Source organism: Streptomyces griseus (assembly GCF_900460065.1).
Lineage (GTDB): Bacteria > Actinomycetota > Actinomycetes > Streptomycetales > Streptomycetaceae > Streptomyces > Streptomyces griseus.
Genome location: NZ_UAVD01000028.1, coordinates 170,921 through 228,591 on the forward strand (window position 1 = coordinate 170,921; position 57,671 = coordinate 228,591).

Annotated in this window: 48 protein-coding genes (2 of these 48 running past the window's edge); 33 read left to right on the plus strand and 15 right to left on the minus strand. The window is 72.4% G+C overall.

What is annotated here, in order from left to right; translation table 11 throughout:
• Together DTB53_RS18550 and DTB53_RS18555 are read right to left on the minus strand one after the other, a co-directional pair.
• Positions 1–607: the 5' portion of a carbohydrate ABC transporter permease gene (locus tag DTB53_RS18550; protein ID WP_003966535.1), read on the minus strand. Its footprint begins 365 nt before the window's first position; the window shows 607 of its 972 coding nt (coding positions 1–607); its start codon is at positions 605–607; its stop codon lies off the left edge, out of view.
• Positions 608–609: 2 nt separating this feature from the next.
• Entirely contained in the window at positions 610–1,857 is a 1,248-nt protein-coding gene (locus DTB53_RS18555; protein ID WP_012379186.1) for a sugar ABC transporter substrate-binding protein, read from the minus strand.
• Positions 1,858–2,157: 300 nt separating this feature from the next.
• Between DTB53_RS18555 and DTB53_RS18560 the strand changes: the two genes are divergently transcribed.
• Entirely contained in the window at positions 2,158–3,171 is a 1,014-nt protein-coding gene (locus DTB53_RS18560; RefSeq protein WP_012379185.1) for an acetylxylan esterase, read from the plus strand.
• A gap of 91 nt (positions 3,172–3,262) precedes the next feature.
• On the opposite strand, the gene DTB53_RS18565 is transcribed toward DTB53_RS18560, so the two are convergent.
• Positions 3,263–4,357 carry a LacI family DNA-binding transcriptional regulator gene (locus DTB53_RS18565; protein WP_012379184.1) on the minus strand — a complete coding sequence of 365 codons (1,095 nt, stop codon included), beginning with the start codon at positions 4,355–4,357 and terminating at the stop codon, positions 3,263–3,265.
• Between the two features lie 346 nt (positions 4,358–4,703).
• Between DTB53_RS18565 and DTB53_RS18570 the strand changes: the two genes are divergently transcribed.
• The 13 genes from DTB53_RS18570 (at position 4,704) to DTB53_RS36870 (ending at position 23,473) form a co-directional block, all read left to right on the plus strand.
• Positions 4,704–7,172 (plus strand): ABC transporter family substrate-binding protein, encoded by a 2,469-nt coding sequence (locus DTB53_RS18570; protein WP_012379183.1) that lies wholly within the window; start codon positions 4,704–4,706, stop codon positions 7,170–7,172.
• 377 nt (positions 7,173–7,549) lie between these two features.
• A complete protein-coding gene (gene typA, locus DTB53_RS18575) occupies positions 7,550–9,424 on the plus strand; it encodes a translational GTPase TypA (RefSeq protein ID WP_003966530.1) in 1,875 nt (624 codons plus the stop codon).
• Between the two features lie 654 nt (positions 9,425–10,078).
• Positions 10,079–11,698: a peptide ABC transporter substrate-binding protein gene (locus DTB53_RS18580; RefSeq protein ID WP_012379182.1), complete on the plus strand. Its 1,620-nt coding sequence runs from the start codon at positions 10,079–10,081 to the stop codon at positions 11,696–11,698.
• Positions 11,699–11,826: 128 nt separating this feature from the next.
• A complete protein-coding gene (locus DTB53_RS18585) occupies positions 11,827–12,756 on the plus strand; it encodes an ABC transporter permease (protein WP_003966528.1) in 930 nt (309 codons plus the stop codon).
• Positions 12,749–13,702: an ABC transporter permease gene (locus DTB53_RS18590; RefSeq protein WP_012379181.1), complete on the plus strand. Its 954-nt coding sequence runs from the start codon at positions 12,749–12,751 to the stop codon at positions 13,700–13,702. The genes DTB53_RS18585 and DTB53_RS18590 overlap by 8 nt, the downstream gene beginning before the upstream one ends.
• 11 nt (positions 13,703–13,713) lie before the next feature.
• Complete coding sequence (locus DTB53_RS18595) at positions 13,714–14,772, plus strand: ABC transporter ATP-binding protein (protein WP_003966526.1); 1,059 nt, start codon at positions 13,714–13,716, stop codon at positions 14,770–14,772.
• Entirely contained in the window at positions 14,765–15,907 is a 1,143-nt protein-coding gene (locus DTB53_RS18600; RefSeq protein WP_042496201.1) for an ABC transporter ATP-binding protein, read from the plus strand. The genes DTB53_RS18595 and DTB53_RS18600 overlap by 8 nt, the downstream gene beginning before the upstream one ends.
• Before the next feature lie 165 nt (positions 15,908–16,072).
• Entirely contained in the window at positions 16,073–17,707 is a 1,635-nt protein-coding gene (locus DTB53_RS18605; protein WP_012379178.1) for a peptide ABC transporter substrate-binding protein, read from the plus strand.
• A 209-nt stretch (positions 17,708–17,916) separates the two neighbouring features.
• Positions 17,917–18,840, plus strand: a complete 924-nt coding sequence (locus DTB53_RS18610) for an ABC transporter permease (protein WP_003966523.1) — start codon at positions 17,917–17,919, stop codon at positions 18,838–18,840.
• The gene (locus DTB53_RS18615) at positions 18,833–19,810 is read left to right on the plus strand and encodes an ABC transporter permease (protein WP_003966522.1); all 978 of its coding nucleotides are present in this window, start codon (positions 18,833–18,835) and stop codon (positions 19,808–19,810) included. The genes DTB53_RS18610 and DTB53_RS18615 overlap by 8 nt, the downstream gene beginning before the upstream one ends.
• Positions 19,811–19,823: 13 nt before the next feature.
• Entirely contained in the window at positions 19,824–20,801 is a 978-nt protein-coding gene (locus DTB53_RS18620) for an ABC transporter ATP-binding protein (protein ID WP_003966521.1), read from the plus strand.
• Positions 20,791–22,065 (plus strand): ABC transporter ATP-binding protein, encoded by a 1,275-nt coding sequence (locus DTB53_RS18625; protein ID WP_012379176.1) that lies wholly within the window; start codon positions 20,791–20,793, stop codon positions 22,063–22,065. Before DTB53_RS18620 ends, DTB53_RS18625 begins: the two co-directional genes overlap by 11 nt.
• Positions 22,066–22,300: 235 nt before the next feature.
• Complete coding sequence (locus DTB53_RS36870) at positions 22,301–23,473, plus strand: hypothetical protein (RefSeq protein ID WP_160167428.1); 1,173 nt, start codon at positions 22,301–22,303, stop codon at positions 23,471–23,473.
• A 33-nt stretch (positions 23,474–23,506) separates the two neighbouring features.
• Here DTB53_RS36870 and DTB53_RS18635 read toward each other — a convergent pair whose 3' ends face one another.
• Entirely contained in the window at positions 23,507–25,633 is a 2,127-nt protein-coding gene (locus DTB53_RS18635) for a prolyl oligopeptidase family serine peptidase (RefSeq protein ID WP_012379174.1), read from the minus strand.
• Positions 25,634–25,803: 170 nt separating this feature from the next.
• Here DTB53_RS18635 and DTB53_RS18640 point away from each other — a divergent pair, with 170 nt between their 5' ends.
• From DTB53_RS18640 to DTB53_RS18660, 4 genes are all read left to right on the plus strand, one after another.
• Positions 25,804–25,998: a hypothetical protein gene (locus tag DTB53_RS18640; RefSeq protein WP_003966517.1), complete on the plus strand. Its 195-nt coding sequence runs from the start codon at positions 25,804–25,806 to the stop codon at positions 25,996–25,998.
• Between the two features lie 75 nt (positions 25,999–26,073).
• Positions 26,074–27,039 (plus strand): N-acetyl-1-D-myo-inositol-2-amino-2-deoxy-alpha-D-glucopyranoside deacetylase, encoded by a 966-nt coding sequence (gene mshB / locus DTB53_RS18645; RefSeq protein WP_012379173.1) that lies wholly within the window; start codon positions 26,074–26,076, stop codon positions 27,037–27,039.
• Positions 27,036–27,509 carry a DUF6113 family protein gene (locus tag DTB53_RS18650; protein WP_012379172.1) on the plus strand — a complete coding sequence of 158 codons (474 nt, stop codon included), beginning with the start codon at positions 27,036–27,038 and terminating at the stop codon, positions 27,507–27,509. Before mshB ends, DTB53_RS18650 begins: the two co-directional genes overlap by 4 nt.
• A 175-nt stretch (positions 27,510–27,684) precedes the next feature.
• Positions 27,685–29,739 carry a hypothetical protein gene (locus DTB53_RS18660; protein WP_012379171.1) on the plus strand — a complete coding sequence of 685 codons (2,055 nt, stop codon included), beginning with the start codon at positions 27,685–27,687 and terminating at the stop codon, positions 29,737–29,739.
• 359 nt (positions 29,740–30,098) lie between these two features.
• Here DTB53_RS18660 and DTB53_RS18670 read toward each other — a convergent pair whose 3' ends face one another.
• Positions 30,099–31,874: a pectate lyase-like domain-containing protein gene (locus tag DTB53_RS18670; protein WP_012379170.1), complete on the minus strand. Its 1,776-nt coding sequence runs from the start codon at positions 31,872–31,874 to the stop codon at positions 30,099–30,101.
• Positions 31,875–32,171: 297 nt separating this feature from the next.
• Between DTB53_RS18670 and DTB53_RS18675 the strand changes: the two genes are divergently transcribed.
• Complete coding sequence (locus DTB53_RS18675; RefSeq protein ID WP_012379169.1) at positions 32,172–32,675, plus strand: DUF4265 domain-containing protein; 504 nt, start codon at positions 32,172–32,174, stop codon at positions 32,673–32,675.
• Positions 32,676–32,687: 12 nt separating this feature from the next.
• Here the strand turns inward: DTB53_RS18675 and DTB53_RS18680 are convergent, their stop codons facing one another.
• A complete protein-coding gene (locus DTB53_RS18680) occupies positions 32,688–33,272 on the minus strand; it encodes a sugar O-acetyltransferase (protein WP_012379168.1) in 585 nt (194 codons plus the stop codon).
• Positions 33,269–34,522, minus strand: coding sequence for an MFS transporter (locus DTB53_RS18685; RefSeq protein ID WP_012379167.1), 1,254 nt, complete (start codon positions 34,520–34,522; stop codon positions 33,269–33,271). The genes DTB53_RS18680 and DTB53_RS18685 overlap by 4 nt, the downstream gene beginning before the upstream one ends.
• 331 nt (positions 34,523–34,853) lie before the next feature.
• Between DTB53_RS18685 and DTB53_RS18690 the strand changes: the two genes are divergently transcribed.
• From DTB53_RS18690 to DTB53_RS18710, 5 genes are all read left to right on the plus strand, one after another.
• Positions 34,854–35,834, plus strand: coding sequence for a winged helix-turn-helix domain-containing protein (locus DTB53_RS18690; protein ID WP_012379166.1), 981 nt, complete (start codon positions 34,854–34,856; stop codon positions 35,832–35,834).
• Positions 35,835–36,196: 362 nt separating this feature from the next.
• Complete coding sequence (gene lanKC / locus DTB53_RS18695) at positions 36,197–38,824, plus strand: class III lanthionine synthetase LanKC (protein ID WP_012379165.1); 2,628 nt, start codon at positions 36,197–36,199, stop codon at positions 38,822–38,824.
• Positions 38,825–38,868: 44 nt separating this feature from the next.
• Positions 38,869–39,000: a SapB/AmfS family lanthipeptide gene (locus tag DTB53_RS18700; protein WP_003966507.1), complete on the plus strand. Its 132-nt coding sequence runs from the start codon at positions 38,869–38,871 to the stop codon at positions 38,998–39,000.
• A 75-nt stretch (positions 39,001–39,075) separates the two neighbouring features.
• A complete protein-coding gene (locus tag DTB53_RS18705; RefSeq protein ID WP_012379164.1) occupies positions 39,076–40,992 on the plus strand; it encodes an ATP-binding cassette domain-containing protein in 1,917 nt (638 codons plus the stop codon).
• Positions 40,989–42,893 (plus strand): ATP-binding cassette domain-containing protein, encoded by a 1,905-nt coding sequence (locus tag DTB53_RS18710; RefSeq protein WP_012379163.1) that lies wholly within the window; start codon positions 40,989–40,991, stop codon positions 42,891–42,893. Before DTB53_RS18705 ends, DTB53_RS18710 begins: the two co-directional genes overlap by 4 nt.
• 42 nt (positions 42,894–42,935) lie before the next feature.
• On the opposite strand, the gene DTB53_RS18715 is transcribed toward DTB53_RS18710, so the two are convergent.
• The 3 genes from DTB53_RS18715 to DTB53_RS18725 all read right to left on the minus strand — a co-directional run bounded on the left by DTB53_RS18715 (position 42,936) and on the right by DTB53_RS18725 (position 45,798).
• Positions 42,936–43,541: a response regulator transcription factor gene (locus DTB53_RS18715; RefSeq protein ID WP_003966504.1), complete on the minus strand. Its 606-nt coding sequence runs from the start codon at positions 43,539–43,541 to the stop codon at positions 42,936–42,938.
• 280 nt (positions 43,542–43,821) lie between these two features.
• Positions 43,822–44,703: a transglutaminase family protein gene (locus tag DTB53_RS18720; protein ID WP_042496195.1), complete on the minus strand. Its 882-nt coding sequence runs from the start codon at positions 44,701–44,703 to the stop codon at positions 43,822–43,824.
• 75 nt (positions 44,704–44,778) lie between these two features.
• Positions 44,779–45,798, minus strand: coding sequence for a GNAT family N-acetyltransferase (locus DTB53_RS18725; RefSeq protein WP_012379161.1), 1,020 nt, complete (start codon positions 45,796–45,798; stop codon positions 44,779–44,781).
• Positions 45,799–45,915: 117 nt separating this feature from the next.
• On the opposite strand from DTB53_RS18725, the gene fdxA reads away from it, so the two are divergent.
• Together fdxA and DTB53_RS18735 are read left to right on the plus strand one after the other, a co-directional pair.
• The gene (gene fdxA / locus DTB53_RS18730; RefSeq protein ID WP_003966501.1) at positions 45,916–46,236 is read left to right on the plus strand and encodes a ferredoxin; all 321 of its coding nucleotides are present in this window, start codon (positions 45,916–45,918) and stop codon (positions 46,234–46,236) included.
• Between the two features lie 208 nt (positions 46,237–46,444).
• Positions 46,445–47,539 carry a bifunctional succinyldiaminopimelate transaminase/glutamate-prephenate aminotransferase gene (locus tag DTB53_RS18735; protein ID WP_012379160.1) on the plus strand — a complete coding sequence of 365 codons (1,095 nt, stop codon included), beginning with the start codon at positions 46,445–46,447 and terminating at the stop codon, positions 47,537–47,539.
• 97 nt (positions 47,540–47,636) lie between these two features.
• Here the strand turns inward: DTB53_RS18735 and DTB53_RS18740 are convergent, their stop codons facing one another.
• Together DTB53_RS18740 and DTB53_RS18745 are read right to left on the minus strand one after the other, a co-directional pair.
• Entirely contained in the window at positions 47,637–48,122 is a 486-nt protein-coding gene (locus tag DTB53_RS18740) for a hypothetical protein (protein ID WP_003966499.1), read from the minus strand.
• A 290-nt stretch (positions 48,123–48,412) separates the two neighbouring features.
• Positions 48,413–49,339, minus strand: a complete 927-nt coding sequence (locus DTB53_RS18745) for a VldE C-terminal domain-containing protein (protein WP_172595270.1) — start codon at positions 49,337–49,339, stop codon at positions 48,413–48,415.
• 61 nt (positions 49,340–49,400) lie between these two features.
• Between DTB53_RS18745 and dapE the strand changes: the two genes are divergently transcribed.
• Both dapE and DTB53_RS18755 read left to right on the plus strand, forming a co-directional pair.
• Positions 49,401–50,480 carry a succinyl-diaminopimelate desuccinylase gene (gene dapE / locus DTB53_RS18750; RefSeq protein ID WP_003966497.1) on the plus strand — a complete coding sequence of 360 codons (1,080 nt, stop codon included), beginning with the start codon at positions 49,401–49,403 and terminating at the stop codon, positions 50,478–50,480.
• A 107-nt stretch (positions 50,481–50,587) separates the two neighbouring features.
• Positions 50,588–51,373 carry an LOG family protein gene (locus tag DTB53_RS18755; RefSeq protein WP_003966496.1) on the plus strand — a complete coding sequence of 262 codons (786 nt, stop codon included), beginning with the start codon at positions 50,588–50,590 and terminating at the stop codon, positions 51,371–51,373.
• Positions 51,374–51,649: 276 nt separating this feature from the next.
• On the opposite strand, the gene folP is transcribed toward DTB53_RS18755, so the two are convergent.
• Positions 51,650–52,522 carry a dihydropteroate synthase gene (folP, locus tag DTB53_RS18760; RefSeq protein ID WP_012379157.1) on the minus strand — a complete coding sequence of 291 codons (873 nt, stop codon included), beginning with the start codon at positions 52,520–52,522 and terminating at the stop codon, positions 51,650–51,652.
• 76 nt (positions 52,523–52,598) lie between these two features.
• On the opposite strand from folP, the gene DTB53_RS18765 reads away from it, so the two are divergent.
• Both DTB53_RS18765 and DTB53_RS18770 read left to right on the plus strand, forming a co-directional pair.
• On the plus strand, positions 52,599–53,063 hold the full coding sequence (locus tag DTB53_RS18765; RefSeq protein ID WP_003966494.1) for a hypothetical protein: 465 nt from the start codon (positions 52,599–52,601) through the stop codon (positions 53,061–53,063).
• Positions 53,060–53,656 carry a DNA-3-methyladenine glycosylase I gene (locus DTB53_RS18770; RefSeq protein ID WP_012379156.1) on the plus strand — a complete coding sequence of 199 codons (597 nt, stop codon included), beginning with the start codon at positions 53,060–53,062 and terminating at the stop codon, positions 53,654–53,656. The genes DTB53_RS18765 and DTB53_RS18770 overlap by 4 nt, the downstream gene beginning before the upstream one ends.
• Positions 53,657–53,663: 7 nt before the next feature.
• Here the strand turns inward: DTB53_RS18770 and chcB are convergent, their stop codons facing one another.
• Complete coding sequence (chcB, locus tag DTB53_RS18775; RefSeq protein ID WP_012379155.1) at positions 53,664–54,476, minus strand: 2-cyclohexenylcarbonyl CoA isomerase; 813 nt, start codon at positions 54,474–54,476, stop codon at positions 53,664–53,666.
• Between the two features lie 315 nt (positions 54,477–54,791).
• Between chcB and DTB53_RS18780 the strand changes: the two genes are divergently transcribed.
• A complete protein-coding gene (locus tag DTB53_RS18780) occupies positions 54,792–54,959 on the plus strand; it encodes a DUF3117 domain-containing protein (protein ID WP_003966491.1) in 168 nt (55 codons plus the stop codon).
• Between the two features lie 139 nt (positions 54,960–55,098).
• Here the strand turns inward: DTB53_RS18780 and DTB53_RS18785 are convergent, their stop codons facing one another.
• Positions 55,099–55,764 (minus strand): O-methyltransferase, encoded by a 666-nt coding sequence (locus tag DTB53_RS18785; protein ID WP_003966489.1) that lies wholly within the window; start codon positions 55,762–55,764, stop codon positions 55,099–55,101.
• A 249-nt stretch (positions 55,765–56,013) separates the two neighbouring features.
• On the opposite strand from DTB53_RS18785, the gene sigE reads away from it, so the two are divergent.
• Together sigE and DTB53_RS18795 are read left to right on the plus strand one after the other, a co-directional pair.
• Positions 56,014–56,703: an RNA polymerase sigma factor SigE gene (gene sigE / locus DTB53_RS18790; protein WP_003966488.1), complete on the plus strand. Its 690-nt coding sequence runs from the start codon at positions 56,014–56,016 to the stop codon at positions 56,701–56,703.
• Positions 56,700–57,671, plus strand: the 5' portion of a protein-coding gene (locus DTB53_RS18795; protein WP_012379152.1) for an anti-sigma factor family protein. Its footprint extends 78 nt past the window's final position; the window shows 972 of its 1,050 coding nt (coding positions 1–972); the start codon lies at positions 56,700–56,702; the stop codon falls past the right edge of the window. Before sigE ends, DTB53_RS18795 begins: the two co-directional genes overlap by 4 nt.

A 57,671-nucleotide genomic window follows, 5' to 3' on the forward strand; every position in this document is an offset into this window, starting at 1 on the left:
TGCCGACGTTCCGCCAGACCGCCATGACGATCAGCGACGGCATCGCCAGCGTCTCGGAGCCGAGGAAGTCCGGAGCCGTCCAGCCCACTTCGGAGAAGAGGCCCGCGATCAGCCCGTCGCTCGGATCGAGGACGAACCGCCAGACGACGGCCACCGCCACGATCGTGGTGACCACCGGGGCGTAGAAGCCGACCCGGAAGAAGGTCCGCGCCCGGTCGATGCCGTTGTTCAGCAGCACGGCGACGACCAGTCCGATGCCGATGGTCAGCGGCACGCCGACGACGACGAAGTACCCCGTGTTGAAGAGGGACTTGAGGAACTTCTCGTCGCCGAAGAGGTTGACGTAGTTCTCGAACCCGATGAACTCCGCTTCCCACGGGCGCGTCACGTTGCGCAGCCCGAAGTCCGTGAAGCTCATCACCAGCGTGGCGAGGATCGGGAACGCCATGAAGACGGTGAACAGGACGAGGAACGGGGTGGAGAACAGCCAGCCCGCCGCGTTCTGGACGCCCATCGACGGCTTGCGTCCCCGGCTGCCCCCGGAGGCCGGGGACGGTGCGGCCCCGGCCTTCCGGGGCCCTCGGGCCTTCTCGGTCGTGGTGCTCATGGCTACTGCTTCACGAGACCTTCGATCTCGGACTGCGCGGTCTTCAGCGCGTCCTCGGCGGAAGCCTTGCCCTGCGTCACCTTGGCGATGGCCTGGTCCACCTTGTCGGTGATCTCGGTCCAGTTGGCCAGGGACGGCGAGGACTTGGCGGTGTCCATCTGCTTCTTGAAGATCTGGAGGTCGGCGTCGTCGGCGAGCGCGCCGGACTCCCACGCGGAGGTGTTGGCGGGCAGGTCCTTCGTCCGCTCGTACCAGTCGGCCTGGCCCTTCGTGTCGGTCAGGTACGTGATGAACTCGGTGGCCGCGGCCTTGTGCTCGCTGTCCTTGGAGACGACGAGGGAGGAACCGCCGGCCATGGAGGTGGAGGAGGCGTCCGCCGGGACGTTGGCGATGGCCCACTTGCCCTTGATCTGCGGCTGGCCCTCGTTGAGGAGCGTCACGTGCCAGGGGCCGCCGAAGAACATCGGGACCCGGCCGTTGCCGAAGTCCTTCACCACGTCGTAGCCGGGCTGCACGGACTTGTTGGAGAGGCCCTTGTCGAAGTACGAGCCGTACTCCTTCAGCGCCTTGACGGCCTCCGGGCTGTCGACGACGGCCTCGCCCTTGTCGTTGACGATCTCGCCGCCGGCCGAGTACAGGAAGGAGTAGAAGTTCTGCACGGTGTCCAGGCCGCTGGGCTGGATGGACAGCCCCCACTTGGTCCCGGCCTTCTCCTGGTACGCGCCCGCCAGGTCCTTCAGGCCCTTCCAGTCGGTCGGGGCCTCGGTGACGCCGGCCTTCTCGGCCAGGTCCGTGCGGTAGTAGAGGACGCGGGTGTCGACGTACCACGGCACGCCGTAGGCGGTGCCGTCCACCTCGCCCTGCTCCCAGCCCGCCGGGAAGAAGTCCTTCTTGTCGAAGACCTTGGTGTCCACCGGCTCCAGCACACCGAGCTCGGAGAACTCGCCCATGTAACTGCCGCCCATCTGCGCCACGTCGGGCAGGGTGCCCGCCGCGGCTGCCGAGACGAGCTTCTGGTGGGCGACGTCCCAGCCGATCGGGGTCACCTTGACGGTGATGTTCGGGTTGGCCTTCTCGTAGACCTTGGCCACGTCGGCGAGTTTTTCGCCCTCGGCCCCCATCGCCCACACGGTGAGCGTCTGCTTCTCGTCCGCCGCGACGTCGCCGCCGCCGGAGGAGCCGCAGGCGGAAAGGGTCACGGCGAGCGCGAGCGCTATGCCTGCGGGAGCGGTTCTGGCGATGCGGGACATGGGAGGGCTCCTCCTTGAGCAATCCGAATGCGGCGCGATGTATGCGCTGCCTGTAAGCGCATACATCACTCTGCGCCAGTCCTTCGGCAATCCGCAAGAGGGTGCTGGGTCACACTCGTGCAACGTGCTCGACATCCCGGCGCCTTGTGGTTGAACCGTAAACGCACAATTTGTGGAGCAACAGGCGATGTGACCGATTCGTCTCCGGTCGGGCGGCGGCGGACGCGACGGCCGACGGCCGGGCGGCGGCGGAGGGGACGTGCCCGCGTCGGCGTCGTGGTCGGCGTCTACCCTCGCGGCATGGCCTCACCCGTCGCCCTCGCCCACGACTTCCCGTTCGACCCGGCCTACGGGTACGACGCGCCGGACGCCCTGCTGGGCATCCCCGCCCCGCCCGCCCCCGACGGCTTCGACGCCTTCTGGCGCGGCCGGTACGCCCGCGCCCGCGCCGTCGACCCGCGGCCGGTCCTCGGCCCGGTGGAGGAGGAGCGCGACGGCCTGCGGATCCACGGCGTGACCTACACCTCCGTGGGCGGCGTCCGGCTCGGCGGCTGGCTCGCCCTGCCCGCCGAGGGGCCCGTCCGGTACGGATTCGTCGTCGGGCACGGCTACGGCGGACGCCAGGAGCCCGGCCGCGACCTGCCGCCGCCGCTGCCCGGGGCCGCCGTGCTCCTGCCGTGCGTCCGGGGCATGGGGGAGCGGGGCCGGGTGGACGGCATCCCGGACGTGGCCGACGCGCACGTCCTGCACGGCATCGAATCCCGTGCGTCGTACGTCATCGGGGACTGCGTGGCCGACCTCTGGTGCGCCGCCTCCGCCCTCACGGCCCTCGTCCCGGAGCTGGAGCCGGCCGGCCGGCCCGGCGGCCCCCGCCTCGGCTACCTGGGCGAGAGCTTCGGCGGCGGGCTCGGGGCCCTCGCGCTGCCCTGGGACGACCGCTTCGGCGCTGCCCAGCTCACGGTCCCCACCTTCGGCAACCACCCGCTGCGCCTGACCCTGCCCTGCGCGGGCAGCGGCGAGGCGGTCCGGGCGCACCACCGCGAGCACCCCGGGGTCACGGAGGTCCTCGGCTACTTCGACGCGGCGACGGCGGCCACCCGGCTGACGCTGCCCACCCTGATCGCGGCCGCCCTCTTCGACCCGTCCGTGCCGCCGCCCGGGCAGTTCGCCGTGCACAACGCGCTGGCCGGTGAGCGTGAGCTCCAGGTGCTGACGGCGGGGCACTTCGCGTACCGGGGCATGGCGGCCGAGGCGGCGGAGCTGGAGGCGAACCGGACGCGGTTCTTCGCGGAGCGGCTCACGGCGGCGCGGTGACGGCGGCTGCGGGGCGACCGCGCCCGGCCCCGGCCGCCCGGCGGGAGCCGCGGGTGCTCGACGCCCCCGGCACTCGCCGCGGCAGGGGCCCTCAGCCGCAGCCGCAGCTCGCGCGGCGGGTCACGGAGACCGGCAGCTCCAGGGAGACCGGGGCGCGGCCCGGGTCCGCCAGGCGCTGCACCAGCAGCTCCACCGCCTGCTCGCCCAGCTGCCGGATCGGCTGCCGGACGGTCGTCAGGGGCGGGCGGACGATCCGGCTCAGCGGGATCCCGTCGAAGCCGGTCACGGCGATGTCCTCGGGCACCCGCACCCCGCGCCGCTCCAGCGCCTGGAGCGCGCCGACCGCCATCTGGTCGTTGGCGAACAGCATCGCCTCCGGGCGCTCCACCCCCGTACCCTCCGACCGGTCCAGCAGGGTGCCCGCCGCCAGCGCGCCCTCGGCCTGCGTCATCATCCCGGCGCGCAGCTCCGGCCGGGAGGGCACCGGCAGACCCGCGTCCCGGCACCCCTCCTGGAAGCCCCGGAACCGGGCCTCGGCGTCCGGTGAGTTCTCCTCGCTGCCGATGAACGCCAGCCTGCGCAGCCCGTGGTCCTCGATGAGGTGGCGGGTCAGCTCCCGTTCGCCCTCGGTGTTGGCCACCACGATGTGGTCCAGGTGGTCGATCTCGCGCGGCCCGGCGAGCATCACCACGGGCAGCCGGCGCGATATCACCTCCAGGTCCTCGGTCGGCACGGTCCGCGCCAGGACGGCGAACCCGTCGACCCGGCCCGCGACCTTCGCCACCAGGCTCTCCGGGCCGCCGTCCAGCGAGGCGGCGATCAGCAGGGCGTAGCCGTGCCGCCGGGCGGCCCGTTCCATGCCCCGGATGATCTGGTCGGAGTAGAGCATCACGGCCTGGTCGTCGTCCGCGTCGCTCGCCGCGGCGGCGGTCTCGGCGTCCGGGTCCGCGTAGTCCGGGAAGCAGAGCCCGAGCACGCCGGTGGTCCGGCTGGCCAGGCCCCGGGCGCTGCCGGACGGCACGTACCCCAGCTCGCGGGCCGCCTCCATGACCTTCTCGCGGGTCTGGGCGCGTACGGAATCGGGGTTCCGGTAGACCCGGGAGACCGTGGCAATGGAGACGCCCGACCGCTCGGCGACGTCGTACACCGTGGGGGCGCTCACTCGACCGACCGTCCGCTTCTTCATCCGTAGCGCCGCGCCTGGCGCGTGTGCTGGTACCGGGCCGGCGGCCTGCTCGCCTGCCGATGCGATCACGAGGCCCGTGAAAGCGCATTCACCCTAGATCGTGGGCCGCGGGGGGAGCAAGGCCGCCCGGAGCCGCGCCGGGGGCCCCGCACCCCGCGGAAGTGAAACGTTCCTCCGGCCGGGTGAGCTTGCGCCCGCCGCCCGCCGTGTCTGCGCCCCCTCGCGCGAGGGGGCGTTTTCAGTGGGCGGAAGGAATCAGTGTGATCAACAGTAAATGCCACCACATACGCACTATCCGGTCCATTCCGGTACGGGGTGGTCCGGGCCGGCCCCGGAGGTATCAGCCATGTCCCACGTCGGCGTCCCGCGCGGGACGGTCCGAAAGCGCCGATCGCTCGCGCTCCTCACGACGGGGGTGCTCACGATCCCGGTGCTGGCCGGCTGCACCTCCGGCAGCGAGGAGACCTCCCGGGGCGTGCCCCAGGACATCGCACCCGCCGCCCGCCAGGCGGTCACCGACGGGTCCACGGTGAACTGGGCGGTCGACGCGCTGCCCGCCACCTTCAACGCCTTCCAGGCGGACGCGGACAGCGCCACCACCCGGATCACCGGAGCCCTGCTCCCGACGCTCTTCCCGATGGACAAGTCCGGGCAGCCGAAGCTCAACCCGGACTACCTGGAGTCCGCCGAGATCATCGAGCGCGAGCCGAAGCAGGTCGTGCTCTACAAGCTCAACCAGCAGGCGGTGTGGAGCGACGGACGGGAGATCGGGGCCCCCGACTTCGTCGCCCAGTGGCGGGCGCTCCGGGGCAAGGACTCCGCGTTCTGGACCGCCCGCAACTCCGGTTACGAGCGGATCGAGAAGATCGAGCGGGGCGCGGACGACCTCCAGGTGCGGGTCACGTTCGCCAAGCCGTACGCGGACTGGCGCTCGCTGTTCTCGCCGCTCTACCCGAAGGAGGTCACCGGCTCGCCGGACGCCTTCAACGACGGGGCGCGCGCCACCCTGAAGAACACCGCCGGGCCCTTCGTCCTGCGCGGCGTCAGCAAGTCCGAGGGCACCGTCACGCTGGCCCGCAACCCGCGCTGGTGGGGGGAGAAGGCCAAGCTGGACACCCTCGTCTTCCGCGCGGTCGCCGCGAAGGACCGTACGCGGGCGCTCGCCGACGGCACGGTGGACGTCGCCGACATCGACGCCGCCACCGCCGACCGCATCACCCTCGCCCGCCGCGACCGGGGCGGCAACGGCCAGCCGCTCGCCCACGGCCCGGGTTCCACGACCACGCCCGCCGCGGCCCTGCGCTCCTGGGCCCTGGCGCACGGGTCCGACGAGGAGGCCGCCGAGATCGCGCAGGCCGCCCGGGAGAAGAACCGCAAGGCCGTCGTCGCGTACACCGCCGAGCAGAAGGCCCTGCGCGACTTCGCGGTCCGCAAGTCCCTGGAACCCGCCTACACCCAGCTCGCGCTGAACGGCGAGTCCGGCCCCCTCGCCGACGACCGGGTCCGGCGGGCGGTGGCCCGCGCCCTGGACCGCGAGGAGCTGGCCCGGACGGTCCTGGGGCCGCTGGGCCTTCCGGCGAAGCCGCTCGGCAGCCACCTCGCCCTCGCGGGCCAGCCCGGCTACAAGGACGGCAGCGGGGCGCTCGGCGACCAGAACACCGAGGAGGCGCAGGCCCTGCTGGCGGACGCCGGCTGGACGCGGGGCGGCGCGGCCGAGCCGCCCAAGGACACCAAGGCGGGCAGCGAAGCGGAGAAGAAGGGCGACCGGGGCGGCGCCGAGGGCGCGGAGAAGAAGCCCTCCGAGGGCGCGACGGGCGAGAAGGCCGGACAGAGCTCCGAGGAGAAGGCCGAGAAGACGGACGAGGAGGAGAAGGCCGGGAAGGCCGGGAGCACCGAGAAGGCGGAGGAGGAGGAGAGCGACACGAAGGAGGCGGAGGGCGAGAAGGCCGACCGGGCCTCCGAGGACAGCGCCGCCTCCCGTGACGAGGGCCTCTACATCGTCGGCCAGGACAACAAGCCCGGCGCCCACGCCCCGGCGCAGGCCGCCTCCACCGGCGGCGCCGCCGCCATCCACGTCCTGGCCCCCGGCCGGGCCGCCGCCGCCCAGAGCGCCGCCCTGCGCCGTCAGGCCGGCGCCCTCGGCGAGGACGGCGCCGTCGCGGCCCAGGACAAGCGGCCCGGGGGAGCCGCCGGGGCGTACGCGCCCGTCGGCACCGCCGCCCCGGCGCCCGCCGCCGCCAAGGGACAGCTCGGCAAGGACGGCAAGGCGCTGACCCTGCGCTTCGTCCTCCCCTCCGGGCCCGGCTCCCAGTCGCTGCGCAGCGTCGGCGACAAGATCGCGGTGATGCTGGAGAAGATCGGCATCGGCACGGAGATCATCAAGGTCCCCGACGAGAGCTACTTCAAGGACCACGTCGCCTCCGGCGCGTACGACCTGGCGCTCTACTCGTGGCCCGCGACCGCCTACCCGGCCACCGACGGGCGCCCGATCTACGCCAAGCCGGAGCCCGCCACCGACGGGTCGCTCCTCGTGGAGCAGAACTACACCCGGGTCGGCACCGACCACATCGACCAGCTGTTCGACCAGGCGGCCGCCGAACTCGACGAGAAGGCGGCGCGGGAGCTGATGAAGCAGGCGGACGCCCGGATCTGGGCCGCCGCCGGATCGATCCCCCTCTTCCAGCGGCCGCAACTGGTCGCGGTCGACAAGAAGCTCGCCAACGTCGGGGCGTTCGGTTTCGCGGCCCCCCGGTACCAGGACATCGGGTTCAAGAACCGGCAAGCGGCAGGTTCCCCCGCAGACCGCAAGAAGTAGCGGGGAACCGCCACAGGGCCCCGCCGCCAAGCTCAGATGCACCTCAAAACCCTTGCCCGCCGGTTCGCCCGGCGGGCAGGGTGGTTTCTGCCCTGACCCGGGCCGTTCATCGCGTCACCGCTCCTCACCCCCCACACGCTCCACCACCGCTCCGCCTGAATCCGGCCACCCAAAATGGCCCGGCAGTTCCTTGACAGCGGCTGAATATCGCCTGAATCACACGGGAAGACCGCGTCCGCGGATCGGTCCGGGAAGCCCGGTGGGCCCCGGGCCCGTACGATGGGACGAGCCGTGGCGTGCCGCCCGGCGGGCGTACGAGGACTCGAAGACCGACTGAGACGCCTGATCCCACGATCCGAGAGAAGCGCAAGCCACCCATGCCCACGCGCCACGACATCCGTAACGTAGCCATCGTCGCCCACGTCGACCACGGCAAGACCACGCTGGTCGACGCCATGCTCAAGCAGGCCGGCTCCTTCGCCGCGCACGCTGCCGAGTCGCTCGACGACCGGATGATGGACTCGAACGACCTGGAGCGTGAGAAGGGCATCACGATCCTCGCCAAGAACACGGCGGTGAAGTATCACCCCAAGGACGGCGGGGACCCGATCACGATCAACATCATCGACACCCCCGGCCACGCCGACTTCGGTGGCGAGGTCGAGCGTGGTCTGTCGATGGTGGACGCGGTCGTGCTGCTCGTCGACGCCTCCGAGGGCCCGCTGCCCCAGACCCGCTTCGTGCTGCGCAAGGCGCTGGCCGCCAAGATGCCGGTCATCCTCTGCATCAACAAGACGGACCGCCCCGACTCCCGGATCGCCGAGGTCGTCGACGAGACGTACGACCTGTTCCTGGACCTGGACGCGGACGAGGACCAGATCGAGTTCCCGATCGTCTACGCCTGCGCCCGTGACGGCGTCGCCTCGCTGACCAAGCCCGAGGACGGCACCGTCCCGCCGGACAGCGACAACCTGGAGCCGTTCTTCTCGACGATCCTCAGCCACGTCCCGGCCCCGGAGTTCGACGCCGAAGCGCCGCTCCAGGCCCACGTCACCAACCTGGACGCCGACAACTTCCTCGGCCGCATCGCGCTCTGCCGCGTCGAGCAGGGCGAGCTCCGCAAGGGCCAGACGGTCACCTGGATCAAGCGCGACGGCACCATGTCCAACGTCCGCATCACCGAGCTGATGATGACCGAGGCGCTCACCCGCAAGCCGGCCGAGGTGGCCGGCCCCGGTGACATCTGCGCCATCGCCGGTATCCCGGACATCATGATCGGCGAGACGCTGGCCGACCCGGAGAACCCGATCGCGCTGCCGCTGATCACGGTCGACGAGCCGGCCATCTCGATGACCATCGGCACCAACACCTCGCCGCTCGTCGGCAAGGGCGGCAAGGGCCACAAGGTCACCGCCCGCCAGGTGAAGGACCGCCTGGACCGGGAGCTGATCGGTAACGTCTCGCTCCGCGTCCTGGACACCGAGCGCCCCGACGCCTGGGAGGTCCAGGGCCGAGGCGAGCTCGCGCTCGCCATCCTGGTCGAGCAGATGCGCCGCGAGGGCTTCGAGCTGACCGTCGGCAAGCCCGAGGTCGTCACCAAGCAGATCGACGGCAAGACCCACGAGCCGATCGAGCGCATGACGATCGACTCGCCCGAGGAGCACCTCGGCGCCATCACGCAGCTCATGGCGACCCGCAAGGGCCGTATGGAGACCATGACGAACCACGGCTCCGGCTGGGTCCGCATGGAGTGGATCGTCCCCTCCCGCGGCCTCATCGGCTTCCGTACGGAGTTCCTGACGCAGACCCGCGGCACCGGCATCGCGCACTCGATCTTCGAGGGCCACGAGCCGTGGTTCGGCGAGCTGCGCACCCGTCACAACGGCTCGCTGGTGGCCGACCGCGCCGGCTCCGTCACGCCGTTCGCGATGGTCAACCTCCAAGAGCGCGGTGTCATCTTCACCGAGGCCGGCACCGAGGTCTACGAGGGCATGATCATCGGCGAGAACAGCCGCGCCGACGACATGGACGTGAACATCACCAAGGAGAAGAAGCTCACCAACATGCGCGCGGCCTCCGCGGACACCACGGAGAACGTGGTCCCGGCCCGCAAGCTGTCGCTGGAGCAGTCCCTGGAGTTCTGCCGCGAGGACGAGTGCATCGAGGTGACCCCGGAGACCGTGCGCATCCGCAAGGTCGTCCTGGACGCCAAGCAGCGCGGTCGCACGGCCTCGCGCGCCAAGCACGGCTGACACCCCGCCCGAGCGGACGGCCGGCGCACCCCTCCCGGGGTCGGCGCCGGTCCCGTACGGCTGACACGTGGCCCCCTGGGCCGTGAGGACCGCCCGGACGCCCCCCAAGGGCTTCCGGGCGGTCCTGTGTGCCCGGCGGGGCGGCTCGAGAGCCCGGCGCCCCGGACGCCCGCCGGGCCCCGACCTGCGCCGGAGCGGAAGACTCCGGATGGGGAGGCGCCCGGAGCCCTCCCGGGTCCGTCCGACGGCCCGTCAGCGCGGCCATTGACAGAAGGCCCGGCCCACCACGGACACTGAGGTGGGCCGGGCCTTCGTCAATCTCTTTTTATGACCAAGGTGTCCGGATATCGGGGGTCGCTCTCCGGAACATGTGTTAACAGTCCGTTTCGGGCGTGTCTGTCTGGGATCGCTTTGTCCGGATTTCGGGCACGCAGAGGGTGCTGATGTTGTCAAACCGAGACCCTTTAAGTGTGGTTTACAGCCCGGCCGTACTCAATAGTTGGCTCCATTGAGCTCGGGTCAATGGGTCACGCACTGTGGGGAGTGCCGACTCACGAGCACACTCGGGGCACTGAACGATCACCGTCAGGGGTGTCGGTGAATCTCTCCAGTGCCCTTCTTGTAGTCAAAAGTGGACTCATGAGGAGGAAACCCATGCGCGGTGCCAAGAGCGCCAAGTGGGTCGCGGGAGCGGCCGTCATCGCCCTGGCCGCGACTGCCTGTGGCGGCGGCGACAGCAGCGACGAAGGCAAGAAGAACACGTCGGGACAGCCCGCCGGTTACGTCTCGATCGACGTCGGCGAGCCCCAGAAGCCTCTGATGCCGGCCGACACGAACGAGAGCAACGGCTCCTACGTCATCCAGTCGCTGTTCACCCAGCTGCTGGACTTCGACAGCAAGGGCGAGATCGTCCTCACGAACGCCGAGTCCGTCGAGACCGAGGACTCCAAGACGTGGACCGTCAAGCTCAAGGCCGGCTGGAAGTTCCACAACGGTGAGGCCGTGACCGCGCAGTCGTACATCGACGCGTGGAACTGGTACGCCAACGTCGACAACAAGCAGCAGAACGCCTTCTGGTTCTCCGACATCAAGGGCTACGCGGACGTCCACCCCGAGAAGGGTGCGGCCAAGTCCAAGGAGATGTCGGGTCTCAAGGCCGTGGACGACACCACGTTCACGATCGAGCTGACCGACAAGGTCCCGTACTTCAACTACAAGCTCGGTTACGCGACGTTCGCGCCGCTGCCGAAGGTCTTCTACGACGACCCGAAGGCGTTCGGCCAGAAGCCGATCGGTAACGGTCCGTACACGTTCGAGAAGTGGACCCACAAGAAGCTCATCCAGGTCAAGGCCTGGGACGAGTACCAGGGCCCGAACAAGGCTGCCAACAAGGGCATCCAGTTCAAGAACTACTCGACCGTCGAGGCCGCCTACTCGGACGTCCTCTCCGGCAACCTGGACATGATCCGCCAGGTCGGCCCGCGTGACCTGCCCAAGTACAAGACGGACCTGGGCGACGGCGCGATCGAGCAGCCCTACGCCGCGATCCAGACGCTGGTCCCGGCCTTCTACACGGACACGTTCAAGGACATCGACCCCAAGGTCCTCCAGGGCCTGTCCATGGGCATCGACCGTGACACGATCACCAAGACCGTGCTGAACAACACCCGTACCCCCGCGACGAGCTTCACGCCGCCGCAGGTCAAGGGCAACCAGCAGCTCGAGTCGGACTTCCTGAAGTACGACCCGGTCAAGGCGAAGGCTCTCATCAAGGAGGGCGGCGGTGTTCCCGGCAACAAGTTCTCCATCCAGTACAACGCCGACGGCGGGCACAAGGAGTGGGTGACCGCTGTCTGCGAGTCCATCCGCAACGCCACCGGGGTCGACTGCGTGGGCGACGCGAAGCCGGACTTCCCGACCGACCTCGAGGCTCGTGACAACAACGAGGTCAAGGGCATGTACCGCGGTGGCTGGGTCGCCGACTACCCGGTCAACGTGAACTTCCTCAAGGAGCTCTACCACTCCAAGGCCGAGTCGAACAACGGTCGGTTCGCCGACAAGGAGATCGACGAGCTGATGGCCAAGGGCGACAAGGCGGACTCCCTGGAGGAGTCGGTCGCCGCCTACCAGGAGGTCGAGAAGGCGCTCGTCGAGAAGATGCCGGCGATCCCGCTCTGGTACTACCGCATCAACGGCGGCCACGGCAAGAACGTCGACAACGTCGTTGTCGACTTCCACGGTGACCTCGAACTGACCGGCGTCACCACCAAGTAACGCCTGCGGGTCATTCCCCAACTGGCCGTCATCCGCCCGTGCTGCCCCTCAGCACGGCCGGAGGCGCGGGGGTCGCCTCTGCGAAGAGGTGGCCCCCGCGCCGCAGTTATCCCCACACGGAGGCACCCATGGGGCGCTATGTCGCACGACGACTGCTCCAGATGATCCCGGTCTTCCTCGGGTCGACCCTGCTGGTCTTCCTGATGATGTACGCACTGCCCGGCGACCCCGTCAGAGCACTTGCCGGTGAACAGCACGTGGACGCGGCGCAGATCGCGTCCATGAAGGCAGATCTGGGCCTGGACCAGCCGATCTGGCAGCAGTACCTGAACTACCTGGGCAATCTTTTCCAGGGCGACCTCGGCAACCAGATCGGAACGCAGCGTCCGGTCGCCGAAGTCATCTCCGACGCCTACCCGATCACCGTCAGACTGGCGATCTTCGCCTTCGTCTTCACGGTCGTCGCCGGGATCTCGCTCGGCATCGTCGCCGGCCTCAAGGCCGAGTCCCTCCGGGACCGCGGTCTGCTCGGTCTGACGCTGGTGCTGATCTCCATGCCGTCCTTCGTGCTGGGCTTCCTCGTTCAGTACTTCTTCGCGTTCCAGCTCGGCATCGCCAAGCCGAACGTGAGTCTCGAACCGACCAACACCGAGTTGATCATGCCGGCCATCGTGCTGGCATCGCTGTCGCTCGCGTACGTCGCCCGCCTCACCCGTACCTCGGTCGCCGAGAACATGCGCGCCGACTACATGCGTACGGCTGTCGCCAAGGGCCTGCCGCGCCGCCGCGTCATCGGCGTGCACCTGATGCGCAACTCGCTCATCCCGGTCGTGACCTTCCTCGGCACCGACATCGGCGCCCTGATGGGCGGCGCGATCGTGACCGAGGGCATCTTCAACATCAAGGGCGTCGGATCGCTCGTCTTCGAGGCTCTGGGCAAGCGTGAGGGTGCCACCGTCGTCGGCGTCGTGACGCTGCTCGTCGTCGTCTATCTCATCTGCAGCCTGCTCGTCGACCTGCTCTACGCGGTCCTGGACCCGAGGATCCGGTATGCCTGACACCACCGCACTCAAGAGCACCGACGCTTCGGCCACCGCTGTCGACGCGCCGCCCGCCACGGACACCGGTCCGGCGCCCGGCAAGCCGCGCAGCCTCTGGTCGGACGCCTGGCACGACCTGCGGCGCAACCCGCTCTTCATCGTCTCGATGGTGCTGATCCTGCTGCTCGCCGTGATGTCGATCTTCCCGGGGCTGTTCACCAGCGCCTCGCCGAGGGAAGCCAACCTGGCCGAGCACTACCTCCAGCACCCGAACTGGGGCCACTTCTTCGCCCCCGACTGGCTCGGCTACGACGGTCAGGGACGCTCGATCTACGCGCGTCTCGTGTACGGCGCCCGCGCCTCGATCACCGTCGGCGTCGTGGTGACCCTCGCGGTCACCATCACGGGTCTGATCATCGGCATGCTCGCCGGTTACTTCGGCGGCTGGATCGACACGATCCTGTCGCGCATCACCGACGTCTTCTTCGGCGTCCCCTTCATCGTCGGCGCCATGGTCATCCTGACCAGCTTCGAGAAGCGCTCGGTGTGGGTCGTGATCCTCTCGCTGGCCTTCCTCGGCTGGACGTCGATCGCCCGTGTCGCCCGCGGCTCGGTCATCACGATCAAGCAGTCCGACTACGTGGTCGCCGCCAAGGCGCTCGGCGCCTCCACCACCCGGATCCTGACGCGGCACATCCTGCCGAACGCCATCGCTCCGGTGATCGTGGTCGCCACCATCGCGCTCGGCGGTTACATCGCCGCCGAGGCCACCCTGTCGTTCCTCGGCATCGGCCTCGCCGAGCCGACGGTCTCGTGGGGCATCGATGTGTCCGCTGCGAAGGACCAGCTCCGCAACGCGCCGTACGTCCTGGTCATCCCCTCGGTGATGGTCTCGATCACGGTGCTGTCCTTCCTGATGTTCGGCGATGCGGTCCGCAACGCCCTCGACCCCAAGATGCGCTGAGGGAGGCGTTCGTGACCACCATCGACAAGACGGCTCACGTCCCCGCACCGCGGGAGTCCGTGAGTGGCGACGGTCCACTGCTCGACGTCCGTGACCTGCACGTGGAGTTCCACACCCGCGACGGTGTGGCCAAGGCGGTCAACGGTGTGAACTACACCGTCAGCGCCGGCGAGACGCTCGCGGTGCTCGGCGAGTCCGGCTCCGGCAAGTCCGTGACCGCGCAGACCATCATGGGCATCCTCGACATGCCGCCGGGGAAGATCACGCAGGGCGAGATCCTCTTCCGCGGCCAGGACATGCTGAAGATGTCCAACGAGGAGCGCCGGAAGATCCGCGGCCGGAAGATCGCGATGATCTTCCAGGACGCGCTGTCCTCGCTGAACCCGGTCCTCTCGGTGGGCTACCAGCTCGGCGAGATGTTCCGGGTGCACCAGGGCCTCTCCAAGAAGGAGGCCAAGGCCAAGTCCATCGAGCTGATGGACCAGGTCAAGATCCCGGCGGCGGCGGCCCGTATCTCGGACTTCCCGCACCAGTTCTCCGGCGGTATGCGCCAGCGCATCATGATCGCCATGGCGCTGGCCCTGGAGCCGGACCTGATCATCGCGGACGAGCCGACCACCGCGCTCGACGTGACGGTGCAGGCCCAGGTCATGGACCTGCTGGCCGAGCTCCAGCGCGAGTACAACATGGGGCTCATCCTGATCACCCACGACCTCGGCGTCGTCGCCGACGTCGCGGACAAGATCGCCGTGATGTACGCGGGCCGGATCGTGGAGACGGCCCCGGTCGACGAGCTGTACAGCCGTCCGGCGCACCCGTACACCAAGGGTCTGCTGGAATCGATCCCGCGCCTGGACCAGAAGGGCCAGGAGCTCTACGCGATCAAGGGCCTGCCGCCCAACCTGACGCGTATCCCCGCGGGCTGTGCCTTCAGCCCGCGCTGCCCCAAGGCACAGGACATCTGCCGCACCGACGTCCCGCCGCTCGTCCCGGTGACCGAGCAGGACGGTCTGGAGCTCGTCGGCCGCGGCAGCGCGTGCCACTTCTGGAAGGAGACGATCCATGGCTGAGCTCAAGAAGGAGCCCGTGGACGCCACCCCGAACGTCTCCGCCGTGGAGACCGTGGACGTCGCGACCGAGGCGGAGGCCGTGGCCGCCATCGACGCGCCCGTCAGCCAGGGCGAGCCGATCCTCCAGGTGCGGAACCTCGTCAAGCACTTCCCGCTGACCCAGGGCATCCTCTTCAAGAAGCAGATCGGCGCGGTCAAGGCCGTCGACGGCATCTCCTTCGACCTGTACGCCGGTGAGACCCTCGGCATCGTGGGCGAGTCCGGCTGCGGCAAGTCCACGGTCGCCAAGCTCCTGATGACGCTGGAGCGGGCCACCGCCGGCGAGGTCTTCTACAAGGGCCAGGACATCACCAAGCTGTCCGGCCGCGCGCTGAAGGCCGTGCGCCGCAACATCCAGATGGTGTTCCAGGACCCGTACACCTCGCTGAACCCGCGCATGACGGTCGGCGACATCATCGGGGAGACCTTCGAGATCCACCCCGAGGTGGCCCCGAAGGGCGACCGGCGCCGCCGCGTCCAGGACCTCCTGGACGTCGTCGGGCTGAACCCGGAGTACATCAACCGGTACCCGCACCAGTTCTCCGGCGGTCAGCGCCAGCGCATCGGCATCGCCCGCGGCCTGGCGCTCAACCCGGAGATCATCATCTGCGACGAGCCGGTCTCCGCGCTCGACGTGTCGGTGCAGGCCCAGGTCATCAACCTGATGGAGAAGCTCCAGGACGAGTTCAACCTGTCCTACGTCTTCATCGCGCACGACCTGTCCATCGTCCGGCACATCTCCGACCGCGTCGGCGTCATGTACCTCGGCAAGATGGCCGAGATCGGCACGGACACGCAGATCTACGACCACCCGACGCACCCCTACACCCAGGCGCTGCTGTCGGCGGTCCCGGTCCCCGACCCGTCGGCCCGTGAGGGACGCGACCGGATCATCCTGACCGGTGACGTTCCGTCACCGGCGAACCCGCCCTCCGGCTGCCGCTTCCGCACCCGGTGCTGGAAGGCGGAGGAGCGCTGCGCGACGGAGGAGCCCCTGCTGGCGATCCCCGAGCGCTTCGTCGCGGGCAGCACGCCCGCCACGCACGAGTCGGCGTGCCACTTCGCCGAGGAGCGCGACGTCGTGCACGCGGCGTAGTCGCTTCTCGATCCCGAACGGCAGATGCCCGGTCCCCGGTGGGGGCCGGGCATCGTCGCGTCCGCCCCCGCCCCCGCCCGTACGGGGTAAGCCCGCATGCGATGCATGGCGTTATGAGGTGATATGAGGCATTGAGCTACTCGATGACTCTCTAGGAGGCACTTCATGCGCGGAGCCACACAGGTCAGGTGGGCCGCATGTGCGGTGGCCGTCGCCCTGGCGGCGACGGCCTGCGGCGGCGGTGGGGGTGACGACGGCGGCAGCGGCGGCGCCGACGGCATCGTCAGCTCCTCCTGGGGAGACCCGCAGAACCCGCTGGAACCCGCCAACACCAACGAGGTCCAGGGCGGCAAGGTCCTCGACATGGTCTTCCGCGGACTGATCCGCTACGACCCGAAGACCGGCGAGGCCAAGAACATGATCGCCGAGTCCATCGACTCGACGGACTCCCAGAACTTCACGATCAAGCTCAAGGACGGCTGGACGTTCTCCAACGGCGAGAAGGTCACCGCCAAGTCGTTCGTCGACGCCTGGAACTACGGCGCCGCGCTGAAGAACAACCAGAAGAACGCCTACTTCTTCCAGTACATCGAGGGCTACGACAAGGTCCACCCGGAGTCCGGCTCCGCTTCCGCGGAGACCATGTCGGGCCTGAAGGTCGTCGACGACCTGACCTTCACCGCCAAGCTCACCCAGAAGTTCTCGCTGTGGCCCGACACCCTCGGCTACTCCGCCTTCGTCCCCCTGCCCAAGGCCTTCTACGACGACCACGACGCCTGGCTCTCCAAGCCCGTCGGGAACGGCCCGTACACCATCGAGTCGTACGCCAAGGGCTCCTCGATGAACCTGCGCAAGTGGGACGACTACCCCGGCGACGACAAGGCGAAGAACGGCGGCGTCGACCTCAAGGTCTTCACCGACAACAACACCGCCTACACCGACCTGACGTCGGGCAACCTCGACCTCGTCGACGACGTGCCCGCCTCCCAGCTCCGCAACGTCGAGGCGGACCTCGGCAATCGGTACATCAACACCCCCGCCGGCATCATCCAGACCCTGGCCTTCCCCTTCTACGACAAGGAATGGGACACCGACGACGCCCGCAAGGTCCGCCAGGGCCTCTCCATGGCGATCAACCGGCCGCAGATCACCGACCAGATCTTCCAGAAGACCCGCACCCCCGCCTCCGACTGGACCTCCCCGGTCCTCGGCGACGACGGCGGCTTCAAGAAGGGCCTCTGCGGCAAGGAGTGCACGTACGACAAGGCCGCGGCCAAGAAGCTGATCGACGAGGGCGGCGGCATCCCCGGCGGCCAGCTGAAGATCTCGTACAACGCGGACACCGGCTCCCACAAGGAGTGGGTCGACGCCGTCTGCAACAGCATCAACAACGTCATGGGCAACAACAAGGCCTGCGTCGGCGGCCCCGTCGGCACCTTCGCCGACTTCCGCGCCCAGGTCTCCACCCAGAAGCTCACCGGCGCCTGGCGGGCCGGCTGGCAGATGGACTACCCCCTGATCCAGAACTTCCTCCAGCCGCTCTACTACACCAACGCCCCGTCCAACGACGGCAAGTGGAGCAACCAGCAGTTCGACGACCTGGTCGACAAGGCCAACGCGGAGAGCGACAAGGCGAAGGCCGTCACCACCTTCCAGGACGCGGAGAAGATCCTCGTCACCGAGATGCCGGTCATCCCGCTCTGGTACCAGAACGGCAGCGCCGGCTACTCGGACCGGGTCGACAACGTGGAACTGAACCCCTTCAGCGTCCCGGTCTACGAAGAGATCACCGTCAAGTGACGCGCTGAGCGACGCGGACGGCCGGGACGCCCGACACAGCGCCCCGGCCGTCCGCGCACCCGTACCGCCCGCCAGGAACCGCTCGCCCCAGGGGGCGCCCTCCCGGTCACGCCGGGCTCGCGGGGCCCGCACCGCGAACCCGCGGCCCCGGACCCCGCTCCCCGATCCGGCCTGACCGACCAGGCGCCCCCCGACCCCCGGAGCCCCTCATGGGACGTTATGTGATCCGGCGGCTGCTGCAGATGATCCCGGTCTTCTTCGGCACCACGCTGTTGATCTTCCTCATGGTGAACGTGATGGGCGACCCCATCGCGGGCCTCTGCGGCGACCGCCAGTGCGACCCGGCCACCGCCGCCCAGCTGCGCGCCGAGTTCGGCCTCGACAAGCCGGTCTGGCAGCAATACCTCACCTACATGGGCAACGTGTTCACCGGCGACTTCGGCACCGCCTTCAACGGGCAGAAGGTCACCGAGCTGATGGCCACCGCCTTCCCCATCACGATCCGGCTCACCGTCGTCGCGGTCGTCTTCGAGGTCGTCATCGGCATCAGCCTCGGCGTCGTCACCGGGCTGCGGCGCGGCCGTCCCGTCGACACCACCGTCCTCATCCTGACGCTGGTCGTCATCGCCATCCCGACCTTCGTCACCGGCCTGCTGCTCCAGCTCCTCCTGGGCGTCAAGTGGGGCATCATCAAGCCCTCGGTCTCCCCGGACCCCACCTTCGACGAACTGCTCGTCCCCGGACTGGTCCTCGCCTCGGTCTCGCTCGCCTACGTCACCCGGCTCACCCGGACCTCGATCGCCGAGAACGCCCGCGCCGACTACGTACGCACCGCCGTCGCCAAGGGCCTGCCCCGCCGCCGGGTCGTGGTCCGGCACCTGCTGCGCAACTCGCTGATCCCCGTCGTCACCTTCATCGGCACCGACGTGGGGGCCCTGATGGGCGGGGCCATCGTCACCGAGCGGATCTTCAACATCCACGGCGTCGGCTACCAGCTCTACCAGGGCATCCTGCGCCAGAACTCCCAGACCGTCGTCGGGTTCGTCACCATCCTCGTCCTCGTCTTCCTGGCCGCCAACCTGATCGTCGACCTCCTGTACGCCGTACTCGACCCGAGGATCCGCTATGCCTGAGCCGCAGACCCCGGACGAAGCGATCTCCCCGGCGGGCGCCGGCGGCCCCATGGACCTGGCCCTGGAGGAGGGCACCAGCCTGGAGAAGAACCCGGGCGGCCCCGACGGCGCCGGACCCGCCGGGAAGCCCCGCAGCCTCTGGTCGGACGCCTGGCGCGACCTGCGGCGCAACCCGGTCTTCATCATCTCCTCGCTGGTCATCCTCTTCCTGGTGATCATCTCGATCTGGCCCTCGCTCATCGCGAGCGGCGACCCCCTCCAGGCCAACCTGGACGACGCCCAGAAGGGCTCCGAGCCCGGCCACCCCTTCGGCTTCGACCCGCAGGGCCGGGACGTCTACACCCGGGTCGTCTACGGCACCCGCACCTCGGTGACCGTCGGCATCTGCTCCACCCTCGGCGTCGCGATCCTCGGCAGCGTGCTCGGCGGCCTCGCCGGCTTCTTCGGCGGCTGGTGGGACTCGATCCTCTCCCGCCTCACCGACGTCTTCTTCGGCATCCCCGTGGTCCTCGGCGGCCTGGTCTTCCTCTCCGTCGTCACCAGCTCCACCGTCTGGCCCGTCGTCGGCTTCATCGTCCTGCTCGGCTGGCCCCAGATCGCCCGCATCGCCCGCGGTTCGGTCATCACCGCCAAACAGAACGACTACGTCCAGGCGGCCCGCGCGCTCGGCGCCTCCAACTCCCGGATGATGCTGCGCCACATCACCCCGAACGCCATCGCCCCGGTCATCGTCGTGGCGACCATCGCGCTCGGCACCTACATCTCGCTGGAGGCGACCCTCTCCTACCTCGGGGTCGGCCTGAAGGACCCGGCCGTCTCCTGGGGCATCGACATCTCCGCCGCCTCCAACTACATCCGCAACGCCCCGCACATGTTGCTCTGGCCCGCCGGAGCCCTGGCGATCACCGTGCTCGCCTTCATCATGCTCGGCGACGCGGTACGCGACGCCCTCGACCCCAAGCTGCGCTGAGGAGCCGGTTGCCATGTTGCTCGAAGTGCGCGATCTGCACGTGGAGTTCCACACCCGCGAAGGCGTCGCCAAGGCCGTCAACGGGGTCAACTACTCGGTGGCCGAGGGCGAGACGCTCGCCGTCCTCGGCGAGTCCGGTTCCGGCAAGTCCGTCACCGCCCAGGCGATCATGGGCATCCTCGACATGCCGCCCGGGAAGATCGCCGGCGGGGAGATCCTCTTCAAGGACCAGGACCTGCTGAAGCTCAAGCCGGAGGAGCGGCGCAGGATCCGCGGCCAGGAGATGGCCATGATCTTCCAGGACGCCCTGTCCTCGCTCAACCCGGTCCTCACCGTCGGCCAGCAGCTCGGCGAGATGTTCGTCGTGCACCGCGGCATGTCCCGCAAGGACGCCAGAACCAAGGCCGTCGAGCTGATGGACCGGGTCCGCATCCCCGCCGCCAAGGAACGGGTCGGCCAGTACCCGCACCAGTTCTCCGGGGGGATGCGCCAGCGCATCATGATCGCCATGGCGATGGCCCTGGAACCCTCCCTGATCATCGCCGACGAGCCCACCACCGCCCTCGACGTCACCGTCCAGGCCCAGGTCATGGAGCTCCTCGCCGAACTCCAGCGCGAGCTGAACACGGGCCTCATCCTGATCACCCACGACCTCGGCGTCGTCGCCGACGTCGCCGACAAGATCGCCGTCATGTACGCGGGCCGCATCGTCGAGACCGCCCCCGTGCACGACATCTACAAGGCCCCCGCCCACCCGTACACCAAGGGCCTCCTCCAGTCGATCCCGCGCCTGGACCAGAAGGGCCGGGAGCTCTACGCGATCAAGGGCCTGCCGCCCAACCTCACCCGGATTCCGCCCGGCTGCGCCTTCAACCCCCGCTGCCCGATGGCGAGGGACGTGTGCCGCAGCGACGTGCCGCCGCTCTACGAGGTGGACGAGCGGCGCCGGAGCGCCTGCCACTTCTGGAAGGAGACGCTCGATGCACGCTGACCGCGACGAGAGTGCGGGGACCGGCGGCGCGGCCGGCTCCACCCTGCTGTCCAAGGCCCGGCAGGACGCCGTCACGCCGTACACCGAGGGCGATCCGATCCTTCAGGTCCGCGACCTCGCCAAGCACTACCCGTTGACCCAGGGCATCCTCTTCAAGCGCCAGATCGGCGCGGTCCGGGCCGTCGACGGCGTCGACTTCGACCTGTACGCGGGCGAGACGCTGGGCATCGTGGGGGAGTCGGGCTGCGGCAAGTCGACCGTCGCCAAGATGCTCGTCCACCTGGAACGCCCCACCGCCGGCGCCATCCGCTACAAGGGCGAGGACATCGCGAAGCTGTCCGGCCGGGCGCTGAAGGCGGTGCGCCGCAACATCCAGATGGTGTTCCAGGACCCGTACACCTCGCTGAACCCGCGGATGACGGTCGGCGACATCATCGGCGAGCCGTACGAGATCCACCCCGAGGTCGCCCCGAAGGGCAGCCGCCGCCAGAAGGTGCAGGACCTGCTGGACGTCGTCGGGCTGAACCCGGAGTACATCAACCGCTATCCGCACCAGTTCTCCGGGGGGCAGCGCCAGCGCATCGGCATCGCCCGCGGCCTCGCCCTCAACCCGGAGATCATCGTCGCCGACGAGCCCGTCTCCGCGCTCGACGTCTCCGTACAGGCGCAGGTCGTCAACCTGCTGGACCGGCTCCAGGCGGAGTTCAGCCTCAGCTTCGTCTTCATCGCCCACGACCTCTCGATCGTCCGGCACATCTCCGACCGGGTCGGCGTGATGTACCTGGGCCGGATCGTGGAGATCGGCTCCGACGCGGAGATCTACGACCACCCGACCCACCCGTACACCCAGGCGCTGCTCTCCGCCGTGCCCGTGCCGGACCCGACGGCCCGCGACCACCGGGAACGGATCATCCTGCACGGGGACGTCCCCTCGCCCGCCAACATCCCCTCGGGCTGCCGCTTCCGCACCCGGTGCTGGAAGGCCCGGGAGCGGTGCGAACTGGAGGTCCCGCTGCTGGCGGTCCCCGCGGAGTTCCGGCTCGTCGACACCCCGGCCCGGCACGACTCCGCGTGCCACTTCGCGGAGGAGAAGCGCGTGGTGCCGCCGGAGGGCGAGCTGGAGGTCCCGGGGCCCGCGGAACGGGGGAGCACCGAGCGGGAGCCCGGGGAGCAGCCGGGGGGCACCGTGCGGGAGCCCGGGGACAAGCCGGGGAGCGCCGGGCCGGGCCCCGGACAGCAGGGGAGCGCCGGCGGCGAAGCCTGATGAGGCCGCGTCAGACGCGTTAACAAGCAGGCAACTCCACCGTCGCCGCACCGATATACGAACGCTCCATGCTGGACAGCGTACGGCCGTGCGGGTGCCGTGGTCCGGCCGGAGCGTCGTCTCGTCGCTCCGGCCGGACGCCCGCCGCTCCCGTTCCCCGACGCCCGTCCCGTGCGGCCCGCTCCGTCCCCCGCGCGGGCTTGTTCATCCGTTCGGGCGGGTGGAGTATCGCCGGGTGACGCTTACACGGGGAGCGAGAATCACCGGCGCCGTTCTGTGCGCGGTGTCGGCACTGCTCGTCATCGTCTGGCTGGTGCGGGACATCCGGGCCGCCGACGGGCCGGTGGCGGTCTGGGAACACTGGTCTGGCACCGGGGACCTCCGGGACGTGCCGCTGACGACCACCTCGGCGGCCGCCCTCGTCCTGCTCGCGGCCTACGCCGCGGCCGCCGTGGCGGCACTCCGGTCCGCCTCCGCCGCCCTGGTCCTCGTCGTCACCGGCGCGGTCACCCTCGCCCTGCGGCTGCCCGGCGTCTGGACGGTGGCCGACGCCTCCGCGCCGGAGCACCTCCGCGACCGGGCCCTGATCACCACCTGTGTCGCCCTGGCGGCCGGGATCGGCCTGGTCGTCGCGGGGGTGGCGGGCCGGCGCCCGGCGCCGGAGGGCGCGGTGCGCCCCGTCGGTCCGCGGCGCGGTGGTGCGGCCGTCTTCCTGCTCCTGGGCTCCCAGGCGCTGATCGTCGCCGCCTGGGAGATCAGACAGCCGTTCGTCTACCCGTCCGAGCTCTACCCCGCGTGGTTCATCGGCGGGGGACCCCTGTCCCTCCCGCTGACCGAGGGGCCGCCCGGCTGGGTCGCGGTGACGCACGTCCTGATGTTCCTGGCGGCGGCCGGCGGCGCGCTCACCGGTGCGGCCCACGCGCGACCGCTCGGTCTGATCGCGGGCGGGTTCGTGCTCTCCTCCGGCGTGCTGGGCACGGCGCGCGTCGTCCACTACGAGATGTACGAGCGGTTCTTCGACGCGGACCTGGAAGCGCAGCTGAACATGCTGACCTCCGTCGCCGCGCTCATCGCCGGACCCGTGGTGATCATCGTCCTCGCCCGCAAGGACGTCGAGCGGATCCCGGCGGGTGGCGTCCCCGGCCCCTGGGGCGGCGGCGGGCCGTGGGGCGCCCGGCCCCCCGGCCACCCGCCCCCGCACGTGGCCCCCGGCTACCCGCCTCCGCAGGCGCCCCCCGGGCAGCAGCCGCCGGCCCCCGGCTTCGGGCCCCCGCGGGACGGCGGCTTCGGGCCCCCGCCCCAGGGGCCCCCGCCCCAGGGGCCCCCGCCCCAGGGGCCCCCGCCCCAGGGGCCCCCGCCCCAGGGGCCCCCGCCCCAGGGGCCGCCGTCCCCGCCGGCGGGCGGGTGACGGGGACGACGGGCCCGGCCGGGCGGATGCGGCTCAGGCCCCGGTCATCCCCAGCGACCTCTTGAGGAAGTCCACCTGGAGCAGCAGCAGGTTCTCCGCCACCTGCTCCTGCGGCGTCATGTGCGTCACCCCGCTCAGCGGCAGCACCTCGTGCGGACGCCCGGCGGCCAGCAGCGCCGAGGAGAGCCGCAGGGCGTGGGCGACCACCACGTTGTCGTCGGCCAGGCCGTGCACGATCATCATGGGCCGGACCTCGGCCGCGGGCTCGGAGAGACCGTCGTCGGTGAGCAGCGAGTTGTACGCGTACACCTCGGGCTGCGCCGCCGGGTCGCCGAGATAGCGCTCGGTGTAGTGGGTGTCGTACAGCCGCTGGTCCGTCACCGGGGCGCCCACCACCGCCGCGTGGAACACGTCGGGCCGCCGCAGCACCGCGAGCCCCGCCAGATAGCCGCCGAAGGACCAGCCGCGGATCGCCACCCGGGACAGGTCGAGCGGGAACCGCCCGGCCAGCCCGTGCAACGCCTCGACCTGGTCCTCCATCGTCATCACGAGGTTGTCCCGCACCGCCTTCTCCCACCCCGGCGAGCGGCCCGGCGCGCCCCGCCCGTCCGCCACGACCACCGCGAAGCCCTGGTCCGCGAACCACTGCGAGGTCAGGTGCGCGTTGTGGGCGGCGACCACCCGGCGGCCGTGCGGACCGCCGTACGGATCCATCAGGACCGGAAGGGGACCATCCGCCTCCTGGTAGTCCGAGGGGAGCAGGACGGCGCACGGAATCCGCCGTGCGCCCCCCTCGGTGAGCGTCACGCGGGCGGAGATCACCGGCTGCTGGGCCGAACTGGGGATCCGGGTCAGCCGCTTGCCGTCCCGCACCACCCACGCGGCGGCTCCGGGCTCCTCCGGGACGGCCGAGACCAGGACCGTGAGAGCGCCCGAGCGGACCGCGGAGTGCACGCCCACCCCTTCGGAAACCCGCTCGATTCCCAGCTCGTTCACCCGGTACACATGGATCTGCCCGATCTCCGGTTCCACCGCGTCCTCACCGGCCACCGCCGAGACCAGGATGTCGGACTCCCCGATGTCCAGCACCGACTGGACGTGCAGCTGGGAGCCGGTGAGCAGGCGGTCGCCGACCGCCAGCACCCGCGCGCCGCCCTCGTCGACGATCCGCACCAGCCGCCCGTCGGGCGCCCACGCGGGCACCCCGGGGAAGAGATCCAGCCACACCGGATCCTCGTCGACATGCACGATCCGGGTCGCACCGGTCTCCGGGTCCACCGCCAGATACCGCTGGCTGCGCTGGTCCCGGGCCTGCACCAGCAGCAGCGGAGCGCCCGCGGCGGACCAGTGCACCTGAGCCAGGTACGGGAACGCGGCCCGGTCCCAGACCACTTCGGTACGGGCCCCCTCCAGGTCCATGACGAACAGCCGCACCTCGGCGTTGGGCGTGCCCGCCGCCGGGTAGGCGACCTCGGCGGGCGGCCGTCCGGGGTGCGCGGGATCGGCGATGTACCACCGCTGTACGGGGCTGTCGTCGGCCCGCGCGACCAGCAGCCGGTCCGACTCCGGCGACCACCAGAAGCCCCGGTAGCGGTGCATCTCCTCGGCCGCGATGAACTCGGCCAGCCCGTAGGTGACATGGGAGTCCTCCGGCTCGGCCAGCGCCCGGTCGCCCTCGCCCCCCGCGCCCACGACCCGCAGGGCGCCCTTGGCCACGTACGCGATGTGCCGGCCGTCGGGGGACGGGCGGGGGTCGATCACCGGGCCCGGAACCGGCAGCGCCCGCGCGGTGCCGGCCCGCAGTTCGGCCACGTACACCTTTCCGGACAGGGCGAACGAGGCCAGCTCCGCCGCCGCGTCCACCGCGTAGGTGACGATGCCCGACGAGCCCTCCCGGGTGCGCTCGCGCCGGGCCCGCTCCTGCGCCGAGAGCTTCTCCGCCGCACCGCCCAGCAGGACTTCGGGGTCGGCGGCGACGCGTTCCTCGCCGGTCGCCGGGTCGAGGACCCAGAGCCGGGTGGTGCGGTCCGTTCCGGACATCGACCGGAGGAAGATCACGCGCGTCTCATCCGGTGAGACGGTGAAGGCGCGAGGTGCGCCGAGAGTGAAGCGCTGGGTCCGTGCTTGCTGGCGGGGAAAGGACAGCTTCTGCGAGGTCATGGCTCCGAACTTAGCCTCGCGCAGCGGTTCGTGCGCCCCTCGTGCTGCTGTGCCCCGAACAATGCGTTGGCACGGAAAGTTATGATCCGTAGCGCTCGGTGGGTAGGAACCTGCTGACTTCGTGTACCCCCGTTCCGACCGTCCGAACGTACCGATGGAGGTGAACCGCCGTGGCGCTCTCGATTTCGGCGGTAGTGCTGCTGGCGATCATCGTCTTCCTGCTGATCCGGAAATCCGGGTTGAAGGGGGGACACGCGGTGGTCTGCATGCTGCTCGGGTTCTACATCGCGAGCTCGTCCATCGCGCCGACCATCTCCGATCTGACGAGCAACGTGGCGGGGATGATCGGCAGCATCAAGTTCTGACCCCGGGGGCCGAGGAAGCGCGGGGCGCGGGGGCGCGGGGGCGCGGGGGGCCTCCGGGCTCGTAGGGTGGTCCCCATGAAGGACCTCCCCGCCCGCCGTCTGCTGCTGGTGCACGCGCACCCCGACGACGAGTCGATCAACAACGGCGCCACCATGGCCAGGTATGCGGCCGAGGGCGCCCACGTCACGCTGGTGACGTGCACGCTCGGCGAGGAGGGCGAGGTCATCCCGCCCGCGCTCGCCCGTCTCACCGCCGACCGCGACGACGCGCTGGGCCCCCACCGCGTCGGCGAGCTGGCCGCGGCGATGCGGGAGCTCGGCGTCGACGACCACCGCTTCCTCGGCGGGGCCGGCCGCTACCGGGACTCCGGAATGATGGGCGCCGAGCAGAACGGCCGCCCCGGCTCCTTCTGGTCCACCTCGGTGGACGAGGCGGCGGCCCACCTCGTCGAGGTGATCCGCGAGGTCCGCCCCCAGGTCCTGGTCACCTACGATCCGGACGGCGGCTACGGCCACCCCGACCACATCCAGGCCCACCGTGTCGCGATGCGCGCCGCCGACCTGGCCGCCGACCCGGCGTACGGCTCCGACGCGCCCCACACCGTCGCGAAGGTCTACTGGAACCGGGTGGAGCGGGCCGCGGCCGAGGCCGGCTTCGAGCGGCTGCGCACCACCGCACCCGGGGCCTTCCCCGGCATCGCCTCCGTGGACGACGTCCCGGGCGTGACCGACCGGGAGCACATCACCGCGGAGATCGACGGATCGGCGTACGCCGGGGCCAAGTCGGCGGCGATGCGCGCCCATGCCACCCAGATCGCGGTGGACGGCCCGTTCTTCGCCCTCTCCAACGACCTCGGCCAGCCCCTCCTGACGACCGAGTGCTACCAACTCGTGCGCGGCGTACCGGGTGTGCCCGAGGGGGAGCGCGAGAGCGACCTCTTCGCGGGCCTGCCGCCCGCGACGGACGGGACGGGCGCCGCGGGCGCGCCGAGCGCCACAGGCGCGGCGAACCCCGCGGACGCCGAGGGAGGCGCGGCATGAGCGGGAAGCCGGGCCAGGGCCGTGGCCGCGCCGGATCCTCGCACGCGCCGCGGCGGAACGCGCCGCCCAGGGAGCCCGAGCCCACCGGCTTCGCGGCCCGGCCGAACCCGGTCCGGATCGCCGCCTACGCGGGCCTCGCCGTCCTCGGCGTCCTGGTCGCGATGGCCGGCGCGCTGATCCAACCCGCCTGGTTCCCGGGCGGGTTGATCATCGCGCTGGGGGCCGCCGCGGGTCTCTTCTACGGCGGCCGGATCCTGACCCGGACCCAGATCGGCGCGCTCGCCCCGGCGGCGGGCTGGTTCATCACGGTCTTCCTCCTGCTGAGCGGGCGGCCGGAGGGCGACTACGTCTTCGGCGACGAACTCGGCCTGGTGCTGTTCATGCTCGGCGGGACGGCCGTCGCTGTGATGTGCGCCACCACGTCCAAAGTGCCGCAACCAGCCATCCGCAGCGGCGGGTCCGGTACGTGAAGTGCCAAGTCCGGGTCGGGAAAGACCCCCACAGGTGTGACGCGCGGGTGGAGGTTTCACCCGGTCGCGGAGTGTCCGACGGCGGCGGCCAGTATGGTGGTGCGCGCGCCGAGCCGTCCCCTGGCCTGCGGCATGGGGGAAGTACGGGCGGCGGAGCCAATCGGGAGAACCTGCTTTGAGTCGTGAAACTGACAGTTCGTCCTCCGGGCCCCAGGGCCGCGGCGGAGCCGCGTACCCCTCGGGTACGCCGCCGTACGGATCCCGCCAGTATCCGTCGCTCCACCCGTCGCAGGACGGCTCTGACGAGAACCCGGAATCCGTGGCTCCGCCCCGGCCCGAGGAACCGAAGACCGAGACGACGCTGACGACGCGGATCCGGATCAACATCCCCGGGTCGCGTCCCATCCCGCCGGTCGTGATGCGTACGCCCATGGCGGAGAGCGACATCTCCGGCGGCCGTTCCGACGCGGAGCGCACCGGCGCCACCCCGCGCCCCGGCACGCCGCCGCCCGCGCCCGGACCCGCGGACCGTTCCGCGGGCCCGAACGGCACGGCGGCCGCGGACCGCCCCCGGGACGGCGGCCCCGCCGCCGACCCGGCCCCCGGCGAGAAGCCCGCCCGGGAGAAGGGCGGCAGCGACTGGTTCGCCCCGCGCAAGGCCCCGGCCACCGGGCCGGGAGCGGCCGCTCAGGGCACCGGTGCGCCCGGCGGCGCTCCCGCCGGCCCGGGCGGGGCCCAGGGTCCCGGCGCGGGCGGGTCCGACGGCGATGCGGGGCGCTCGCGCCCCGACCTGCCGTACTTCTCGGACGCCCCGCAGCCGGGCGGACCGGGCGGCCCCGGCCGCAGCGCGCTCGACAGCTACGGCACGGAGCCCCCGGGCGGAGGCCCCCGTTCCACCCCGGGCCTCGGCGTGCGCCCGCCCGGCCCGTCCGGACCCACCACGGGACCGGCCACCGGCAGCTCCTCGCTGACCCCGAACCTCGACGGCGTCCCGGGCCTCGGCGGCCCCGGCCCGATGGTCCCGGGCGCCCCCGGCGGCGTACCGCCCCGGATGTCCGACGACACCGCGATCCTCACGCCGCAGGCCCCGGCGCCCGAGCCCGGCCACGTCTCCGGCGACACGCTCACCAGCGGCATCCCCGTGGTGCCCAGCGAGCCCCGGGTCACGTTCCCGGGCGGCCCCGGAACCCCCGGCGGCCCGGTGGCCGGGGGACCCGGTGTTCCCGCTCCGGGCCCGGCGGCCCCGCGTCCCGCGTCCCAGGCCGCCCCCGCTCCCGCGAAGAAGGGCCGTTCCAAGCTGGTCCTCCTCGGGGTGGCCGCGGTCGTCCTGCTCGGCATCGCCTACGGGGCGGGCCTCCTGCTGAACCACTCCGAGGTCCCCAAGGGCACCACGGTGCTCGGCGTCGACATCGGCGGCGGGACGAAGGAGGAGGCGGTCACCAAGCTCGAAGCCGCACTCGGGGAGCGGGCCAAGACGCCCATGACCCTGTCGGTGGACGGCAAGGAGGAGAAGCTCGACCCCGAGAAGGCCGGTCTCACCCTGGACAGCCAGGAGACCGTGCGCGGGGCGGCGGGCAGCGACTACAACCCCGTCTCGGTGATCGGTTCGCTGTTCGGCGGGGAACGTCCCGCCGACCCGGTGATCCCGGTCGACGAGGAGAAGCTCGGCGTGGCGCTGACCGACCTGGCGGGCGTCTCCGGCTCGTCCAACGACGGCACGATCCGCTTCGAGCCGAACAAGGCCGTGGCGGTGCCGGGCAAGCCGGGCAAGCGGCTGGACGCCGGCCAGTCCCTGATCTCGGTCCGGGACGCCTACCGCGCCCAGGTCCAGACCGGGCAGGCCCGGCTGGTCGAACTCCCCGTCACCACCAGCGAGCCCACCATCACCCAGGCCGAACTGGACCGGGCGATGAAGGAGTTCGCCGAGCCCGCGATGTCCGGCCTGATCACCATCAAGGCCGGTCCCAAGGAGATCCAGTTCGGCCCGGCCCGGTCGCTGCCGCAGATCCTGTCCATGAAGCCCGTGGACGGCCGGCTGGTCGACGTCTACGACAAGCAGGCGATCGACAAGCTCCTCGACGGCGTCTTCGACGGCATCATGGCGGTCAAGGGCGACGGCAAGGAGCACCAGGTCGGTGCGGACGACGTGGCCCAGGCGATGAAGACGGCCCTGGCCGGGAAGACCCCCGCCGAGCGCACGGTCACCATCGACCTCACCGGCCAGGGCTGACGCCCGGACCGTACAGCGCGCCACTCTCCGCCCCCGCCCGGGAACGCCTCCGGCCGGGGGCGGAGTTGTGCGTGGGTGCGTGGGTGCGTGGGTGCGTGGGTGCGTGGGTGCGTGGGTGCGTGGGTGCGTGGGTGCGTGGGCGCGGGCTGAGCGGGGCAAGGGCTTCGTCGCCGTCAACAACGGCGACGGCGACGGCGACGGGACCACGGTCGCGGACGACCGCACGGCGACGATCACGGTCCCGGCCCACGGGGCGGTGGCGCCGCACACGCAGGCGGCCTCCCGCGGACGGCGGAGCGGGGCCCGGCGCTCATCAGCGGCCGGGCCCCGCTCCCGTATCTCTCCCGCGCCCGAACCGGCTACGGGAAGTTCACGACCTGGGAGGGGATCGTGTCCGGGCCGGACGTGGGGGACCCGACGTCGTTGATCACGTGCTCGTACTGGCCGTTGCCGCCGAGCGAGACGACGATCAGGCTGTGGAACTTCACGCCGGGCTTCACCGGCGCCTCGAAGCCGTGTTCCTGGATGATCGTCGGGTCGACGTTGTAGTAGCAGTAGCTGCCCATGCCCCAGCCCTCGTGCTGTTCCACCGACTCGTCGACGCGGTAGGCGGCGTAGCCCTTCGTGTCGCCGTTCTGGATCGCCTCCTGGTTCGGGGCGTCGTAGGCCTTCTCGTTCTGGAAGAAGATCGTGCGTCCGCGTTCGCCGTACCACTCCACGTCGTACTTGTTGAAGTGCTCGACGAACAGGCCGGTGGCCAGCACGTCGTCGCCGTTCACGCGCACGCCGTAGTCGGCCCGGTTGGTCTCCCAGCCCCAGCCCTCACCGTGGTCGGCACGCCAGACCCAGGTGTGGTCGATGATCGTGTCGTCGCTGTTGACGACGATGCTCGTGGTCGCCTTGCCGGGACCCGCGCCGCCGATCCGCACGAACACGTCCTGGAGCGAGGTCGGGTTCGCCGAGTGGTCCGCCGAGGCGTTCTCGGGGCCGACCTCGATCAGCGTCTTCGAGTTCACCGGACCCGCGTCGACCAGAAGGCCCGCGAGCTTCACGCCGGACACGTCACCGACCTTGATCGCGGTCACCCCGTTGTCCGGGATGATCGTGGCCAGCCCGAGGCCGAGGGCCACGGTGTCCGCACGGTCGATCGTGATCGTCTCGTCGATGTGGTAGACGCCGGGAGTGAACAGCAGGTGCAGGCCCTGCTCCACGGCCGCGTTGATGGTGGCGGCGTCCGCCCCCTCCTTCACGACGTAGAACTGTTCCAGCGGGATCGACTCGCCGGCCGGCGTACCGTCGGCCCACGAGACGCCGCGCGCGTTCTCGCGCTTCTCCGGGACGAAGACCTTGTAGTCGGCGCCGTCCAGGTAGAGGAAGGGCTTCTCGCGCGAGACGGGTGTGGTGTCGAGGGTGGTGTAGGGCGGCTCGGGGAAGCTGTTGGCCGGTGCGCCCTCGACGCCCGAGAACGTCATGTTCCAGACACCGTTGACCCAGCCGCCGACCGAGCTGTCACGGGTGTACCACTGCTGCTGGGAGTAGGGCCCGACCTCGCCGTCGATCTTGCTGTCGGCGATGTAGCCGCCGCTCGCCCAGCCGTAGCCGTCGGGTGCCAGGTTGAGGCCGCCCTTGACGTGCATCCGGCGGAACGGGGCCGCCTGGGAGACCGCCCAGCGGTTGGTGCCGGAGACCGGGTTGAGGGTCAGGTTCTCCGCCGAACGCCAGAAGTTCTGGGTGGCGTTGCCGTCGAACCAGCCCGCGTCGACCGTCACGTCTCCGTTGAACGTGGTGTCGTTCGGGTTGAGGCCGAGACCCGCGATCTGCGTGTAGAAGCCGATCTGCGCGTTGATGTCGTCGTACGTGCCCGGCTTGAACATCAGCGCGTGCCGGTCGAGTCCGAACTGCGCGGACTCCTGCTTCTTGAAGATCGCGTCGACCTTGCCCTGGATGTCGGGCGTCGACGGGTCGAAGACATGGACGTTCGGACCGAGGTCGCCGCCGCCCGGCACGGCCCGGGCCTCCTCGCCGAAGGCGGTCTGCGCGGTCGGTACGGACATGAGCATCGCCACGGCGAGCGCGGCGAATCCGAGGGCCCGGGTGCGGCGGCGGGGGCGTGGTGCGGTGGGGGGAGCATGCATGAGGTACGTCTCCTGGGTCGTGGTACGCGTGCACGACGAACGGACGAGAGAGCCATGGGGGGAGGTGCTGGGAGAGCGCTCTCTCGTTACGGTGATGTTTCCCTTGTGGGCCTGTACGCGTCAAGAGGTGTGCATCAGGAGCCTCGGGGGACGCCCCTGAATCCAACAACTGGCGTTCGGCGGTGGGAAATCGCTGGTTCGGGTGCGCCGCGGGCGGTCGCCGCTTCAGAACCTGACGTCGCGCCCGGTCGCCGGGGTGGACAGGCGGGGGCGCCGCACGCGGGGGACCATGGGGTCATGAGTTCCCCCGCCGGTCCGGAACGCCCGCCCCGTGCAGCCGACCGGATCAAGGTCTGGTTCCGCCCGGCCCCGCGCGAGGGCCGGCCGCCCTACGACACCGAGGGGTTGTGGGCGACGCGCCTCGGCCCGGACACCGCGCGGGTGGACAACGCACCCTTCCTCCAGGACGGGGTCGCCGAGGGCGAGACCGTGCGGTTCCGCACGGACGCGGACGGGGTCCACTGGGCCGTCGGCCGCGCGGCCGGCTCGGGCAACTGCACCGTACGGGTGCTGCCGTTGCCGGACGGGCCGCTCGGGCGCGACGCCGGGGCCGTGCACGAGCGGCTCGCCGCCTACGGGCTCACCGGCGAGGTCTTCAGCGCCGACTTCCCGCTGATCGCCCTGACCGTGCCGGGCGGCGCTGACCTGCGCGGGGTGAAGGAACTGCTCGCCCGGGGCCGGGACGAGGGCTGGTGGCACTTCGAGGTCAGTTGCGTCACCGACGCCTGGCGGGCGGCGTAAGGCCGTTCCGGGTCACGCCTCCGCCTCGCCGATCCTGCGGATCACCCGGGCCGGGTTGCCGACCGCCACCACGTTGGCCGGCAGGTCCTTCGTGACGACGGCTCCCGCCCCGACCACGGTGTTCTCGCCGATGGCCACTCCGGGGCAGACGATCACCCCGCCGCCCAGCCAGACGTTGTCACCGATGGTGATCGGCTGCGCGGCCTCCCACTTGGCGCGGCGCTGCTCGGGGTCGATGGGGTGGGTCGGGGTGAGCAGCTGGACGTTCGGGCCCATCTGGACGTCCGCGCCGACGGTGATCCGGGCGACGTCCAGGAGGACCGCGCCGAAGTTGATGAACGTCCCGCGGCCGAGGGTGATCTGGTAGCCGTAGTCGACCCGCAGCGGCGGCCGGACCTCCACGTCCTCGCCCAGCTCGCCGATGAGCTCGGCGAGGACGGCGCGCCGGGCCTCGGGGTCGGCGGCCGAGGTGGCGTTGAAGCGTTCGCTCAGCACGGCCGCGTGCCGCGCCTCCGCCGCCAGTTCGGGGTCGTCGGCGATGTAGAGCTCGCCCGAGAGCATGGCTTCCTTCTGGCTGCGGCTGGTCTCGTCGCTCATGTGGTCTCTTCCGGTGCGGGGTGTGGGGCGGGGCCTGTGCGGGACGCTCGCGGTGATCCGTCCGCTCCGAGCAGTCTGCCCCCGTCGGCGCCGACCGGGGTACGCAGCCCCGGCGCCAGCGCCAGCGTCACCGCCACCGAGAGCCCCGCCACCGCCGCCATGCCCGTGCTGGGGGAGGTCAGCTGGGCGATGCCGCCCGCCACGGCCGCCCCCACTCCCTGCATCGCGAGCATCCCCGAGGAGCCGAGCCCGAGCGCCTGGCCGCTCAGCTCCTGCGGGGTGAGGGCCATCAGCCGCTCCTGGAGCAGCAGACTCGCGGCGAAGCCCACGCTCGCCAGGACGACCACCGCCAGCGCGAGGGGCAGCCCCGGGCGCAGTGCGAAGATCAGATAGGGCGCGGCGAGCAGCAGCCGGAGCGGGGCCCCGAGCCGCACCCGCCACCGGGCCGTGACGAACCGCCCGACCAGTGCGTCCCCGGCCAGCATGCCCAGGGCCCCGCCGGCGAAGAGGAGCCCGGCGTGCCCGGGCGCGTACGCGACGTACAGGGACTCGGCCCCGACGACGAGCCCGTTGGGCACCCACAGCGCGAGGAACACGTAGCGGCGGGGCGTGGACGACCAGAGCAGCGCGTTGGTCCGCCGCGTCTCCCGGACCGACGGGCGGCCGGTGGCCCGGGGCGGCCGGGCGGTCAGTCCGAAGCGGGTCACGGCCGCCGCGACGGCGTAGAGACCGGCCCCGATCAGCAGCGTGCCGCGCGCCGAGAACACCGTCACCAGCAGCCCGCCCACCGCGAACCCGCAGATCTGCATCGCGCCGCCGGTCATGTTCAGCACGGAGCGGCCGAGCAGGAACCCCTCGCGCGGAACGATCTCGTTGAGCAGCCCGTACCGTATGCCCCCGCCCGGTGACGAGGCCGCGCCCACCGCCAGCAGGACGGCGAACACGGCCCACAGCGGCAGGCCGGGGACCGCCTGGACGCAGGCGGCCCCGGCGGAGAACAGGGCCAGGGCGGTCAGCGCGGCGCGCGGCGGCAGCCGGTCCGCCGCCGACAGCAGGGTGAGCGCCCCGGCCACCTGGGCGAGCGACGGGCCGAACATCGCCAGGGCGGAGAGCAGGGGTGAGCCCGTCCGCGTGTACACGAGGGTGCCCAGCGCCAGGCCGGTCGCGGTCTGGGCGGCCGTCTGCACGGAGACGGCGGTGAAGAAGGGGGAGAACTGCGGGGTCCGGAACAGTTCGCGGTAGGTGCGCATGGGGTGGAGTCTCCGGACCCGGTCGCCGGGACCGTTACTGTTTCGCGCGGACGCGAAAGCCCGGAGGGGAGCGGGAGCCCGGACGAAGGCGAAAGCCCGGAGGGGAGCGGGAGCCCGGGCGGATACGTGAGCCCGGACGGAACGGATACGGAAGCGCGGACGGTTGCGAGAGCCCCGGACGGGCGGGGCGGCGGTTCGGCCCAGTGCCGGGACAACGGGCCGGAGCGGCCTGAGGACAGAGGACAGCAGCGGCCGGCGGGTCCGGCGGGCGACGGAGAGCGGCCGGAGGGGCCGACGGGTCCGGGCGGCGACGGAGAGCGGGCGGTGGGGCGTGGGCTGGTGGCAGGTCGGTGCGGACACGCTCGCGGACAGCCGGTTCGTCGTCTCGCCCCTCGCGGAGGCCGTCGCCGGTCTGCTGGTCCTGGAGCGGGCCACCGCCGCGCACCCCGGTGAGCGCGCCTGGCTGGAGAGCCGGCTGCCCGCGTACCGGCGGTGGAAGGCGGGCCATCCGGTCTCCGCGCTGGTGATCGGCGCCGCCCTCGCACCTCGATGGATCGCCGACTTCCTCGTCCCCGCGCCGGTCCCCGCCCCGCCCGGACAGGCCCCGCCCTCCTTCGCCGACGAACTGGCGCGGGTCCGGGCCACCCCGCCCGGCCGGGCCCGCGCCGACCTGGCCGAGGCGGCCGGGCGCGGGCCGCTGCCCGCCGCGCTGGACCGGGACGACCTGGCCGAACGGGCCGCCGACGCCGTGGAGTGGGTCTGGACCCACACCGTGCTGCCCGATTGGCCGCGCCGTCGGCGGCTCCTGGAAGCCGATGTGGTCGCCCGCTCTGCCCAGTTGGGCCGGGGCGGCTGGGCCGAAGCGGTGAACGGCATGCGCCCCGGGGTCCGCTGGCTGGGCGGCAGCCGGCTCCAGATCAACACCCACGACCACCCGCCCCGCGAACTGGGCGTCGCCCAACTGCTGTTCGTGCCCGTGACGCCGTACCAGTCCTGGGTCTGCTGGGACATCCCCCGCCGGTACGGGCTGGTGTACCCGTGTTCCGGCGCGCTCACCGAGGCCGGAAGCCGCCCCGTGCCCGCCGCCCTGGGGGCGCTGATCGGGCCGGCGCGCGCGGCCGTCCTGCTGCTGCTCGCCTCCCCGCTCAGCACGACGCAGCTTGTTGCGCTGACCGGCCAGGGGCTGGGCTCGGTGGGCCGCCATCTGCGGGTCCTGCTGGACGCGGGACTGGTCCGCCGCCGCCGCGCGGGCCGCTCCGTGCTCTATTTCCGCACGGAGGCGGGGGACGTCCTGGCCGGCTGCGGGGACTGACGCGGACGTCCGACGGGCTGCCGGGACCGACCCGGACGTGCGGACGGGACCGACACCGACGTCCCGGTGCGCGGTGCGCGGTGCGGGCCGAGCCGGACCGCGTGGTGCGCGGAGCCGGCCGAGGCGGACTTCCTGGCGCGCGGGGAGGCTGAGGAGAGGACGAGTGCGCTCCCCGCACGCCCCCACGCGCCCCCCGGCCGCACCCGCCCCGGGCTGGGCGGCAAGCCAATACCCATCAGTACGGCGTGCACTCCGCATGGTTGGCGCGCATGTACGAGTCGTGACAACAGTGACTATGGGCACCGCTCATCGTTATGACAATTTCTCTCTCGCCGCGAAAGAACCGAGCGAGGGGACCGTGCGTGAATCCGGAGTACGCCGCGTACTGTCAGGCGGACCGCCGCTTCTACGACGCACCCCACCGCTCCCTCGGACCGGACGGAGCCGCCGACGAGGAGCGCTCGTACTACGCGCCGCTCCGCGCCGCCGTACCCGCCGGGTGGACGCGCACCCGGCGCGGTGACTGGCTCTCGTACAGCCCCGACGGGCTGCGGCTGCCGCCCCAGGGCTGGAAGATCCACGTCTCGGCCGCCCTCGACAACGCCGTCTCCGTGCTGGAGCGGGTCGTCGCCCACTGTCTCGAACACCGGCTGGCCTTCAAGTGCGTTCCCAGCGCGGGGCTGCTGGCCCTGCGGAACGCCAAGTACGCGGACCGGGCCGGCAGCGGGAAGTTCATCACGGTCTACCCGCCGTCCGACGAGGCGTTCCCCGAGGTGTGCGGCGCCCTGATGACGCTGCTGGAGGGCGAGCACGGCCCGTACATCCTGAGCGACCTGCGGTGCGGAGACGGGCCCGTGCACACCCGGTACGGGGCGTTCGCCGCCCGCTTCTGCTCCGGCCCGGACGGGCGGCCCGTGCCCGCCGTCGCCGACCCGCAGGGCCGGCTCGTCCCGGACGACCGGGGCCCCGCCTTCCGCGTCCCCTCCTGGGTGACCCCGCCCGGCTTCCTGACGCCGCACCTCGAAGCCCGCGCCGCCGTGGGCCTCGCGGACCTCCCGTACACCGTGGAGAAGGCGCTGCACTTCTCCAACGGCGGCGGCGTCTACCTCGGCCGCGACACCCGCACCGGCGAACAGGTCGTCCTCAAGGAGGCGCGGCCCCACGCCGGTCTGGCCGCCGACGGGGCGGACGCCGTGGCCCGGCTGGAGCGCGAACGGACCGCCCTGGAGCAGCTGGCGGGGCTGGACTGCGTGCCCGCGGTCCGCGACGCGTTCGAGGTCGGCGACCACCGCTTCCTGGTCCTCCAGTACATACCCGGCACCACCCTCAACACCGTCTTCGCCCGCCGCTTCCCGCTCGCCCGGCAGCATCCGTCACCCGAACTGCTCGCCGAACACGCGGCCTGGGCGGCGGAGTTGTACGGAAAGGTCGAGCGCGCCGTCGAGGCGGTGCACGGCCGGGGCATCGTCATCAGCGACCTGCACATGAGCAACGTCATGGTCGACGAGGAGAACGCGCGGATCGTCCTGCTCGACTTCGAGGCGGCCTCCCCGGCCGCCGAACGCCGCCGCCAGATCGTCGCCAACCCGGCCTTCGTCGCCCCGCCCGACCGGCGCGGCGCCGACATCGACCGCTATGCGCTGGCCTGTCTCCGGCTCGCCCTGTACCTGCCGCTCACCACCCTGTTCGGCATCGACCGCGCCAAGGCCGCCGGCCTCGCCCGGGACATCGCCCGCGTCTTCCCGGTCGACGAGGAGACGCTGCGGCCCGCGGTCGCGGAGATCCTGCGCGACACGGGGCGGCCCGGGGCCGGCGCCGCCGCTCCCGCCGACCTTCCCGACCCCGGCGACTGGCCGCGCAGCCGTGACGCCATGGTCCGGGCCATCACCGCCGCCGCCACGCCGGAGCGCGAGGACCGCTGCTTCCCCGGGGACATCGCCCAGTTCGCCACGGCCACCGGCGGCCACTCCTTCGCGTACGGGACCGCCGGCGTGCTCTACGCCCTCCACGAGACGGGCGCCCCGCCGTGCGAGGAGGCCGAGGACCGGCTCCTGCGGCACGCCAAGGACCCGGCGTCCGGCAGCCCCCTCGGCTTCTACGACGGGCTCACCGGCATCGCCTGGACCCTGCACCGGATCGGCCGCACCGCCGAGGCCGCCGACCTCCTCCGGATCATCCTCGACCAACCGCTGGAGGGCCTCGCGCCCGGCCTCCACAACGGGTACGCGGGCATCGGCCTCGCCCTCGACGACCTGGCCCGCACCGCCTCCGCCACCGACGCTCCCGCGCTGTCCGCCGCGGCGGCCCGCTGCACCGCGCTCGCTGTCCGGGCGCTCGTCGACGGACCGCCCTCGCCCCGCACCGGGCTGCTGCACGGCGCGAGCGGCATCGCCCTGCTCCTGGTCCGCCGGTACGCGACCACCGGGGACCCCGCCCTCCTCGATCTGGCGGCCACCGCGCTCCGCCGCGACCTGGCCCGCTGCCGGCCCGGCGACGAGGGCGAGCTCCTCGTCGTCGAGGGCAAGCGGCTCATGCCGTACCTCGGTTCGGGCAGCGCCGGCATCGCGGCCGTCATCGACGCCTACCTGGCCCACCGCCCGGATTCCGGCCTCGAAGCGGCCGGCCGCGCCCTCCTGCCCGCCGCGCTCTCCGCCTTCTACGTCCAGCCCGGGCTGCTCCGGGGCTCCGCCGGGCTCCTGCTGCACCTCGCGGCCACCCCGCTGTGCGACGAGGCCGACCGACGGCGCGCCATCGCCCGCCACACCGACCTGCTGGGCAGCCACGCCCTCCCGCACGGAGGCGGACTCGCCTTCCCGGGCGAGCAGTTGATGCGCCTGTCGATGGACCTGGCCACCGGGACCGCCGGCGCCCTCCTCGCCCTGGGCGCCGCGCTCGGCGGCACCACCGGACTTCCCTTCCTGGCCGCCGCCCCGGCGGCGCGCCCCGGCCGCGCGAGCGGCCCCACGGACCGGCCCCACCAGGGGTCGTAGCAACACACCGTTCAGTACCACTACGTCCCCGAAAGGACATCATCATGGCGCTTCTCGACCTTCAGGCGATGGACACCCCGGCCGAGGACTCCTTCGGCGAGCTCGCCACGGGCAGCCAGGTCTCGCTGCTGGTCTGTGAGTACAGCTCGCTCAGCGTGGTCCTCTGCACCCCGTGACCCGCACCGGCCGGCCCATCGGTGTTCCGCACCGGTGGGCCGGCCGGCCCACGTGCACCCAGAAAGGGCCACCCCGTGCGGCTGCACCCACGCCCGGGCACGGAGTCCGGCACCCGGCGGCTCGCCCGGCAGCACCCGGCGGCCCTCCTCGGGCTCCTCCTCTGCTCCACCGGCGGGGCGCTCGCCGCCCTCGCCCTGCCCGCCGCCCTCGGCCACACCGTCGACCTGCTCATCGCCGGCGGCCCCGTGCCCTGGCCGGGCCTGCTGCTCTGCGCGGCACTGATCCTCGCCGAGACCGCGTTCGACGCGACGGCCGCCGTGACCGGCACGACCACCACCGCCCGGCTCACCGCGTCGCTGCGCACCCGCACCGCCGCCCGGGTCCTGGCCGCCGAACCCCGCCGCGCCCTGGCCCTGCCCACCGGCGACCTCACCGCCCGGCTCACCGCCCGCACCGCCGACGCCGCCGCCGCTCCCGTCACCGCCGCCGGAGCCGTCTCCGGCGTCCTGCTCCCGCTCGGCGCGATCGCCGGCCTCCTCCTCATCGACGTCTGGACGGCCGCCGCCCTCCTTCTCGGCGCCCCCCTCCTCGTGGCGCTGCTGCGCGCCTTCACCCGCAGGACCGCCGACGCCGGGGCCGACTACCAGCGCGCCCAGTCGCTCATCGCCCACCGGCTCACCGAGGCCCTCGACGGCGCCGACACCATCCGCGCCGCCCGCACCGGAGCCCGCGAGCACCGCCGCGTCCTGGAACCCCTGACCGCGCTCGCCGAACACGGCAGGCGCACCTGGTCGGTGTACGGGCGGGCGGTCGGCCGCAGCGGGCTGCTGCTGCCCCTGCTCATGCTGCTGGTCCTCGCGGTCGCCGGCCTCCGGCTCGGCGCGGGTGCGATCGGTGTCGGCGACCTGGTCGCCGCCTCCCGCTACGCGAGCCTCGCCGTCGGCATCGGCGCCCTCACCGGCGCGCTCGGCGCCCTCGCCCGCAGCCGAGCCGCCGCCCGGAGCCTGGACCCCCTCCTGGCCCTTCCCCCGCTGCCGCACCGCGGCCTGGGCCCGGCGCCCGACGCACCCGGGCACCTCGAACTCCGGGACGTCGGCGTCGAACAGGACGGCGGCCGGCTGCTGACCGGCGTCGATCTGACCGTCCCCGGCGGCACCTCCCTGGCGGTCGTCGGGCGCTCCGGCTCCGGTAAGTCGGTGCTGGCCGCGGTCGCCGGGCGGCTGCTCGACCCGGACACCGGAAGCGTGCTGCTGGACGGCGTCCCGATGGACGGCATGGAACCGGACCGGCTGCGCCGCGAGGTGGCGTACGCCTTCGCCCGCCCCGCCCTCCCCGGCACCACCGTCGAGGACACGATCGCCTACGGGCCCTGGACCGCCTCGCCCGAGGCCGTACGGGACGCCGCCCGCGCGGCCCGCGCCGACGGGTTCCTCGCCCTGCTCCCGTACGGCTACGCCACCCCGCTCGCCGACGCCCCGCTCTCCGGCGGCGAACGCCAACGCCTCGGCCTGGCACGCGCGTTCGCCCACCCCGGCCGTCTGATGATCCTCGACGACGCGCTGTCCAGCCTCGACACCGTGACCGAGCACCACGTCCGGCGCGCGCTCGACGCGCGGGCGGGGCACTGCACCCGGATCGTCGTCGCCCACCGGCTGTCCTCGGCCGCGCGGGCGGACCGGGTCGCCTGGCTGGAGGACGGCCGGATCCGTGCGACGGGCCGCCACGAGGAACTCTGGGCGGACCCGGACTACCGGGCGGTCTTCCGCACGGAGGCCACCCGCGCCGAGGGCCCCGCGCCCGCCGGGAACCCCGCGCCCGCCGGGAATCCCGCGCCCGCCGGGAATCCCGCGCCCGCCGACGAGGCAGCACCCCCCGAGAACCCCGCGCCATCCGACGACGCAGCGCCCGCCGCAGGCTCCGCGCCCACCGAAATCGCGGCGCCGGCGAGCCGTACGACGGTGACGCCCGCCGCCGGAGCGGAGGCGCGGTGAAGGCCGGCCGAGCCCCCGGGCGCGACGAGCAGGCCCCCGGCGCACGCCCCCGGCAGGCCGGGCAGCGGCACGACGCACGCCCCGCGCGCGACGGCAAGCGGCACGGCGCGCGCGGCCGGCGCGACACCTCGCTGCGGCGGGTCGGCCGGGAGGCCCGGCCCTTCCTGCGGGCCCGGACCGGTGCGATCCTGCGGCTGGCCGGCTGGTCCCTGCTGGAGTTCGCCCAGACCTTCCTCGGCGGCTTCGGGGTTGCCCGCGCGCTCGACGACGGCTTCCTCGCCGGCCGCCCCACGACCGGCCTCCTCTGGCTGGCCGTCGCCGCCGCCGCCGTGCTGCCGTCCGTGCCCGCCGCCCGCGGAGTGTTCGGCCGGCTCGCGGACCTGGTGGAGCCACTGCGCGACGGACTGGTCCGGCGCGCCGTGTCCCGGGCGCTCTCCGGGGCGCTCGACCGGGCCGGCGACGTCAGCACCCGGTCCCTGTCGCAGGTCACCCATCAGAGCGAGATCGCCCGCGACGGCTGGGCCGGACTCGTCCTGACCCTGCGCTCGTTCGTGTTCACGGCGGCCGGGGCCGTCACCGGTCTGCTGGCCCTCTCGCCCGCCCTCCTCCTGATCGTCCTGCCCCCGCTGCTCCTCGGGGCCGCCCTGTTCCTCGCCACCCTGCCGCCGATGGCCGCCCGCCAGCGCGACTACCTCGCCGCCGACGAGGCGTACGCCGCCCACGCGGGCCGGCTCGCCGCCTCCGTACGCGACATCGCCGCCGCCGGGGCCGCCGAGCGGACGGTGACCGAGTCCCGGACCCTCGCCGAGGAGCAGCTGGCCGCCTCCCGCTCGCTGGCCCGCTGGTCGGGCGTCCGGGTGCTGGCCCTCGCCGTCTGCGGCCGGTTTCCGCCGCTCCTGCTGCTCCTGGGCGCGCCCTGGCTGCTGCGGAACGGGCTCACGCCGGGCGCGCTGGTGGGGGCGCTGACCTACCTCACCCAGGCGCTCGCGCCCGCCGTGCAGGCGCTGATGACCATGCTCGGCACCGCCGGGGGCCGGCTCGTCGTGGTCCTGGACCGGTTCACCGACGCCCCGCCGCCGCCCGCCGACGACCCGCCGCCCGCCCGGGAGGCAGCCCCGCCGCACCGCGGAACCCCGGTCGCCGAACTCCACGAGGTCAGCTTCGCGTACGGACCGGGCGCCCAACCCGTCCTGGACCGGCTCTCCCTGACGATCGAGGCGGGGGAGCACCTCGCGGTCGTCGGCCCGAGCGGCAGCGGGAAATCGACCCTCGCCGCCGTCCTCGCCGGGACCGAGCGGCCCACCGGGGGAGCGGTGCGCTGGCGGGGGCGGCCGGTGCGCCCGGCCGACGCCACCGCCGTACGCGTCCTGCTGCCCCAGCACGCCTACGTGTTCAGCGGCTCGCTGCGGGACAACCTCCGCTACCACCGCCCCGGTGCCCGTGACCGGGAGATCGCGGCCATGGCGGACACGCTCGGCCTGGACCCGCTGCTCTCCCGGCTCGGCTCCCTGGACGCGGCCGTCGAACCGGACCGGCTCTCCCAGGGCGAACGGCAGCTGATCGCCCTGGGCCGGGCCTACCTCGCCGCCCCGCCGCTGCTGATCCTCGACGAGGCGACCAGCCGGCTCGATCCGGCCGCCGAGACCCGCGTCGAGCACGCCTTCGGGGCACTGCCGGGCGCGCTCGTCGTCGTCGCCCACCGGCTCAGCTCGGCCCGCCGCGCCGGACGGACCCTGGTGATGGACGGCCCGCGCACCCAGTGCGGCACCCACGGTGAACTCCTGGACTCCTGCGCCCTGTACCGGGACCTGGCCGGCCTCTGGGAGCCGGCGGACGGAAGGGGCGAGGGGAGCGGAAGACGGGAGGGGAACGGCAGGGGGGCGGAGCGCGGAAGGGGGTAGGAGCAGGGAGGAGGGGAGCAGTGGGGGCGGGGAGGAGCGGCGTCAGATCCAGCCCGCTTCCTTCGCCCGTCTGATCGCGTCCAGCCGATTGCGAGCCCCGGACTTCCGTATGGCGGCGGCCAGATAGTTGCGGACCGTCCCCGGCGTCAGGTGCAGCCGGCCGGCGATCCCGGCCACGGTGTCGCCCCCCTCGGCCATCGAGAGCACACTCAGTTCCCGCGGCGATAAGGGCATGTCGGCCACCTGGAGGAGGCTGAAGGCCAGCGACTCGTCGATGTGCCGTCCCCCGTCCGCCAGTTTGTGCATGACCTCGGACAGGTCGTCGACCGGCCGGTACTTGTCGATGTAGCCGAGCGCTCCCGCCTCGTACGCCCGCCGCAGACCGCTCGGCCGGTCGCTGCGCGTGAGGACGGCGAGCGGACACGGTCCGCCGTGCGGTGCGGTCACGGTCTTCACCTCGTCGAGGACGTCCAGTGCGCCCGGACAGTCGAGGTCGGTGAGGAGCACATCGGGACTCGGCCCGCTCAGCGCGGCGCGTATCGCCCCGTGTTCGGCGGTGCGGACGTCTATGCCCCGCCCCGTGCCGAGGAGCGACGCCAGCGACGCGCGCCACAACGGCACGGTGTGGACCAGCAGCACGGTAGTCATCAGTCTGCCCTCAGCTTTTCTCTTCCGGCCCGCCCGACGCGGAAGGCGACGGGCTGTACGCATCCGGTGACGGGTATCCAGTTGAGCGCATGGACATTCGCGTACGCCGACAAACGGGCCGAATACCGCTCCCGTTGGGCGCGGAAGGGGGCGTTCGGATGTAAATCGGGAGCGCACATCGCTCACGGACCCATCCGTCTCGCCACTCCCTGGGCACCGGCAGGGCGGCAGCGGGCGTCGACGGGGTGGATTCCGGCCGCGATCCCGCAGGACGGCCGGTTCAGTTCAGCAGGGCGCGCGCGGCGTGAGCCTTGCGCCGGACGTTCTCGGCCGTCGTCGGTTCGATGCCGTCGAGGACCGCCGCATACTCCTCCATCTCCGCGGCCCCGCGCAGGAAGTCACCGCGCTGGACCAGGAGCTGGGCGCGCTCGAAGCGGAGCCTGGCCGGATGCGAGGGCAGCAGCAGCGACAGCTCCACCGCCCACAGGGCCACATCCGTGCGCTCGGGCCGCGCCGCCGCCCACGCCCGGACGTTGTTCAGGATCCGCAGCACGATCTCCAGGGGCCGCGCGGGCGTCATCATCGACGGCTCCAGGGCCGCCCCGGTGACCCCGGTGACCAGCAGCTCGGCGTCCTGACCGGTCAGCGGCGCGCCCCCGGCGAACGGGTCGGCCAGTACCGGGTGGTCCCGATCGCCGAAACCGACCACGAAGTGACCGGGCAGCGCCACCCCGTACACCGGTGCGCCCGCCCGCCTGGCGACCTCGATCCAGACGACCGACAACAGGATCGGCAGGCCCCTGCGGCGGCGCAGCACCTGCTGGAGCAGCGAGGAGTCCAGCCGCTGGTAGTCGACGGACGAGCCGCCGAAGCCACAGCGTCCGCCCAGCAGTCCGGCCAGGGCCGAGGCCCAGGCGGCGGGGGAGCGGGAGCCGTACGGCAGCAGCCCGGCCAGCCGGTCCAGCTCGATCAGGGCGGCGTCGATGCCGTACGGGTCGGGGACGGCCTCCCCCGGAACCACCGGGCGGACCTCGGCGGGGCCCACCGGTCCGGCCTCCGCGCCCAGCAGCAGACAGAGGAGGGCGAGGTCCGGCCGCTCGGACCGGGCCTCCTCGGCGAACTGCCGCCGCCGCTCGGCCGTTCCGGAATCCAGCGCGCTCATATGCGACCCATGTTCCTGTCCCCGCTCACGTGCGTCGATCCGCCGGAGGGCCCGGCGCGGAGCCACCGGCGTCCGTCACGCCGAGCGGTAGTGGTGGTAGCGGTGGTGGGCCGCGAAGCCCATGCCGTCGTAGAGTGCCCGCGCCCCCGCGTTGTCCTCCTCGACCTGGAGCCAGGCCGCCGAGGCGCCCTCGTCCAGCGCGCGGCGCGCCAGCGCGGCCATCACGGCGGTGGCGAGCCCGCGCCGCCGGTGCTCCGGAGCGACCTCGACGGCCATGAAGCCGGCCCACCGACCGTCCACGACGCACCGCCCGATCGCGGCGGGCGGGGCGGCCGGATCCGCGTCCGGGGCCCCCGCCTCCCCCGGCACCGTGGCGAACCAGACCGAAGGACCGCTGCCCAACACCCGCAGCACGTGGGGGCCGGGGGTCGAGAAACGCTGGTAGCGGGCGAGCCAGGCCGCGTCCGGTTCGCGGGTCAGACGCACCGCCGCCACCTCCGCCCGAAGGTCACCGACCGGCGCCAGCGCGGCGATCCGCACCTCCGCCGAGACCTCGCGCCGCCAGCCGTTCCGCTCCAACTCCGCGCACAGCAGCTCCTGTGCGCCCTCGGCACCGGTCGCCGTCTGGACGTACGCGGGCAGCCCCCGCTCCTCGTACCACTCCCGGACCCGGTCGAGCGCCTCGCCGACCGGCAGCCCCGGATCGCCGAGCGGCAGCGCGGAGTTGGCGCGCCGGGTGAAGCCCCCGGCGGCGCGCAGCCGCCAGTCGCCCAGCGCTTCGCTCTCCACGGGCTGCCAGGCGCGCGCGGTGACGACGGCCAGTTCCCCGAAGGAGGCGGCGGGACCTCGGCGGCGGGCCGGGGCGGCGGGAACGACCTTGCCCGCCACCAAGGAGGATTCCACGATGTGGACGGATTCCCCGCTCTTTCGTGTGATCGAGAGCACATCGTTGTTCCATGATGTGAGCACCCCGACGACGTCGGTGAACTGCGCGCCCGTGCCACCGCTCTCCGTCCGGCGGCGAACGGACACGCGTTTGCCCACGTCAGCGGGGGTAATGCTGACTTCCAGCCGTCCGCCGATGGTGAATTCCACAGCTCTGTCCGCCCCTCCTGTTCGGATCGTGCCCAAGAACGGAGATACTAGAGGCGGGCATCGACGACGCCGCGCTCCCGCGCGAGAGCCAACGCCCTACCGAGGAGGAACGACAGCGTGACCTACGTCATCGCGCAGCCTTGTGTCGACGTGAAGGACAAGGCCTGCATCGAAGAGTGCCCCGTCGACTGCATCTACGAGGGCCAGCGGTCCTTGTACATCCACCCGGACGAGTGCGTCGACTGCGGAGCCTGTGAGCCGGTCTGCCCGGTCGAGGCGATCTTCTACGAGGACGACACTCCGGAGGAGTGGAAGGACTACTACAAGGCGAACGTCGAGTTCTTCGACGACCTCGGCTCTCCGGGCGGTGCTTCGAAGCTCGGTCTCATCGAGCGCGACCACGCGTTCGTCGCCGGACTGCCGCCGCAGAACCAGTAAGCGGCGCCACCACGCGCGCGGCCCGGTCCCGTACGGCTTGTCACCGTGCGGGACCGAGGCGTTTCCCCGTACCGCCGGGACCGTCGCGGGGCTCCCGTACCACCGGGCCCGGCCGTGCGAGGGCCGTCGCCGGGTCCCGGCCCCGCCGGGCCCCCGCCGCGCGTCCGTTTTGCCGCCCGCACGAGAACACCCGAGAAAGCAGAGCTCCGTGTCCGCAGTCTCCTCCCGCCTCCCGGTCTTCCCCTGGGACAAGCTCGCGCCCTACAAGTCGACGGCCCAGGCCCACCCCGACGGCATCGTGGACCTCTCCGTCGGCACCCCGGTCGACCCGGTCCCCGAGCTGATCCAACGGGCGCTGGTCGCCGCGGCGGACAGCCCCGGCTATCCCACGGTGTGGGGGACCGAGGCCCTGCGGGACGCGCTCACCGGCTGGGTGGAGCGCCGCCTCGGCGCGGTCGGCGTGACCCACGCCCATGTGCTGCCGGTCGTCGGATCCAAGGAGTTGGTGGCCTGGCTGCCGACCCAGCTCGGACTGGGCGCGGGCGACCGGGTGGCCTACCCCCGGCTCGCCTACCCGACGTACGAGGTCGGCGCCCGGCTCTGCGGGGCGGAGCCCGTCGTCTACGACGACCCGACCGAGCTGGACCCGGCGGGGCTGAAGCTGCTCTGGCTGAACTCGCCCTCCAACCCGACCGGCAAGGTGCTGCCCAAGGACGAGCTGACCCGGATCGTCGCCTGGGCGCGCGAGCACGGCGTGCTGGTCTTCAGCGACGAGTGCTACCTGGAGCTGGGCTGGGACGCCGAGCCGGTCTCGGTGCTCCACCCGGACGTCTGCGGCGGCCACTACGACGGAATCGTCGCCGTCCACTCGCTCTCCAAGCGCTCCAACCTGGCCGGATACCGGGCCGCGTTCATCGCGGGCGACGCGGCCGTCCTGGGCGAGCTGCTGCTCATCCGCAAGCACGGCGGGATGATGACGCCCGCCCCCGTCCAGGCCGCCACCGTCGCCGCGCTCGGCGACGACGTGCACGTGTCCGAACAGCGCGCCCGCTACGCGGACCGGCGCCTCGCCCTGCGCGCGGCGCTGGAGGCGCACGGCTTCCGGATCGAGCACAGCGAGGCGAGCCTGTACCTGTGGGTGACCCGCGACGAGCCGTGCTGGGACACCGTGGCGTACCTCGCGGAGCTGGGCATCCTGGTGGCGCCCGGCGACTTCTACGGGCCGGCGGGCGCGAGCTTCGTCCGGGTGGCGTTCACCGCGACCGACGAGCGGGTGGCGGCGGCGGTCAAGCGGCTGTCCTGACCCGCCGGACACGGCCGGCGCCACCGCCCGGCGGTGCGAAGCGCGGAGGGCCTCGGGAGTGCGCACTCCCGAGGCCCTCCGCGCGTTCCGCGATGGATCAGCCGCCGATCGGCAGACCGCCCAGCGGGAGGCCGCCCTTGGTCAGGGAGTCGGTGGGCAGGCCGCCCCCGAGCGCGTCCGTGGGCAGGCCGCCCTGCGCGAGCGCGTCGGTCGGCAGGCCGCCGCCCGCGGCCTCGGCCACGCCGCCCACGGCCTGGCCCGCGTTGCCCGCGGCCTGGCCGGCGGTCTCCTGGGCGGCCGGGACGGCCACCCCGGCCGACTTGCCGACGGTCTTGCCCGCGGCCGGTACCGCCGTGCCGACGAGCCGGCCGCCGGTGTCGCCGGCGGCCTGGGTGCCCTGCTGGACGGTGCTGTCCACGGTGCTGCCGAGACCGGCGCCGTCCAGCGCGGTCAGCTTGCCGAGGTCGGGGGCCGCCGGGAGGTCCGCGGCGCTCGCGGCGCCGGCCGCACCGACCACGGGGGCCGCGCCTGCGGCGATCAGCAGCGCGGCACGAGCGATCCGACGGGTCAGGGGGAGGGACATGATGCTCCTTCAGCGGGTTGTGCACGAATCCGTCTGTCCGGTGATCGGACGCACTGACAACCGTTTCGAGGGAGGGGGAGGTTGCGGTGGGCGAAGGTAAAGGCTGAGTAATGCGTCCGATAATCCGCCGTGCATGAATCCGGGCAAACGATCCATACCGTCGCGGCCCGGCGAACCGTCACTTCCCTTGGGCGGCAAGGGAAGCGGGGCGGGTCCACGAGGTCGTGAGGGGGTGCGCGGAAAACCCCGGCGGCCATGGCCCCCGGGGTCCGTACGGGTGACGGGGCGTACTACTGAACGACCTTGATCCTGACCGCCGTCGTGCCCGTTTCCGCACCCTTCGCGCTTTCCGTCCGCCAGCCCGAACCGGCGTCCCAGACCCGGTCCGCGTAGCTCACGCGCTCGATCCGCAACGCCTCGGACTGCGCCACGGCCCAGTGCGCCAGCTCCCAGCCGCGCTGCGGAGAACCCTTGTCGTTCGACCGCGCCGCGGCCACCGGGACCGGCACCGAGACGGTCGACGCCGCGGACGAGCCCGCGGCCACCGCGCCGGGCAGCACGTCCTTGCCGAAGGCGCGCACCAGCTCGGTCCGCACCCGCGCGGCGTCCCCCGGGCCGTCCGCCGTGGCCGTCGACGGGGTGCAGTTCAGCGAGGCCGGCCTGCGCCCGGTCAGCGCGGCGGCCAGCAGCGCGGCGTCCGGCTCGTGCTTCGCGTACGCCTGGGGGAACCCACTGCGCTGCACGCGCTGCGCGGCCACGGTCAGCGGGAGGCGCGAATAGCCCGGCACCTCGGCCAGGCCCTCGTAGAACTTCTCCGACGAGTACACCGGGTCCATGATCTGCTCCACGGAGCCCCAGCCCTGCGACGGCCGCTGCTGGAACAGGCCCACCGAGTCCCGGTCGCCGTAGTCGATGTTGCGGAGCGTGGACTCCTGGAGCGCGGTGGCCAGCGCGATGGTCACCGCCCGCTCGGGCATGCCCCGGGTGGTGCCGACCGCGGAGATCGTCGCCGCGTTGACGGCCTGGGCGAGGCTCATCTCGTAGCGCTGCGTCCCGCCCCCGTCCCCGTCCTTCGCCTCCACCACGCAGCGCGGCCCATTCCTCGAACCGGACGAGTCGTACTGCACGGCCAGATAACCCCCCAGCGCCGCGAGCACGGCGAGGGCGGCCCCGTAGCGGAGGAGGCGTCGTCGGCGAGGGCTGGCTGTCCTGGGCACGGGCCCACCGTACTGGAGGGTACGGCCGGGGCCGATACCCCAGTCCCTTAGGGTCGGGTCCATGGCCGACAGCACCCTTGACCTCACCCTGGACGGACCGGCGCTCACCGCGCGGCTCGTCGACTTCCCCTCGGTCAGCGGGGAGGAGAAGGCCCTCGCCGACGCGATCGAATCGGCCCTGCGCGCCCTGCCCCACCTCACCGTCGACCGCCACGGCAACAACGTCGTCGCCCGCACGGACCTGGGCCGCCCCGAGCGCGTCGTCCTCGCCGGGCACATCGACACCGTGCCGATCGCCGACAACGTCCCCTCCCGCCTCGACGGGAACGGGATCCTCTGGGGCTGCGGCACCTCCGACATGAAGTCCGGCGTCGCCGTCCAGCTCCGGATCGCCGCGACGGTCCCCGAGCCCAACCGCGACCTGACCTTCATCTTCTACGACAACGAAGAGGTCGCCGCCCACCTCAACGGCCTCGGCCACATCGCCGACGCCCACCCCGAGTGGCTCGCCGGGGACTTCGCCGTCCTGCTGGAGCCCTCCGACGGCGAGGTCGAGGGCGGCTGCCAGGGCACGCTCCGGGTCCATCTGCGGACGACGGGCGAGCGGGCCCACTCCGCGCGCAGCTGGATGGGGGCCAACGCCGTCCACGCCGCCGCCCCGATCCTCGCGAGGCTCGCCGCGTACGAGCCCCGCCGCCCGGTCATCGACGGCCTCGAATACCACGAGGGCCTCAACGCCGTGGGCATCGAGGGCGGCGTCGCCACCAACGTCATCCCGGACGCCTGCACCGTCGTCGTCAACTACCGCTACGCCCCGGACCGCAGCGAGGCGGAGGCCATCGCCCACGTCCGCGAGGTCTTCGCCGACTGCGGCGTGGCCGAGATCGTCGTCGACGACCACTCCGGCGCGGCCATGCCCGGCCTCTCCCACCCCGCCGCCCAGGCCTTCATGACCGCCGTCGGCGGCACGGCCCGGCCCAAGTTCGGCTGGACCGACGTCTCCCGCTTCGGCGCCCTCGGCGTCCCCGCGGTGAACTACGGCCCCGGCGACCCGATGTACGCCCACAAGCGCGACGAGCACGTGGCGGTCGCGAAGATCACCCACTGCGAGGACCGGCTGCGCTCCTGGCTGACCGGCTGACCGCCGGACGCACGGCATTCCCCCGCGTGTAACCTCCGCCGATCTACGCTGGCCGGACGCAGTACGACACGACCCAGCGCGACGCGGGTCGGTGGAGGGAGCGGAACATGGGCAACGCCGAAGACGCACGCATCCCCGAGGGTGCGGAGGTCCCCGAGGGAGCGGTCGGCCCCGAGGAACAGTGGCTGGGCCCGGTCCTGCGCCGCAGGGAGCAGGTCCAGCCCGGCACGACCGACCAGCGGCTGCTGGACTCCGAGGGCGACTCCGAGTGGGTGCACACCGACCCGTGGCGGGTGATGCGCATCCAGTCGGAGTTCGTCGAGGGCTTCGGAGCGCTCGCCGAACTGCCGAGCGCGATCAGCGTCTTCGGCTCGGCCCGCACCCCCGACGGATCGCCGGAGTACGAGGCCGGCGTCCGGATCGGCAAGGCGCTGGTCGACGCGGGCTTCGCGGTGATCACCGGCGGCGGGCCGGGCGCCATGGAGGCCGCCAACAAGGGCGCCCGGGAGGCCAAGGGCGTCTCGGTCGGCCTCGGCATCGAGCTGCCCTTCGAGTCGGGCCTCAACCCGCACGTCGACATCGGCGTCAACTTCCGCTACTTCTTCGTCCGCAAGACGATGTTCGTGAAGTACGCCCAGGGCTTCGTGGTCCTGCCCGGCGGCCTCGGCACCCTGGACGAACTCTTCGAGGCGCTGACCCTCGTCCAGACCGGCAAGGTCACCCGCTTCCCGATCGTCCTGTTCGGGACGGCCTACTGGGGCGGTCTGATCGACTGGCTCCGCGACACGGTGGTGGCCCAGGGCAAGGCCTCGGAGAAGGACCTGCTCCTCTTCCACGTGACGGACGACGTGGAGGAAGCGGTGATGCTGGTCACGAAGGAGGTCGGGCGCTGATCTCCCCGGATCGAGCCCGCCCGGCGACGTCGGGTCCGTCGGGCGACACCGGGCCCGCCCGGTCGAACCCGGCCTGCCCGGCGGTCGATGCCTGGCACGCACGCTCGCGGCGTTGCCGAAATGCCCTGTAGCTCCGCTACGAGGGCACTCCGGCGCCCAGGTCCTGTCGTCCAAACTGCCGCCCTTCGGGCGACCACGGCAGTGTGACGCCAGGCCCTAGGAGCGGGGTCCGGGGGCAGCGCCCCGGGCCCCGCGCGCCGGGGCGGGCGGCAGGGACTACGCCAGCCCCCGCCGCGCGACCGCCGGCGGCCGATGCCCCGCGATCGACGCCACCATGTCCAGGACCTGCCGCGTCTCCGCCACCTCGTGCACCCGGTACACCCGCGCCCCCAGCCACGCCGACACCGCCGTCGTGGCCAGCGTCCCGATGACCCGCTCCTTCACCGGCCGGTCCAGCGTCTCCCCGACGAAGTCCTTGTTGGACAGGGACACCAGCACCGGCCACCCCGTATCCGCCATCTCCTCGAGCCGACGCGTCGCCTCCAGCGAGTGCCGGGTGTTCTTCCCGAAGTCATGACCCGGGTCGATCATGATCCCGTCCGGCCGCACCCCGAGCTCCACCGCCCGCTCGGCCAGCCCCACCGTCACCCGCAGGATGTCCGCCATGACGTCCTCGTACGCGATCCGGTGCGGGCGCGTCCGCGGCTCCGCGCCGCCCGCGTGCGTGCACACGAGCCCCGCCCCGTACCGCGCGGCGACCTCCGCCAGCTTCGGGTCCACCCCGCCCCACGCGTCGTTCAGCAGGTCCGCCCCGGCCTCGCAGACCGCCTCGCCCACGTCGTGCCGCCAGGTGTCCACGCTGATCACCACGGACGGGTGGCGGCGGCGGACCTCGGCGACGAACCCGACCGTGCGGCGCGCCTCCTCCTCGGCGGTGACCTCCTCGCCGGGGCCCGCCTTCACCCCGCCGATGTCGATGATCGCCGCGCCCTCGGCCACCGCCTGCTCGACCCGGGCGAGCGCCGGCTCGTCCCGGAACGTGGCGCCCTGGTCGTAGAAGGAGTCCGGGGTCCGGTTCACGATCGCCATGATCACCGGCTCGTGCGGACCGAATTCCCGCCGCCCCAGCCTGAGTGCACCGCTGCGCATCCCGTCTCTCCTCCTCAGATAGCCCGCCTGCGACCCTAAGGCCTTCACCGGGTCGGCCCCGACCTGTCGGTGCCGCATGGCACGATCGGAGCCGGACGAGGTTTCCGCCCCCGGGGAGATGCGCGTGTTCTGGTTCTTGCTGCTCACGATGGTCGTGGTCGTCACCGCGGTCACCCTCGCGGTGGTCGGAGGCGGCGGGAGCGCCGTGCTCCAGGACGTTCCGCCCGACCGGTTCACCGATCCGCTGCCCGCGACCCGCCCGGTCGGCCGGGCCGACATCGAGGCGCTGCGTCTGCCGATGGCCGCCCGCGGCTACCGGATGGCGGACGTCGACGAGGCACTGTCCCGGCTCGGCGCCGAACTGGCCGAGCGCGACGCCCGGATCGCCGAGCTGGAATCCGCCCTGGCCGGCGTGCAGGCCGCCGCGGTGACCACCGGCACCGACCTGTTCAAGCAGCCCGGCGACCGGCCGGGCGACCGTCCCGCCGAGCGGGCCGGCCAGGAAGGCGCCCAGGACCGTGCCGAGGAGGACGGGCGATGAGCGGCGCTGCCGTGGCCGCCCCCGACGGCGGGCTGCGCTGCCCGTGGGGCCTGTCCGCCGAGGACTACCTCGCCTACCACGACACCGAGTGGGGCCGGGCGGTCCACGGGGACGACGCGCTGTTCGAACGGCTCTGTCTGGAGGCCTTCCAGTCCGGGCTCTCCTGGATCACGATCCTGCGCCGCCGCGAGACCTTCCGTACCGCGTTCGAGGGATTCCGGATCGAGGCGGTCGCGAAGTTCACCGACGCCGACCGCGAGCGGCTCCTGGCCGACCCGGGGATCATCCGCAACAAGGCCAAGGTCGACGCCACCCTCGCCAACGCCAAGGTGCTAGCCGACTGGTCGGAGGGGGAGCTGGACGAGCTGATCTGGTCCCACGCCCCCGACCCGGCCGGCCGGCCCGCCCCGCGCACGCTGTCGGACGTCCCGGCCGTCACACCGGAGTCCACCGCGCTCGCCAAGGCGCTGAAGAAGCGCTCGATCCGCTTCGTCGGCCCCACCACCGCCTACGCCCTGATGCAGGCCTGCGGACTGGTCGACGACCACCTCGCGGACTGCGTGGCGCGCGGCGGCGGGGGAGCACCGCGCTGAGCGCCGGCTACTTCCCGAGGTAGACCGGCTTCTCCTTGGCCAGGAACGCCTCCACCGCGATGGTGTGGTCCTGCGACGCGCCCGCCCGGGTCTGGAGTTCGTCCTCCTTCTCCAGCGTCTCGGCGAGCGTGTGCCCGGCGCCGTACGCCATCGACTCCTTCAGCGCCGCGTAGGCCACGGTGGGGCCCTCTGCCAGGGTCCGGGCCACCGCCGCCGCCTGCTCGGCCAGCTCGGCCGCGGGGACGATCCGGTTGACGATCCCCAGCTCCAGCGCGTCCTGCGCGGAGATCGACCGGGGGAAGAACAGCAGATCGGCGGCGCGGCTCTGCCCGATCAGCCGGGGCAGCGTCCAGGACACGCCCGAGTCCGCCGTGAGTGCGACGCCCGCGAACGAGGTGTTGAACGAGGCGGTGTCGGCGACCATCCGGTAGTCGGCCGCGAGCGCGAATCCGAACCCGGCCCCGGCCGCGACGCCGTTCACCCCGGCGACGACCGGCTTCGCCATCCCGGTGATCGCCCGCACGATCGGGTTGTAGTGCTCCCGCACCGTGCTCAGCGCGTTCCCGCCGCCCGCCTCGCGGGTGGCCGTGAGCGTGGCGACGTGCTCCTTGAGGTCCTGGCCGACGCAGAAGGCGCGCCCGGTGGCCGTGAGGAGCACCGCCCGGACCCCCGCGTCCGCCGACGCCGCCAGCAGCGCGTCCCGCAGCGCGACCTTCGCCGCCGTGTTCATGGCGTTCATCGCGCCGGGTCGGTTGATCGTGATCGTCGCGAGACCCTCGCTCACGTCGTACAGGACGGTGTTCGCCGGCTCGTCGGCCATTCCGGTATCCCCTCGCTGCTCGGGCATCGTTGCCACTGCAGGCAAGCATGGCCGATCGGGAGCTGGGCAGATATGTGACCTGCGTCTAACAATTGGCTCTCACCTGGGGGTCCGGGGCGGCGCAGTATCGCAGCCGGATCGCCGAATTGGGTGGTTTTGCGAGAGCGCGTTGCGCAAGCGATGCAGACCGATGTTGGTCATCGGGGTCATTGATGCGGGATAATGGCGAAGAAGCAATGTGTTCGATGCCGGTGAGGCAGCGCCTGTCATGGGGCCGCCGGTTGCGATGAGCTGGTTTCAGGAAGGGGAACGAGCATGGCGGCCATGAAGCCGCGGACGGGCGACGGCCCGCTCGAGGTGACAAAGGAGGGGCGGGGCATCGTCATGCGCGTTCCGCTCGAAGGCGGCGGTCGGCTTGTTGTCGAGCTGACTCCGGACGAGGCCGATGCCCTCGGCGACGCGCTGAAGAAGGTCGTCGGCTGACGCGGAACGCCCATCACCTTCACCACTGCCCGGCACGGACTCCGTGCCGGGCAGTGGTGCGTCCTGCCTCGGTCCGCATCGCTGGGGATCCACGCGCCGCCCCGACGTTCCGTCCGCGCCGACCACGGGTTCTGCGCGGTCAGCCGCGCCGGACCGCGCAGAGCAGGCCGTCGCCGACCGGCAACAGGGTCGACATCAGCTCCTGGCTCTCGCGCACCGCCCGCAGCAGGTCCCGCAGCCGCAGCACCTCGGCCGGCTGGGCCGCGGAGTCGACCGTGCGGCCGTCGGCGAAGACGCCCTCGAAACAGACCAGCCCGCCGGGCCGCAGCAGGCGCAACGATTCAGCGAGCACATCGAGACTCTCCAGCCGGTCGCCGTCGCAGAAGACGAGGTCGTAACCGCCGTCCGCGAGCCGGGGCAGGACGTCCAGGGCGCGGCCGGGGATGAACCGGGCCCGGTTGGTGGCGAAGCCCGCCTCGCGGAACGCCGCCCGGGCGAACTGCTGACGCTCCGGCTCGGGGTCCACCGTGGTCAGGACCCCGTCCGGCCGCATTCCGTGCAGGAGATAGATGCCGGACACGCCGGTGCCCGTGCCGATCTCCGCCACCGCTTTGGCGTCCGCTGCGGCTGCCAGCAGGCGCAGCGCAGCGCCGGTGCCCGGTGACACCGAGCGAAGCCCCAGCTCGCGGGCCCGCTCCCGGGCCCCGTGCAGTGCTTCGTCCTCGGCGACAAAGGCGTCGGCGAACGCCCAGCTCGTCTGCCGGTTGGCGGTAATGACCCTCTCCTGTCCCCGTAGTTGGCGCAACGGTGACTGTATCCGCTGGACCCGGGAACCCGCAGATGGGACCGGGCGTTGTGCAAGCAGTGGGGAAAGCGCAGTGACCGGGCCCGCGGATCGGGCCGGCGAGCTGCGGGATCATCCGGGACGACGCCCGGCCCCAGCAGGGAAAAGGCTTATCCGGAGCTAACGGGCGAGGTGGCTATGGTAGGGGCTCCACTGGACACCACCAGAGCCGATAGGGGAGGTGCGGCTGCGCCTGTGGACCGGGGAGGGATGCTGCGGCGTCTCCTCAGGTCGGCCGGTGAGCCGAAATCCGTGACCAACATTGCTGACCGTTCTTCCGAAGACTCCGCACCAACCGCGACCTTCGCCTCCGATGCGGATTCTCAGGCGTGGACCCCGCCCTCATGGGAAGAGATCGTCAGCACGCACAGCGGTCGTGTGTACCGCCTCGCCTACCGGCTGACGGGAAACCAGCACGACGCCGAGGACCTCACCCAGGAGGTCTTCGTCCGGGTGTTCCGCTCGCTGTCGACGTACACACCCGGCACCTTCGAGGGCTGGCTGCACCGCATCACGACCAATCTCTTCCTGGACATGGTCCGGCGCAAGCAGCGCATCCGCTTCGACTCGCTCGGCGACGACGCGGCCGAGCGCCTGCCCAGCCGCGAGCCGTCCCCGCAGCAGGTCTTCAACGACACCCACTTCGACGCCGACGTGCAGCAGGCGCTGGACACCCTCGCGCCCGAATTCCGTGCGGCCGTGGTCCTCTGCGACATCGAGGGCCTCAGCTACGAGGAGATCGCCGCCACCCTCGGGGTGAAGCTCGGCACCGTCCGCAGCCGTATCCACCGCGGGCGCTCGCACCTGCGCAAGGCGCTCAAGCACCGTTCGCCCGAGGCCCGCGCCGAGCAGCGCTCCCTGGCGGACGCGGTCCTGGCGGGGGAGGGCGGAACGGCGTGAGCGGCACAGGACCCACCCCCGCGGAAGCGCATCTGGGGGACCGACTCGCCGCGCTGGTCGACGGCGAGCTGAAACACGACGCCCGTGAGCGGGTCCTGGCCCACCTGGCGACCTGTGCCAAGTGCAAGGCCGAGGCCGACGCCCAGCGCCGCCTCAAGAGCGCCTTCGCCATGTCGGCCTCACCCTCGCCCTCCGAGGGGTTCCTGGCCCGGCTCCAGGGCCTTCCCGGGGGTCCTGGCGGCGACGACACCGGCTCCGGCGGACCGTTCGGCGGCCGGGGGCCCTTCGCCGACGAGATCTTCCCCGGGCTGCGGCCCTCCGGCGGCAGCACCCGCGCCGACACCGCGCCCTCCCCCCTGGACGGCTTCGGATACCTCCCCGCCGCCCACGGCTCCACCGCCGTGCTGTCCGGCGGCCCCGCTTCCGGTTCGGTCTTCCGCATACACGACGTGGCCCGCGACGCGGACCGCTCGCCCTGGCGCGGCCGGCGCTTCGCGTTCGCCGCGGCCAGCGCCGTCTCCCTCGCGGCCATCGCGCTGGGCGGCACGCTGCCGCTGGACTCCGGCCCCGAGACCTCCCTGCGCGCCGAGGGCGCCGGGAACAACGCCACCCCGCTCGACGCCGCGACCCGCGCCGAGAACGGGGCGAAGGCGGTCAGCCGCCGCGGCGGCGGCGCCCTCGCGGTGGCCGGCGACGGCCGCGCGGCCGAGCGGCCCGCCGCCGGCACGACCACCGCCGGGACGAACCGGGTGCCCTCGACCCTCACCGGTGCGACACCGGTCGTGCCGGCCGTCACCCCTCCGGTGAACCGGCAGGGGCCGCCGACCGCCCCGCCGCTGTTCGGCGTCCACGCGTCGGGCGGCCACCCCTTCACCCTCCCCGTGCTGAACGTGTCCGTGTCGCCGCTGATACGCCCGGCGGTCTCCGGCACCCCGCTGCTGGCGGCGGCGCTCGGCAGTGGTGCGGCG

Excerpts from the sequence above, each read along its gene's own strand:
- typA (WP_003966530.1), top strand. The coding sequence starts at position 7,550 with ATGCCCACGCGCCACGACATCCGTAACGTAGCCATCGTCGCCCACGTC.
- DTB53_RS18650 (WP_012379172.1), top strand. The coding sequence starts at position 27,036 with ATGAGCGGGAAGCCGGGCCAGGGCCGTGGCCGCGCCGGATCCTCGCAC.
- DTB53_RS18570 (WP_012379183.1), top strand. The coding sequence starts at position 4,704 with ATGTCCCACGTCGGCGTCCCGCGCGGGACGGTCCGAAAGCGCCGATCG.
- chcB (WP_012379155.1), bottom strand. The coding sequence starts at position 54,476 with ATGGCCGACGAGCCGGCGAACACCGTCCTGTACGACGTGAGCGAGGGT.
- DTB53_RS18580 (WP_012379182.1), top strand. The coding sequence starts at position 10,079 with ATGCGCGGTGCCAAGAGCGCCAAGTGGGTCGCGGGAGCGGCCGTCATC.
- DTB53_RS18610 (WP_003966523.1), top strand. The coding sequence starts at position 17,917 with ATGGGACGTTATGTGATCCGGCGGCTGCTGCAGATGATCCCGGTCTTC.
- DTB53_RS18680 (WP_012379168.1), bottom strand. The coding sequence starts at position 33,272 with ATGAGCGACGAGACCAGCCGCAGCCAGAAGGAAGCCATGCTCTCGGGC.
- DTB53_RS18715 (WP_003966504.1), bottom strand. The coding sequence starts at position 43,541 with ATGACTACCGTGCTGCTGGTCCACACCGTGCCGTTGTGGCGCGCGTCG.
- DTB53_RS18555 (WP_012379186.1), bottom strand. The coding sequence starts at position 1,857 with ATGTCCCGCATCGCCAGAACCGCTCCCGCAGGCATAGCGCTCGCGCTC.
- DTB53_RS18675 (WP_012379169.1), top strand. The coding sequence starts at position 32,172 with ATGAGTTCCCCCGCCGGTCCGGAACGCCCGCCCCGTGCAGCCGACCGG.
- DTB53_RS18740 (WP_003966499.1), bottom strand. The coding sequence starts at position 48,122 with ATGTCCCTCCCCCTGACCCGTCGGATCGCTCGTGCCGCGCTGCTGATC.
- DTB53_RS18720 (WP_042496195.1), bottom strand. The coding sequence starts at position 44,703 with ATGAGCGCGCTGGATTCCGGAACGGCCGAGCGGCGGCGGCAGTTCGCC.
- DTB53_RS18585 (WP_003966528.1), top strand. The coding sequence starts at position 11,827 with ATGGGGCGCTATGTCGCACGACGACTGCTCCAGATGATCCCGGTCTTC.
- DTB53_RS18780 (WP_003966491.1), top strand. The coding sequence starts at position 54,792 with ATGGCGGCCATGAAGCCGCGGACGGGCGACGGCCCGCTCGAGGTGACA.
- DTB53_RS18615 (WP_003966522.1), top strand. The coding sequence starts at position 18,833 with ATGCCTGAGCCGCAGACCCCGGACGAAGCGATCTCCCCGGCGGGCGCC.
- sigE (WP_003966488.1), top strand. The coding sequence starts at position 56,014 with ATGCTGCGGCGTCTCCTCAGGTCGGCCGGTGAGCCGAAATCCGTGACC.
- DTB53_RS18560 (WP_012379185.1), top strand. The coding sequence starts at position 2,158 with ATGGCCTCACCCGTCGCCCTCGCCCACGACTTCCCGTTCGACCCGGCC.
- DTB53_RS18670 (WP_012379170.1), bottom strand. The coding sequence starts at position 31,874 with ATGCATGCTCCCCCCACCGCACCACGCCCCCGCCGCCGCACCCGGGCC.
- mshB (WP_012379173.1), top strand. The coding sequence starts at position 26,074 with ATGAAGGACCTCCCCGCCCGCCGTCTGCTGCTGGTGCACGCGCACCCC.
- DTB53_RS18600 (WP_042496201.1), top strand. The coding sequence starts at position 14,765 with ATGGCTGAGCTCAAGAAGGAGCCCGTGGACGCCACCCCGAACGTCTCC.
- dapE (WP_003966497.1), top strand. The coding sequence starts at position 49,401 with ATGGCCGACAGCACCCTTGACCTCACCCTGGACGGACCGGCGCTCACC.
- DTB53_RS18635 (WP_012379174.1), bottom strand. The coding sequence starts at position 25,633 with ATGACCTCGCAGAAGCTGTCCTTTCCCCGCCAGCAAGCACGGACCCAG.
- DTB53_RS18685 (WP_012379167.1), bottom strand. The coding sequence starts at position 34,522 with ATGCGCACCTACCGCGAACTGTTCCGGACCCCGCAGTTCTCCCCCTTC.
- DTB53_RS18625 (WP_012379176.1), top strand. The coding sequence starts at position 20,791 with ATGCACGCTGACCGCGACGAGAGTGCGGGGACCGGCGGCGCGGCCGGC.
- folP (WP_012379157.1), bottom strand. The coding sequence starts at position 52,522 with ATGCGCAGCGGTGCACTCAGGCTGGGGCGGCGGGAATTCGGTCCGCAC.
- DTB53_RS18700 (WP_003966507.1), top strand. The coding sequence starts at position 38,869 with ATGGCGCTTCTCGACCTTCAGGCGATGGACACCCCGGCCGAGGACTCC.
- DTB53_RS18590 (WP_012379181.1), top strand. The coding sequence starts at position 12,749 with ATGCCTGACACCACCGCACTCAAGAGCACCGACGCTTCGGCCACCGCT.
- DTB53_RS18605 (WP_012379178.1), top strand. The coding sequence starts at position 16,073 with ATGCGCGGAGCCACACAGGTCAGGTGGGCCGCATGTGCGGTGGCCGTC.
- DTB53_RS18620 (WP_003966521.1), top strand. The coding sequence starts at position 19,824 with ATGTTGCTCGAAGTGCGCGATCTGCACGTGGAGTTCCACACCCGCGAA.
- DTB53_RS18755 (WP_003966496.1), top strand. The coding sequence starts at position 50,588 with ATGGGCAACGCCGAAGACGCACGCATCCCCGAGGGTGCGGAGGTCCCC.
- DTB53_RS18765 (WP_003966494.1), top strand. The coding sequence starts at position 52,599 with ATGGCACGATCGGAGCCGGACGAGGTTTCCGCCCCCGGGGAGATGCGC.
- DTB53_RS18770 (WP_012379156.1), top strand. The coding sequence starts at position 53,060 with ATGAGCGGCGCTGCCGTGGCCGCCCCCGACGGCGGGCTGCGCTGCCCG.
- DTB53_RS18565 (WP_012379184.1), bottom strand. The coding sequence starts at position 4,357 with ATGAAGAAGCGGACGGTCGGTCGAGTGAGCGCCCCCACGGTGTACGAC.